The organism is Deinococcus cellulosilyticus NBRC 106333 = KACC 11606, assembly GCF_007990775.1.
Lineage (GTDB): Bacteria > Deinococcota > Deinococci > Deinococcales > Deinococcaceae > Deinococcus_C > Deinococcus_C cellulosilyticus.
This window is the reverse complement of record NZ_BJXB01000020.1, coordinates 56,721-104,825: the sequence shown is the minus strand read 5'-3', so window position 1 is coordinate 104,825 and position 48,105 is coordinate 56,721. Positions and strand designations below refer to the sequence as shown.

49 protein-coding genes (1 of these 49 cut by a window edge) are annotated in these 48,105 nt (G+C 57.5%); 23 read left to right on the top strand and 26 right to left on the bottom strand.

The window, feature by feature from the left end; translation table 11 throughout:
• Positions 1-197 (bottom strand): hypothetical protein (locus DC3_RS19940; RefSeq protein ID WP_146887484.1); only part of this gene is annotated, 197 nt, incomplete at its 3' end.
• Positions 198-499: 302 nt separating this feature from the next.
• Positions 500-1,318, bottom strand: coding sequence for an isochorismatase family protein (locus DC3_RS19935; RefSeq protein WP_146887482.1), 819 nt, complete (start codon positions 1,316-1,318; stop codon positions 500-502).
• A 217-nt stretch (positions 1,319-1,535) separates the two neighbouring features.
• Between DC3_RS19935 and DC3_RS30010 the strand changes: the two genes are divergently transcribed.
• The 3 genes from DC3_RS30010 (at position 1,536) to DC3_RS19925 (ending at position 3,635) form a co-directional block, all read left to right on the top strand.
• A complete protein-coding gene (locus DC3_RS30010; RefSeq protein WP_281292557.1) occupies positions 1,536-1,664 on the top strand; it encodes a hypothetical protein in 129 nt (42 codons plus the stop codon).
• A gap of 370 nt (positions 1,665-2,034) precedes the next feature.
• Complete coding sequence (gene msrP / locus DC3_RS19930) at positions 2,035-2,994, top strand: protein-methionine-sulfoxide reductase catalytic subunit MsrP (protein WP_146887480.1); 960 nt, start codon at positions 2,035-2,037, stop codon at positions 2,992-2,994.
• 65 nt (positions 2,995-3,059) lie between these two features.
• Entirely contained in the window at positions 3,060-3,635 is a 576-nt protein-coding gene (locus DC3_RS19925; protein WP_246130754.1) for a protein-methionine-sulfoxide reductase heme-binding subunit MsrQ, read from the top strand.
• A gap of 147 nt (positions 3,636-3,782) precedes the next feature.
• Here DC3_RS19925 and DC3_RS19920 read toward each other — a convergent pair whose 3' ends face one another.
• On the bottom strand, positions 3,783-4,850 hold the full coding sequence (locus DC3_RS19920; protein WP_146887479.1) for a WD40 repeat domain-containing protein: 1,068 nt from the start codon (positions 4,848-4,850) through the stop codon (positions 3,783-3,785).
• Positions 4,851-5,096: 246 nt separating this feature from the next.
• Between DC3_RS19920 and DC3_RS19915 the strand changes: the two genes are divergently transcribed.
• The gene (locus tag DC3_RS19915; protein ID WP_146887477.1) at positions 5,097-5,588 is read left to right on the top strand and encodes a hypothetical protein; all 492 of its coding nucleotides are present in this window, start codon (positions 5,097-5,099) and stop codon (positions 5,586-5,588) included.
• Between the two features lie 59 nt (positions 5,589-5,647).
• Here DC3_RS19915 and DC3_RS19910 read toward each other — a convergent pair whose 3' ends face one another.
• From DC3_RS19910 to DC3_RS19885, 6 genes are all read right to left on the bottom strand, one after another.
• Positions 5,648-6,079 (bottom strand): hypothetical protein, encoded by a 432-nt coding sequence (locus tag DC3_RS19910; protein ID WP_146887475.1) that lies wholly within the window; start codon positions 6,077-6,079, stop codon positions 5,648-5,650.
• A 152-nt stretch (positions 6,080-6,231) separates the two neighbouring features.
• On the bottom strand, positions 6,232-6,861 hold the full coding sequence (locus tag DC3_RS19905; protein WP_146887473.1) for a metallophosphatase domain-containing protein: 630 nt from the start codon (positions 6,859-6,861) through the stop codon (positions 6,232-6,234).
• A gap of 106 nt (positions 6,862-6,967) precedes the next feature.
• Positions 6,968-7,336, bottom strand: coding sequence for a hypothetical protein (locus tag DC3_RS19900; protein ID WP_146887471.1), 369 nt, complete (start codon positions 7,334-7,336; stop codon positions 6,968-6,970).
• A 107-nt stretch (positions 7,337-7,443) separates the two neighbouring features.
• A complete protein-coding gene (locus DC3_RS19895) occupies positions 7,444-9,291 on the bottom strand; it encodes a hypothetical protein (RefSeq protein ID WP_146887469.1) in 1,848 nt (615 codons plus the stop codon).
• Positions 9,292-9,540: 249 nt separating this feature from the next.
• A complete protein-coding gene (locus DC3_RS19890; RefSeq protein WP_146887467.1) occupies positions 9,541-10,395 on the bottom strand; it encodes an MBL fold metallo-hydrolase in 855 nt (284 codons plus the stop codon).
• Between the two features lie 96 nt (positions 10,396-10,491).
• On the bottom strand, positions 10,492-11,106 hold the full coding sequence (locus DC3_RS19885; RefSeq protein WP_186816147.1) for a GDSL-type esterase/lipase family protein: 615 nt from the start codon (positions 11,104-11,106) through the stop codon (positions 10,492-10,494).
• A gap of 160 nt (positions 11,107-11,266) precedes the next feature.
• Here DC3_RS19885 and DC3_RS19880 point away from each other — a divergent pair, with 160 nt between their 5' ends.
• The gene (locus DC3_RS19880) at positions 11,267-11,446 is read left to right on the top strand and encodes a hypothetical protein (protein WP_146887463.1); all 180 of its coding nucleotides are present in this window, start codon (positions 11,267-11,269) and stop codon (positions 11,444-11,446) included.
• Positions 11,447-11,865: 419 nt separating this feature from the next.
• Here the strand turns inward: DC3_RS19880 and DC3_RS19875 are convergent, their stop codons facing one another.
• Entirely contained in the window at positions 11,866-12,342 is a 477-nt protein-coding gene (locus DC3_RS19875) for a DUF6326 family protein (RefSeq protein WP_146887462.1), read from the bottom strand.
• A 191-nt stretch (positions 12,343-12,533) separates the two neighbouring features.
• Between DC3_RS19875 and DC3_RS19870 the strand changes: the two genes are divergently transcribed.
• Entirely contained in the window at positions 12,534-13,214 is a 681-nt protein-coding gene (locus tag DC3_RS19870; RefSeq protein ID WP_246130753.1) for a response regulator, read from the top strand.
• On the top strand, positions 13,202-14,413 hold the full coding sequence (locus DC3_RS19865; RefSeq protein WP_146887460.1) for an ATP-binding protein: 1,212 nt from the start codon (positions 13,202-13,204) through the stop codon (positions 14,411-14,413). Before DC3_RS19870 ends, DC3_RS19865 begins: the two co-directional genes overlap by 13 nt.
• Before the next feature lie 110 nt (positions 14,414-14,523).
• Here the strand turns inward: DC3_RS19865 and DC3_RS19860 are convergent, their stop codons facing one another.
• The 3 genes from DC3_RS19860 to DC3_RS19850 are packed head-to-tail and all read right to left on the bottom strand — an operon-like array spanning position 14,524 to position 15,762.
• Positions 14,524-15,153: an NAD(P)H-dependent oxidoreductase gene (locus DC3_RS19860; protein ID WP_146887458.1), complete on the bottom strand. Its 630-nt coding sequence runs from the start codon at positions 15,151-15,153 to the stop codon at positions 14,524-14,526.
• On the bottom strand, positions 15,150-15,560 hold the full coding sequence (locus tag DC3_RS19855) for a nuclear transport factor 2 family protein (protein ID WP_146887456.1): 411 nt from the start codon (positions 15,558-15,560) through the stop codon (positions 15,150-15,152). Before DC3_RS19855 ends, DC3_RS19860 begins: the two co-directional genes overlap by 4 nt.
• A complete protein-coding gene (locus DC3_RS19850) occupies positions 15,553-15,762 on the bottom strand; it encodes a tautomerase family protein (RefSeq protein WP_146887455.1) in 210 nt (69 codons plus the stop codon). The genes DC3_RS19855 and DC3_RS19850 overlap by 8 nt, the downstream gene beginning before the upstream one ends.
• 258 nt (positions 15,763-16,020) lie before the next feature.
• On the opposite strand from DC3_RS19850, the gene DC3_RS19845 reads away from it, so the two are divergent.
• Together DC3_RS19845 and DC3_RS29280 are read left to right on the top strand one after the other, a co-directional pair.
• A complete protein-coding gene (locus DC3_RS19845) occupies positions 16,021-16,890 on the top strand; it encodes a LysR family transcriptional regulator (RefSeq protein WP_146887453.1) in 870 nt (289 codons plus the stop codon).
• A gap of 180 nt (positions 16,891-17,070) precedes the next feature.
• Positions 17,071-17,223: a hypothetical protein gene (locus DC3_RS29280; RefSeq protein ID WP_186816146.1), complete on the top strand. Its 153-nt coding sequence runs from the start codon at positions 17,071-17,073 to the stop codon at positions 17,221-17,223.
• Between the two features lie 90 nt (positions 17,224-17,313).
• On the opposite strand, the gene DC3_RS19840 is transcribed toward DC3_RS29280, so the two are convergent.
• Both DC3_RS19840 and DC3_RS19835 read right to left on the bottom strand, forming a co-directional pair.
• A complete protein-coding gene (locus DC3_RS19840; protein ID WP_186816145.1) occupies positions 17,314-17,820 on the bottom strand; it encodes a DinB family protein in 507 nt (168 codons plus the stop codon).
• Positions 17,821-17,939: 119 nt separating this feature from the next.
• A complete protein-coding gene (locus DC3_RS19835; protein ID WP_146887449.1) occupies positions 17,940-18,221 on the bottom strand; it encodes a hypothetical protein in 282 nt (93 codons plus the stop codon).
• 634 nt (positions 18,222-18,855) lie between these two features.
• On the opposite strand from DC3_RS19835, the gene DC3_RS19830 reads away from it, so the two are divergent.
• Positions 18,856-19,635, top strand: coding sequence for a class I SAM-dependent methyltransferase (locus DC3_RS19830; protein WP_146887447.1), 780 nt, complete (start codon positions 18,856-18,858; stop codon positions 19,633-19,635).
• A 21-nt stretch (positions 19,636-19,656) separates the two neighbouring features.
• Here the strand turns inward: DC3_RS19830 and DC3_RS29275 are convergent, their stop codons facing one another.
• The gene (locus DC3_RS29275) at positions 19,657-19,830 is read right to left on the bottom strand and encodes a hypothetical protein (RefSeq protein WP_186816144.1); all 174 of its coding nucleotides are present in this window, start codon (positions 19,828-19,830) and stop codon (positions 19,657-19,659) included.
• A 514-nt stretch (positions 19,831-20,344) separates the two neighbouring features.
• Here DC3_RS29275 and DC3_RS19825 point away from each other — a divergent pair.
• From DC3_RS19825 to DC3_RS19780, 10 genes are all read left to right on the top strand, one after another.
• Positions 20,345-20,713, top strand: a complete 369-nt coding sequence (locus DC3_RS19825) for a hypothetical protein (RefSeq protein ID WP_146887445.1) — start codon at positions 20,345-20,347, stop codon at positions 20,711-20,713.
• Between the two features lie 79 nt (positions 20,714-20,792).
• The gene (locus DC3_RS19820; protein ID WP_146887443.1) at positions 20,793-21,413 is read left to right on the top strand and encodes a type IV toxin-antitoxin system AbiEi family antitoxin domain-containing protein; all 621 of its coding nucleotides are present in this window, start codon (positions 20,793-20,795) and stop codon (positions 21,411-21,413) included.
• Between the two features lie 121 nt (positions 21,414-21,534).
• On the top strand, positions 21,535-21,792 hold the full coding sequence (locus tag DC3_RS19815) for a ribbon-helix-helix domain-containing protein (RefSeq protein ID WP_146887441.1): 258 nt from the start codon (positions 21,535-21,537) through the stop codon (positions 21,790-21,792).
• The gene (locus DC3_RS19810) at positions 21,792-22,133 is read left to right on the top strand and encodes a type II toxin-antitoxin system PemK/MazF family toxin (protein ID WP_146887439.1); all 342 of its coding nucleotides are present in this window, start codon (positions 21,792-21,794) and stop codon (positions 22,131-22,133) included. The genes DC3_RS19815 and DC3_RS19810 overlap by 1 nt, the downstream gene beginning before the upstream one ends.
• 332 nt (positions 22,134-22,465) lie before the next feature.
• A complete protein-coding gene (locus tag DC3_RS19805; protein ID WP_146887437.1) occupies positions 22,466-23,428 on the top strand; it encodes a hypothetical protein in 963 nt (320 codons plus the stop codon).
• Between the two features lie 159 nt (positions 23,429-23,587).
• A complete protein-coding gene (locus DC3_RS19800) occupies positions 23,588-23,782 on the top strand; it encodes a hypothetical protein (protein ID WP_146887435.1) in 195 nt (64 codons plus the stop codon).
• A 193-nt stretch (positions 23,783-23,975) separates the two neighbouring features.
• On the top strand, positions 23,976-24,176 hold the full coding sequence (locus DC3_RS30145) for a type IV toxin-antitoxin system AbiEi family antitoxin domain-containing protein (RefSeq protein WP_146887433.1): 201 nt from the start codon (positions 23,976-23,978) through the stop codon (positions 24,174-24,176).
• A 17-nt stretch (positions 24,177-24,193) separates the two neighbouring features.
• A complete protein-coding gene (locus tag DC3_RS19790; protein WP_146887431.1) occupies positions 24,194-24,553 on the top strand; it encodes a type IV toxin-antitoxin system AbiEi family antitoxin domain-containing protein in 360 nt (119 codons plus the stop codon).
• Positions 24,554-24,692: 139 nt separating this feature from the next.
• Complete coding sequence (locus DC3_RS19785) at positions 24,693-24,983, top strand: hypothetical protein (RefSeq protein ID WP_146887429.1); 291 nt, start codon at positions 24,693-24,695, stop codon at positions 24,981-24,983.
• Between the two features lie 387 nt (positions 24,984-25,370).
• Positions 25,371-30,155, top strand: coding sequence for a DUF4132 domain-containing protein (locus DC3_RS19780; protein ID WP_146887427.1), 4,785 nt, complete (start codon positions 25,371-25,373; stop codon positions 30,153-30,155).
• A gap of 480 nt (positions 30,156-30,635) precedes the next feature.
• Here the strand turns inward: DC3_RS19780 and DC3_RS19775 are convergent, their stop codons facing one another.
• The 3 genes from DC3_RS19775 to DC3_RS19765 form a co-directional block, all read right to left on the bottom strand.
• Entirely contained in the window at positions 30,636-32,825 is a 2,190-nt protein-coding gene (locus tag DC3_RS19775; RefSeq protein WP_186816143.1) for an RCC1 domain-containing protein, read from the bottom strand.
• A gap of 565 nt (positions 32,826-33,390) precedes the next feature.
• On the bottom strand, positions 33,391-33,924 hold the full coding sequence (locus tag DC3_RS19770; RefSeq protein ID WP_146887423.1) for a phosphatase domain-containing protein: 534 nt from the start codon (positions 33,922-33,924) through the stop codon (positions 33,391-33,393).
• 126 nt (positions 33,925-34,050) lie between these two features.
• Positions 34,051-34,659 carry a DUF3841 domain-containing protein gene (locus DC3_RS19765; protein WP_146887421.1) on the bottom strand — a complete coding sequence of 203 codons (609 nt, stop codon included), beginning with the start codon at positions 34,657-34,659 and terminating at the stop codon, positions 34,051-34,053.
• Between the two features lie 915 nt (positions 34,660-35,574).
• Between DC3_RS19765 and recQ the strand changes: the two genes are divergently transcribed.
• Entirely contained in the window at positions 35,575-38,142 is a 2,568-nt protein-coding gene (gene recQ / locus DC3_RS19760; RefSeq protein WP_146887419.1) for a DNA helicase RecQ, read from the top strand.
• A 49-nt stretch (positions 38,143-38,191) separates the two neighbouring features.
• Here the strand turns inward: recQ and DC3_RS19755 are convergent, their stop codons facing one another.
• Positions 38,192-38,494: a GIY-YIG nuclease family protein gene (locus DC3_RS19755; protein ID WP_146887417.1), complete on the bottom strand. Its 303-nt coding sequence runs from the start codon at positions 38,492-38,494 to the stop codon at positions 38,192-38,194.
• Positions 38,495-38,987: 493 nt separating this feature from the next.
• Between DC3_RS19755 and DC3_RS19750 the strand changes: the two genes are divergently transcribed.
• Positions 38,988-39,323 carry a hypothetical protein gene (locus DC3_RS19750; RefSeq protein WP_146887415.1) on the top strand — a complete coding sequence of 112 codons (336 nt, stop codon included), beginning with the start codon at positions 38,988-38,990 and terminating at the stop codon, positions 39,321-39,323.
• Between the two features lie 83 nt (positions 39,324-39,406).
• Here DC3_RS19750 and DC3_RS19745 read toward each other — a convergent pair whose 3' ends face one another.
• The 4 genes from DC3_RS19745 to DC3_RS19730 all read right to left on the bottom strand — a co-directional run bounded on the left by DC3_RS19745 (position 39,407) and on the right by DC3_RS19730 (position 42,962).
• Entirely contained in the window at positions 39,407-40,531 is a 1,125-nt protein-coding gene (locus DC3_RS19745; protein ID WP_222594805.1) for an FAD-dependent oxidoreductase, read from the bottom strand.
• 45 nt (positions 40,532-40,576) lie between these two features.
• Positions 40,577-41,623 carry an Atu2307/SP_0267 family LLM class monooxygenase gene (locus tag DC3_RS19740; protein ID WP_146887414.1) on the bottom strand — a complete coding sequence of 349 codons (1,047 nt, stop codon included), beginning with the start codon at positions 41,621-41,623 and terminating at the stop codon, positions 40,577-40,579.
• 136 nt (positions 41,624-41,759) lie between these two features.
• On the bottom strand, positions 41,760-42,209 hold the full coding sequence (locus tag DC3_RS19735) for a MarR family winged helix-turn-helix transcriptional regulator (protein WP_146887412.1): 450 nt from the start codon (positions 42,207-42,209) through the stop codon (positions 41,760-41,762).
• A gap of 264 nt (positions 42,210-42,473) precedes the next feature.
• Positions 42,474-42,962, bottom strand: coding sequence for a GyrI-like domain-containing protein (locus DC3_RS19730; protein ID WP_186816142.1), 489 nt, complete (start codon positions 42,960-42,962; stop codon positions 42,474-42,476).
• A gap of 764 nt (positions 42,963-43,726) precedes the next feature.
• On the opposite strand from DC3_RS19730, the gene DC3_RS19725 reads away from it, so the two are divergent.
• Positions 43,727-44,884, top strand: coding sequence for a Gfo/Idh/MocA family protein (locus DC3_RS19725; protein WP_146887408.1), 1,158 nt, complete (start codon positions 43,727-43,729; stop codon positions 44,882-44,884).
• 136 nt (positions 44,885-45,020) lie between these two features.
• On the opposite strand, the gene DC3_RS19720 is transcribed toward DC3_RS19725, so the two are convergent.
• Complete coding sequence (locus DC3_RS19720) at positions 45,021-46,877, bottom strand: WD40 repeat domain-containing protein (RefSeq protein ID WP_146887406.1); 1,857 nt, start codon at positions 46,875-46,877, stop codon at positions 45,021-45,023.
• A 347-nt stretch (positions 46,878-47,224) separates the two neighbouring features.
• Positions 47,225-48,105 carry the end of a VWA domain-containing protein gene (locus tag DC3_RS19715; RefSeq protein WP_146887404.1) on the bottom strand. 1,615 nt of this gene lie beyond the right edge of the window, so 881 of the gene's 2,496 nt are visible here — the last part of the coding sequence; its start codon lies beyond the right edge, outside the window; it ends in the stop codon at positions 47,225-47,227.

Sequence of the window (48,105 nt, the reverse complement as noted above, 5' to 3'; positions counted from 1 at the left end):
CGCCTGAATTCTGCTTCGCTGGCATGTGCTTCCAGGGTGATGTGGGCCACCCCACGCTCCTGATCCAGGTGCACGTGTTGCACTCCGGGGACGTGCTCCAGGTGAGATTTGATTTCCGGGTGCTGGAGGTCATGAAGGAAGACTTCAAGGACAACAGGGTGGTGGCCGTCAGCATGGTGGTGGTGCGTGTGGTTCATACTGTCTCCCTATCCCCCTAGGGGGGATTATAAACTCAGTTTGATTCTTTGTGGGGCATTTGTCAACATAAATCTTTGCAGAACCCCTAATGTTTTGATCAAAAGAAGCAATTGAATCTGGTTTGCCTTCGATCCCCCCTGGGGGATGTCGAGCAGGGCCGGAAGCTTGACCATCGAATTCACCCCAGAGCGGCATCCCAGGGTGCGTCCTCCAACCCCTCGCCCATCCATGCAGATGCTTTCTCAACAGGCTGGAAAAAGAACAGGCACTGGAAAATCCAGTGCCTGAAGAGCAACAACCCTCAGGGCTTGAACGGGTCGGGAACCACCTTCTGGCCGTAATTGTTCCAGAAGTTGTCCAGAACCAGACCATACTCGGGGAGGTTCTCCCGGAAAGGGGCCAGCATGGCCGTGGCAGAGGGCTTCTTCCAGTCGGCCTGCAACTCAGCCCCCAGCGCGAAAACACTGTGCAGTTCTGCACCCGCACGGGTCATGCGCTGCATGGCCACTTCCGCTTCATAACGGCTCCAGGCGCCCGAGGCGTCCACCACCGGATACACCCGGTAACCGTCTTGCAGCATGGAAAGGGTCGGGAAAGACACGCAGGTTCCCAATGTCACCCCGGAAATCACGATGTGCCTGCGTCCGGTTTTCTGCACCATGTCCTGCAGGGCTTTTCTGAAGGTGGGGTCCTCATAGGCATTGATGATGCCCGTGCGGCGGTAGATCGTCTCGTTCGGAAAGATCTGGCGGAGTTCTGGCAGGGTGTCGCCGTTTTGCCACTGGGCGTTGCTGCTGGTGAGGAGCACCGGAATGTTCAGGGCTTTGGCGATCTTTGCAAGCCCCACCACGTTGTTCCTGTACTCCGCCAGTGAGGTGAAATCGCGGATGCCAGACACCAGGCCCACCTGATGGTCAATGAACAGGAAAATGGTGTTCTCGGGGGTGGGTTTGTCGTACACAAAACGACCTGCCTCACGGGCCGCCTGAGCACCCGTCTCGGGCAGCAGGACCCCATCCTGAACAGGGGAGATCACCTCTGGATTGCCGGGTGCAGTCTGCGCCAGAGCGGCAGGGACAGTCAGGAGAAAAGAAAGCGAGAGGACTTTGAGGTTTTTCATGCGGTGCTCCTTTGTGCTTCTTGCCAGGGCCATCAGCAAGAAGGGGTTGTGTGAAGGACCTGCGGGTTTCTGCCGTGAACGGGTCAGCGTCCTTTTCACGCCCACCAATTTAGGGGGGAAGGGTGACCTTTTGACGACATTTGTGCTGCATTTTCATGACCGTGCTGGGTGGAGGCGGCCTGTCATGCAGAGGTCAGACACCCCTTGTGACCCCCCCATGGATCTCAATGTGGTTGCAGGAGGTGCCACCCGTCAGAACCCTGTTGCGTCAGCTTCACAGGGCATTCCCGATGCGGCCTGGGGGTGGGTGGAAGATAAGGAAGTGCAGGTCAAGAAGTGGAAGTAGAGGGTGGGACCTTGCCGGGTGGTTAACCCTTGGGGTGGAGGCAACTTCTGGTGCGTCTCTGCTTCAAATCGAATGGTCAAAAGCCCAGATTTTCTTGCCCCATCGGTTCCACGGACGTGTCTGCTGTCTGACACAGCCAGGGTGTCTTCACCATTCGGTCTTGTTGCGTTTAGCTGCCTCTTCCAAACTGTAGCGGTGAACCAGATTTCTTTAAAATCACCCTTTCTTTGCAAGCCCCGCAACTTAAAATGACCAGAAGGAGACCTGCACCCCCACAGACCCTTCCTGCCTGTGCAGTGCCAGAAATGAACTTTACGGGTGCCCTGCTTCGTACCAGTGTCAGGGGAGACTTGCCCCTTACGGAGGACCCATGAACCCTGATGACCCCAATAAAAATCCATCCAGCCTGTTGAAGACCCGTCGTGAAATCCTCAGGCAGGGGGTGCTCACCACCGTTGGCGCTCTGGGTCTGGCCACCGGTCTGGAACTCCTGACCCGCCGCCCGGGCGTTGTGGCTGCTGCGGCCCCCACCTGTGCACTTCCCAGGAAGATCTATCAGGGGCCCTACGACACCAGAGAACCGGTGAGTGCCATCGAGGACATCACCGGGTACAACAACTACTACGAATTTGGCACCGGCAAGTCGGACCCGGCCCGCAATGCAGGCAGACTCAAGACCCGCCCGTGGTCGGTGGTGATTGACGGCATGGTCAAAAAACCCCAGACCGTGGACATCGACACCCTGCAAGGCTGGTTTCCCCTCGAAGACCGCCTGTACCGCATGCGTTGCGTGGAAGGCTGGAGCCTGGTGATCCCCTGGATGGGTTTCCCTCTGGCGGCCCTGCTGAGGCGAATTGAGCCCACCTCCAAAGCCCGCTACGTGAAATTCACTGCACTGGCCGACCCCAAACAGATGCCCGGGGTCAAGGCGGGCATCCTGGACTGGCCTTACGTGGAGGGCCTCAGGCTGGATGAAGCCATGCACCCCCTCACCCTGCTGGCGGTGGGTCTGGACGGCAAGATCCTGCCCAACCAGAACGGTGCGCCCCTCAGGCTGGTGGTGCCGTGGAAGTACGGGTTCAAGAACATCAAGGCCATCACCCGCATCACCCTGACCGACAAACAACCCGCCACCACCTGGAGCCTGATCGCTCCCCACGAATACGGTTTTTATGCCAACGTGAACCCCGAAGTGGACCACCCCCGCTGGAGCCAGGCCACCGAGCGCCGCATCGGGGAACTCTCCCGCAGACCAACTTTGCCCTTCAACGGTTACGCCGAGGAGGTGGCCCACCTGTACAAGGGCATGGACCTCAGGAGGTACTTCTGAATTCACCCATCCAGCAGCAAACCCAGGGCAAAACGAGCAGCAAAACCATTGCCGCGAACGCCTGGGTGGCCCCTTCTGCCACCATCGGGGCCCTCCTGCCCTTGCCAGTGATGGTGTATGACGCCTTCACAGGTCAACTGGGTGCCAACCCCCTGCAGCGCGCCGAGCAGCAAACCGGACTGCTGTCCCTGACGCTCATCCTGCTGTCCCTGGCCTGCACCCCACTGAGACTCCTGGCGTCACGTCTGGGCACCCGCCTGCTGTGGCCTGCGCGGGTGCGCAAAACACTGGGCCTCACCGGAGCGCTGTACGCCCTGATTCACCTGGGGATTTACCTGCTTGACCGGGGTCCAGGTCTGCTGGATTTCCTGCAAGATGCCCTCAAGCGCCCGTACATCACCGTGGGCCTGACCGCTTTCTTGCTCCTGATCCCCCTGGTGCTGACCAGCCGGAAAGACAGCGTGCGCAAGATGGGTTTCGTGCGCTGGCAGAGGCTGCACCGCCTGACGTACCTGGTGGGCGCTCTGGGGGTCTTGCATTACTGGTGGTCGGTGAAAGAAGACCACACGCCTCCTTTGATTGCTGCAGGGATTCTGCTGGTGCTTTTTGCACTGCGGTTTGTGAAGAAGCGCAGCCGTTAAAGGGAGCAGGAGGACCAGCGTGCAGTTTTCAGGAACCAGAGAGGAACAGGGATTGGGACCTGCTCAGGTCTCCGGGTGACCTGAAGGCCCCGATTCAGCAAGGTCAGGCTGTGCCAAACCACCCACGGTGTCCCCGGGTTGCCTGCTTCAGGGGCTTCTGATCTGCGAGAAATCCCAGATTTTGACCTCACCCAGTCCTGCCGCCGAGTACAGCCGATCCTGATGCAATTCCAGGTCAATGATCTCTCCCTGGTGGGCCTGAAAGTGCTGCAGTGTTTTTTTCTTCAGCACATTCCACACCACAATGGAACCCCTCTGGGTGCCTGCCACCAGTGTCTTCCCCCCATCTGCAAACATGAGGCGGCTGATTCTCCCTTCACCAGTCAAAGCGAACTGCGCCAGGCGTTTTTGGGTTCGGGTGTCCCACACCGAAACAAAGCTCATGGGGGCCACTTTCATCAGGGTCCCCTGAGGCATCTTCACATCTGCAGTGGCCAGTTTTTTGCCATCCGGACTGACCTGGTAAAGAATGGCCGGGTCTGTCAGGTTCAGGAAGGGTGAACTTTTGCCTGTGGTCACGGAAACAAGGCGCAAATGCCCTTTCAGGTCAGCGGTCAGCACCTGCTGGCTGTTTGCAGTGAGGGTCCAGGGCACCTGGTCTTCCTGCAGCGTGCGAAGTTTCTTGAAGGTGTGCAGGTCCCAGATCTCTGCCTCACCGAGGGCACCCATCGTGCAGAGAAACCTTGAGTCCGGGCTGAACCAGAAGTGCACCAGTTCACCACTGGTCTGCAGGCTTTGCAAGGTCTTTCCAGTTCTGGGGGCCAGAAACAGCACTTTCCCTCCTTTTGCTGCCAGGGCCAGCCTGCGGCTGTCTGGAGAAAAAGCAAACCAGTAGAATTCCAGATCCGAACCTTTAAGCGTGGGCAATTCTTGACGGAAAAGGGGTTTGCCTGCATCAAGATCCACCGACAGGAACTGGTTTCCGAACCCCACAGCCATGGTTCCGCCATCTGCGCTGATGTCCACATGGTAAGTGGCCCGGTTGTCCTGAGAAGGTCGAAACTGAGAGGAGAAGTGCAGGGTTTTGATGGGCACAGGCACTTTCACTGGAAGGGTTTTGTGCTGGGCCTGTCCCACAAACATCAAACCCACCACCACCGGAGCAAGCATCCAGGGGGATTTCAAAATCGTCAATGGCATTCGGGCAAAAGGCATGGTGTCATTCTTTCACCCATAGGGCTGCAAAGAAATCTGTTTCAGTAACATGCCAGTCCAGTTGAAAGGCCTGGTGACTGTGAAGACAGGGCCAGCTCTTCCAGGGACAGCAGAATGGCTGTGCAGCCAGGTCCACCTCAAGCTCAGGTGTTAGGGTTGCCACATTCACTTCAAAGCTGCAGGTTCTGGTTTCTCACATTGGACAGAACCAGCAGGCCTCAGCCGCCCTTTTGTTAACATGGACCTGTGAAAACCCTGCTTGCTGTCTGCTGCCTCATGATCCTGATGGGGTGTTCTCCCGCCACCTCCCAGACCCCCTCCAGTGCGGCATTCATGTTGAAAGATGGGGAGATGCAAAACAACTTTGTGATCTCACCTCCTGGCACCCAGGTGGAAATCAACTTCAAAAATCACGGCTTCACCCCGAATGTATTCGTGATGGTTTACCAGGGACCACATGCCAGGGTGATCCTTGGGCCTGCAGAAATCTGGGTGGATGGCAAAAGGTTTCTGGCTTCCCTGGATGGTGACTACAGCCTCTTTGTCTTCAAAGACGGGATGTCAGGCCCCAAAGGTTCGGTGGGCGTGTATGCGTACACCAATGAAGCCCGCCAGGCCATGATGCAAGCCCAGCAGGTCAGGATGAGGTTCCCCACCTTCAGTGGCGACCTCGACATTGTGTTCTCTGCGGAGAACCTTGCCCGCCTGCACACCTTTCTCAAGGCTTCTGTGTTTTGAACTGGCGCTGCACTGATCCTCCTGTGGCTTGAGGGATTTGACCTCTGTCTGCATGTTCTTCAGGGTTGCCCACCGGGATCAAAGGCAGGAAGCCCAGAAAAATCAGGCCTGACCTCGGCAAACATCACCCTGAGCACCCGCTCAATGTCCTGGAGGTCCACGTGCGGGTTGTCGATGAACACCTTGCACCCTTTTGCCCGCACCAGCCGGGTCATGGTCTCCCGGTATACCAGGGTGAGGAGTCCATCTTTGAATTCATAAGCCTGGACCACATCCAGCAGTTCCACGCCACTGTGGTGCAGATAGATCAGCCGGGACGGCATGGCAGGCAGCCGTCTGAGTTCAATCATGAAGACGGTTTTGCCAGGATCATTGCACCAGTTGGCAAAAATCTCCCCATCGGGCTTGATGCCAGCAATCGCAGCATGAACAGTGAACGATTCATAAAAGGTGTGCTCGGGCTCCAGACCCAGCCATTGCTTGAAGTTCATGGGTTGATTGTAAGGGTCAGAAGGATCAGAAATTTGAGGGAAAGGGGAGGGGTTGCTGCAGATCGTGTCATGTTGCCCATCGACCACCAGGGCCTGCCCGGACTTTGCTGCCTCATCTCACCATGCACTTTGCATCCCAGATGCCATGCAGCCTATTGCAGCTCAACCACCACAGGCCGGTTTACAGGCCGGTATTCCTGGTCCAGGAATGAGGCGTTGACGGAAATCCGCCCATCTTCAGTCACCTGACCGTAGCCTTCGTGAATGTGCCCGAAGACATGCAGTTTCAGGCGGAGACAGTGGTCCAGTGTCGTCAGTAACTTTGGACAACCGACGTGTTTGCCCTCTGGCAACACCTGATCCAGAACCCCAAAGGGTGGACCATGGGTGATCAGCACATCGGTGTCTGCCGGGATGAGGTCCCAGTAGCTGCCAATGGTGGCCGGACCCCGGTTGAAGGCCCAGTCAAAAAACGTCGGGGTGATGGGTGAACCCCAGAATTTCACCCCGTCAAGCGTGACCCCTTCATCCTCCAGGTAGACCACGCCATCCGGCACCATGGCCCGGGCTTTTTGGGGGCGTTTCTCAAAGATGAAATCATGGTTGCCTGCAATGAAGATTTTGTGCGGGTGGGGTTGTGCAGCAAACCAGGTCAGAAAGGCCTGGGTTTCGGCCACATGGCCCCGCATCGAAAAATCACCGGCGTGGATCAGCACGTCCCCAGAGGGCAGTTTCAACAGGTCATGCTGGTTGTGGGTGTCCGAGATGCAAACAATCTTCATGCTGGGCCTCCGGGTGGAAGCAGCCATCCCTCCTGAAGGATCGGACTGGGAAGAGGACAGGAAAGGCCAAAAGCCATCAGGTCCCCCGATGTCCCGGGAACCACCCTCACTTCTTCTCAGGGGGCTCTTCAGGCTGGGGAAGGGTGTTCTTCAGGGCCTTTTGGCGTCTCGGCACCATGTCCAGAAACTGGGGTGCTCCGTGGTAAGGGGGAGAAAGGTAACGGTCCAGGGCGCTGATCAGGGTCTGGTAGCTCTGGGCGGTTTCCGTGTCTCCCAGCATCTCACAGGCCTGCAGGGCATAACCCAGGGCGCGTGGACTGGTGGGTTGAAACCTCAGCCACTCCTGGGCCTGCTGCAAGGCCATTTCGGCTTCTCCCTGGCCCAGCAAACGCGGAATCAGGAGTTCCAGCAGGGTTTCATCCCGGGGCTGTTTTTGCAGCTGGGTGAGCAGGGACTCGGTGACAGAATCGGTCATGGGCAGGGTTTCCTTTCCACGATGCTAACATTCACCCTGCCTCACCTGGGTGAGTGTGGATGAGCCAGGCGCGGGGGAAGTTTCGGGACCACAGCGGTTGAACCTGCTTAATACCCCAGGTCCCGCACCATCTCATGGTGGTCCAGCCAGTCCAGAATCTGATGGGAGTCCCGCACGATTCTTTCGAGGTCCGTCTGGTCTGCCGGGTTCTCTTCCAGCAACTTCTGCACGATTTGCAGCCGGAAATGCAGGTGCTCTCTCAGGTGCTCTTTCATGCCTTCGGGTCCATGGTCGTAACTCTGCGAAATCACCCACATCTCCTGAATGCCGATGTTCACCAGGAACAGGGCGTCCCGGAGTTCCCCGAGTTCAAAGTGAAAGCGGGCCACCCGGATGTTCTTCCAGCCCCGGAGTCCACCCCCCAGGTGCTGTTGGTCCCGGTGGTCTCTGCTGTGCTGTTCTTCCCAGGCGCACCCGATGGCCTCTCTCAGATCAAAGTGCCTGAGGTCCCTGCTGGGCTGGTGACTGGCCCGCTTTTCGTACAGTCGACCCAGCTGGGACAGGTGGAAGTTTCTGAATGGCCCTTCCAATTCTGCTTTCAGCTGTTCAATGGCTTCGGTCAGCAGCACCAGGGGGAGGTTTTTCTCTCCGGACCAGGATTCCAGCAGGGGAACCCCATCCTCCTCCAGCCGGGAGAGCAGGCGGTCCTGGGCATTGTGGGTGCGGGCAAAGTCGATCAGCTGCTGTCCCTGCTGCACCTGTTTGTGGGAACCCAGGTGGATCAGCCCTTTCAGCACTGCTGATCCAAGCTGCAGGGTCCTCTGGATGTGCCGCTGCCTTCTGGCCTTGACCGGACGGTTTCCCTGAAGCAGAGCAGCATCAATCCAGCCCTCCACCCTCCGGGCATGTTCCAGCAGGTGCTGTTCTTCCAGCAGGGGAGCAGCCTGCAGAAACAGTTGCTCCATGCCTGCCGTCAAGTCGTCTTTGATGGGTTCAATATCGTCCTCATCGTCAGGGTTTTCGACCCTGGCAGGTTCAGGATGGGGTTGTCGGGACGCCCACTCCATCAGGTCAAAATAAAACGGCAACACCTCCTTTTCTCTGCCACTGGCCTTTGCCTGCTCCAGAAGGCTGACCACCAGAGCAAAGGCTTTTGCAGGGTTTCGGGCTGGTCCCTCCAGGAGGGCCGTGTAAATGGTTCGAGCCACTTCAGTGGCATCATCCAGCGTCAGCAAAGCGTAATCGTGTGCACCTGCCAGAATGGAACGCCACCATTTCCGAACAGCAGCATTGCCCGTGTCCTGCCACTGCCCGTAAGCCTGAAAAGCCTCCAGCCACAGTTCAGCCTGCTGCCGGGGATCATCCTCCCAGGTCCACTGGCGCTGTGCCAGGTAAGCCCGGGTGAGGGGAGGAAGGTCCTGCCCGAGTTGCCTGCGGCCAAGATCAAGGAGTTCAGGCATCCACAGCTCATCAGGAAAACGGGGTCTGCGACCCATGGACTTGTCCTGCACGTACAGGTAGTCTTCTGCAGGCAAACACACCCCTTCTTTCACATGCACGGCCAGGGCGCCTCTGAGGTCCATGCGCCACCGCATCCGGAACAGCAGCAAAAACGCCGATTCATGCAGCCACACCACCGGACGACGAAAAGGCAATTCTACCCTGGGCCAGTGCCGCTTCATCCAACTCAGGTGGGCGTCCAGTTGCACACAGAACAGTTCCAGGGGCCTTTCATGGCTGAAGGAGAAATGCAGGTGGGGCACCCGTTCGGGAACCGTGACCTGCAAGGCAAAAGACTCCACCGTGCACGGCTCTGGCATCTGGAGCCCAGAACCTTCAGCCCTGCACACCCTTTCGATGTCCGAAGGGTGGTGGTAGAAACAAAAAACCAGCCGGTTTTCGCTCATGGCGTCCTGGATGGGGGTGGTGATGGCCCGCAGGTGTTCATCGGTCATGGGTGCCTCCTGAGAAAAACCAGTATGAGGCAAACGCCAAAAAACGAATGTGGGACGCCATCCATCAGAATTTTTCGGGCCGTGCTATGCTGGAATCAATTCAGACTCTGGCCCGGGGGTTTCTTCCCAGAGAGGGACACAAGAAATGCCCATGCTGTGACATCGGGCTGAGGTGGAAACCACCTGCACCCTTTTCGGGTGCACTCGGGTTTGGTTCTGAGGTCTGGTTGCCCTGGGTGAGGCAAGAGGTCACACCTGGAGGGTCAGGCCATCCCAGGGGATCAGGTAACCGTGCTGGTGGGCATCCCTTTCCAGTTCCTCATGCTCAGGGTTTCCTTCGTGTGACAGGTGGGTGGCGTAGATCCTGGCGTCTTCCTCAAGCAGGTCCGCGCCCCGGAGCCAGGCCACCGTGTCCCGGAACCTGTCTGCATTGAGGTGACCCCCTCCATCGCAACCCGGACCGTAGGTGTGGTCCAGCACCACCACCGCGAACCGAAGGCCGCTTGCGGAAAGCTGACCCAGTGTGGGTTCCAGCAGGGTGTCGGTGTCCGTTGCGTACAGCAGGGCGCGACCCCTGGACTGCACCGCGTAGATGAGCGATTCTGCCCCATGGTCGTGGTTGGCCTGAAAAGCGGTGATGTGGTATCCCCCGAGGGTTCTTGACCCGCCCGCCTGGATGGGTTGCACCTGGAGGCTGAGCAGGTGCTGGGTTTCTGCCTGCAGCAGGTCCCCTTCAAAACCGGTGGCTTGCATCATGGTGGTCATGCGCTGGAGCGTCCCGGGGGAGGCCACCAGAGTCAGGGGGGCCAGGCAGATGCCGCCGTAGTCCGGGATGCGGGTGATCAGATGGTTCGGATCGAAGTGATCGTGGTGCGGGTGGGTTTGCAGAAGAAAGCGGACCTGACTGGGGTCAAAACCAGAGGTCAGCATGGCCTGGATGCTGTCGGGTCCCAGATCAATCAGCAGGTCCCGGTTGACCATCACGCTGGACCGTCGCCGGATGTTCTTGCCCCCCCTGGCTCGGGCGTGCTGACAGGTGGGACAGCCACAGAAAGGCAGGGGGTAGGCGGAGTCTGCTGCTGTGCCCAGGAAAGTGAGTTCCATGAAGCCAGTGTAGAACGAAGTTGGTGCGGGAACACCACCTCAATGGGGAGCAACCGCTGGCCTCCAGAGAGGTTGGAGGTCAGTGGATTTCCCGCTTCAGGCCAGATCTGCTGCCACCTGGGTGAAAAACCCCAGGTCGATGCCCTCTGCCATCTTCAAAAACCCCCTGTTGTTGGGGTGCAGGTGGTCCCCGATGTCATACACCTCCAGCACTTTCTGTGGGTCCGAGGGGTCCTGGACCATCCGGTCAAAATCCAGAACGTGGTCTGGCACCCCTGAGGTGCGAATCCAGTGGTTGATCTGCTGGCGTTTGTTTTCGGCCTCCTCGCTGTAAGCCACCCAGCCCTTGAAAGGCAAAATCGTCCCCAGGGCCACCTGGATGCCGTGCTGGTGAAATCTGGCGATGCCTTCAGTGAAAGCACCGATGATCTGCTGTGCGGTCACCGTTTCTGACACTGGAGCAAACGCACCGGGGTGCATGAGGTCGTTGATGCCTTCCAGCCAGATCACATGGCTGACCCCCCGCTGTTCCAGCACATCCCAGTCCATGCGCACCTTGGCCCGCCGACCAAACCACTCGGGGTTGTCGTGCAGAATGCGGTTGCCACTGATGCCTGCATTCAGGATCGAAAGGGAGGCCCGCAGAGATGAATGTTTCTGCCAGCACATCCGTCCAGCGTCCATAACTGCCAGGGTCGGTGCAACTGCCATCGGTGATGGAGTCTCCGAAAGCCACCACTGCAGCACCTGCACTCCACACCTCAACTCCAGAGAGCAGGTGCCAGTTTCCAACGGTGCGACCCGTGGGGAACACCTCTGCTGCCGTGTGATCTCCCGCAACGGACACGTACTGTTCCCGGTGGGCGTCCCCATGGGTGTCGATTTTTCCCACCGGTCCAGGCAGGTGAATGCTCACAGCCAGTTCGGTGAGGGCAGCCACAGGGAAATCCAGCGGGTCACTCTTCAGGATGCTTCCAGCAGGCACTTCTGCCTGAAACCCACCCTGGAACGTCACCTGCTGGCTGCTGCCGGGAACCAGATCCGCACCTGAAAGGGACAGGGCAACCTGCACCCTGCCGATATTCAGGGGAGTGTTTCCAAAACGGTTGCTGAAAATGAGCCTGAGTTTTTCACCGCCCAGGGTGACCCGCACCACCAGGCGCAGGGTCTGGTCCTCAAGTCCAGTGTCTGACCATCCAAACGCATGGGCGGTCATCCAGGTGCCCACCCAGTCAGACATTCTGGCCCTCCTGCTGGACCTGGTTTCCCAGACCCTTCATGCCGAAGGTGTGGCCTGTTTTGTCACAATTCAAGGTTATCATCTGCTGTTCAACCTCCACGATCTGTGTCCTTGCTGATTGACCCTGTGCTGCTGACCCTGGAGGGTCTCTGATGGTCCATCTTCAACGATCAACAGGGGAGACTCAAGAGCAAGGCGTCACGGTGGATCTGCCTGTGCGTGAGGTCAGTTTACTGTCGAAGTCGGTCGGATGTGGCGATGGCAGCGTCGAAGTGGGTGCGGGGCCAGGTCCAGGCGGAGCGCAGGATGAAGGCCAGAAGCAGCAATTCAAGCCCGATGGAAAGGCCGTAGAAGGGGGCCCAGTCCCAGAACTCGCCTGCTGCGTTGAAGATCGAATAGGGGATGAGGAGCGTTGCCACAATGAGGTTCGTGAAGCGGTTCACCCGTACGGGCAGGGTCATGGAGAGCCAGACCATCATGGCCGGGATCGACACGGACCCGAGGAAAAGGGTCAGCAAGGTCGAACCGATGTCGAACTCCCAGATGCGGCCCGCCAGGATGCCGTTGATGACGCCAGGTTTGTAGAAGTTCAGGATGTCGACGTAGATGTAAATGAGCATGAAGCTGGTCCAGGCTGCTGCGATCCTGACCTGAACAGGAAGTTGTGCGTCCTGAAAAGGGCTGTTGATGGGGCCATGTCGTGTCATGTTCTGCTCCTTCTTTCGGTTGCCGGGCCAGTCCGCGCACCAGCGGTGGCTGGCTGGCCTGCTGATTCCAAGTTTGCTGCTTGACCTTCAAGATGCCTTCGAGAAAACCACAAGATTTGCACCGTTTTGGCTTCAAGATTTCTTGACGGTTTCTTGAAGCCATCTTGTGAAGAGCAAATATACTGAAAACTGTGAATGCCAACCCTCTGGTTTTGATCGTCGAGGACGAGCCTGACATTGCCGACTTGCTTGAGGCGTACTTGCGGCGCGAACACTTTCGGACCGAGCGGGCAGCGGACGGCCCGGGTGCAGTGCGTTTGCATCATGCGGCCCGCCCCGATCTGGTGCTGCTCGACGTCAATCTGCCCGGAATCGATGGTTTTGAGGTGCTCAGAAAAATCCGGGAAACCGCCCAGACCCCCATCATCCTGGTGACGGCCAGGGCCGAGGACCTGGACAAACTGCTCGGACTCAAACTGGGTGCAGACGATTACGTGGTCAAACCGTTCTCGCCGCTCGAGGTGGTGGCCCGGGTCAAGGCGGTGCTGCGCCGGGCGGGAATGCAAACCAGCACCCGTCCCTTGCGCTTTGGCGAGCTCGAACTGGACCCGGTGGCGGTGCGGGTCCGGGTTTCAGGGGTGCGGCTGGACACCACCCTGACCGAATACCGGATTCTGGAGCACCTGCTGCGTCACCCCAACCGCACGTTTTCCCGGGCCGAACTGCTGGAAGTCGCCCTGCCCGATTCCGACGCGCTCGAGCGGGTGATGGACACCCACCTGGGAAACCTGCGCAAGAAACTCGAACAGGCGGGCATGCCCCAGGTCATTGAGACGGTGCGCGGGGTGGGGTTTCGTTTATGGCTCGACTGAAGGGGCCTGGAGCCGGAGCTCGAGGACCAGCGTCTTCAAAGCAAAGGGTCTGGCCCTCGATTCAGGCCGAGTTGACCCTGACCCTGTGGGGTGTGGTCCTTTTCACCGCCTTCATGGTTTTTCTGGTGCTTGCCATCATCACCGAGGCATATTTCAAGAGCATGTACCAGCACAGCACCGAAATCCTGTCTCAGCGGTTTGGGATTCCCGCTGAGCAGTTAGAGAAAGTTGTTCAGGAAGCTGGAACCCGGGCCGAGGCCGTGCTGGAATGGAGACTCACCCGGGGTGATGAAGGCGAGTTCTTTCTGATCCTGCTTGCTGTGACCGTGTTGTTGCCTTTTCTGCTGGCCTGGTGGTCGTCACGCCGCTTTGCGCGCCCCCTCACCCAGCTGTCCAGGGCTGCACACCTGCTGACCAGAGGCGATTTCTCGGCCCGGGTTCCCATGGACAAAAGCCTTGAGCGCCGCGGAGATGAAACCGCACTGCTGCTCAAAGACTTCAACCAGATGGCGGCGTCTCTTGAGCGACTTGAGCAGGAACGGCGCTACAGCCTTGCCGCCATCGCCCACGAACTTCGCACCCCGGTGACGGTGCTGCGAGGACGGCTTGAGGGGGTCAGGGACGGGGTTCTGGCGGCGGGTCCTGTGGAGTTCGAGAAACTGCTGGGCCACGCAGACCTGCTGGGCAAACTCATTGAAGACTTGCAGGTGCTCTCTCTGGCCGAGGCCGGAGCGTTGCGGCTCGAGCAGCAACATTTGGTAATGCAGGACTTGCTGAAGCGGGTTGCGGGAGATTTCACGGCAAAAGCCGAAGAGAAGCACATCGGGTTGCAGCTGGACCTGCCTCTTGAGCCTGTTCGGGTGAACGGAGACCCAGAGCGTCTGTATCAGGTGCTGGGCAACGTCCTGGGCAATGCATTGCGGCACACCCCACCCCATGGACACATCCACATCCAGCTTGTGGAAGACAGACAAAAACTGATCCTCGAAATGGCGGATTCTGGTCCCGGATTCACCCCCGAAGCCCTGGAGAGGGCCTTTGAACGCTTTTACCGCAGCCCTGACCGGGGAAGGCAAAGTGGAGGCAGTGGGCTGGGAATGGCCCTCTCAAAGTCACTCATTGAGGCCCACGGAGGACAGATTGAACTGTTCAACAGTTCGTCTGGTGCGTGTGTGCGAATCACGCTCCAGACCCAGTGATGGTGAACTCGGTGTATGAACCGTTCAGGTCAGCCTTGCATCCCTGATTTCGTCTGCGAAAGCCTGTCTTTTCTGCCCTCCCGATCAGCATCAAGTCCTGTGCTGAACTTTCAGAAGCAGCCTGAAGCTGTGAGCCCTTTTGATCTGGACACGACAGACGGATAAAACAGTTCTGTCACTTTCTGCTCAACTTCCAGCAGCATCTTCTCACGCTCCTCTGCTGTGCTGCCGGGTAGGTTGCTCATGTAGTGGTGGCCCCTGACTGCAATGCCAGAAAACTGAAAGATGCCTTCATCCACCGTGCGGTTCATGGCTTCAAACATGCCTTTTTCGCAGGCTTCACGGGTGGCTCCGGTGGTGCTGAAAATCAGCCCCTGTTTGCCCTGCAGCAGACGGTGTTTGATGCCATCCTCATAGCGGTAGGCAAACCCTGGCGTGAACACCCGGTCAAAATAACCTTTCAGGATGGCCGGCATGCCCGTCCACCACACCGGATAAATCAGGATGATGCCATCTGCCCACTGCACCCAGTCCTGTTCCTCCCTGACATCTGCTCTGGTTTCTCCTGCCGTGAGCGCTTCAAAATCGGTGGGGCTGGCAATGGGCTGGAAGTTCAACTGGTAAAGGGGACGCACCACCACCTCTGCCTGATGGGATTTCAAAGTCCCTTTCACCACCTCCAGCACAGCGTGGTTGAAACTGGTTTCAAAGGGATGGGCATAGAGAATGAGGGTTTTCATGGGGTCATCCTTTCTGAATCCGGGAGGGGCTCCCAGTGGAACACTTTGGAGACGATGGTCCAGCGTCCTTCAGTTTTCACCAGGGCCAGCAGGTCTGTGAAATGGCGTCCAGGGAGGGAGCACTTCACCACGGCCAGGGCGGTGTCCTCAGTGAGCAGTTCAATCTGTTCAATGTGGTCGGTGCGAATGAATCCGCTGCCTTCCAGCGAGGTGCGCTGGGACACCCGCTGCAGGTACGCTTGCAGGCTGAGCTGCAAGAAGTCTCCCTGAGATGGGGTGATGTAGTGGGCCTGGGGATGGAAGACCCGTGAAAGTTTCTGGGGGTCAGAGGTGTAAAGACCGTCAAAATACACCTGAATGAGCTGTTCGATCATCTGGAGGTCCTTGCTTTGCAGAACGTCAGTCATGGTTTTTTCGCTGGCGCAGGTCGGTCACAAGTTCGCCCCCGATGCCCCAGTTGTCGGTGTCAATTTCATCAATGGTGACGAAGGTGGTGGCAGGGTCCTTGCCCAGGATGTCCTGCAGGGCCTGGGTCACTGCTGCAATCAGGAGCAGTTTTTGCTCCCGGGTGTTGTTCTCCCGGGTGATCTCTATTTTCACGTAAGGCATGGGGTCCTTTCTGACCTGGCCAGCAGCATGCCGAATGGCACAGGTGCACGACAGGGGGCGGCAGTGACGCTGCTTCCTGACAGGATGGAATGGGGGTTTGAGGGGCGGGCAGGTCAGGGTCAGACATGCGAATCTGAACACAGATGGGCCTGCAGAAAGAAACCCGCTGGGCAGTCGTTTCTTTCCCCAACAGGATAAATCAGGGGCTTTCATGAATCAAATAGATAAATCGAATTGAAACATGTACAATTCCGATATATGCTGTTTTCACAGGTGCAGGCCTTTTTGATGGTGCTGGACACAGGAAGTTTCACCGAGGCGGCTTTCCGGTTGAATGTGGCCCAGTCCTCGGTCAGCCACAGCCTCTCCAGGCTGGAAAAACACCTTGGGGTGCGACTCTTGCAGCGGGACCGCTCCGGGGTGCGCCTCACCCCCCAGGGAGAGGCCCTGCTGCCATACTTTCGCAGCATTGCCCACGGGGTCACGCAACTCGAACTTGCGGCCCGCCAGCAGCAAGGTGAGGTTTCAGGCAAGGTCAAAATTGGCAGTTTCCCCAGCACCTCCTGCCGCATCCTGCCCAGGGCAATCAGCCTACTCAAACAGCAGCACCCTCAGGTGGAGGTGCTCATTTTTGAAGGCACCGCCAGTGAGGTGGAACGCTGGCTGGAAAATCACACGGTGGATCTGGCCTTCGTTGAACTCCCCACCCGTTCTCACTTTCAACTCACTGCGGTCTTTCAGGACCAGCTGAGGTTGATTGTTCCCCACGGTCACCCGCTGGATGTCGAGGGCGAAATCCAGCTGTCCCAGATAGCCCCTTTCCCCTACGTGCTCTCCAAATTCGGCTGTGAGCCCCTGATCCGTCAGGCTTTCAGCCAGCAAGGACTCACCCTGGATGTGGTGTACGAGGTGCGAGACATCACCACGTTGATGGCCCTGGTGGAAGAAAACATCGGGGTGAGTCTGGTGCCTGAACTGCTGGTCCCCCACTCCACTGCTGCGCTCGCCAGCCTGCCCGTGCGACCGGTGATCCAGCGTGAAGTTGCGCTGGCCCGGCATCCGGAGGTGGTGCAAACCCCCCAGAGCAGGGCGCTGGCAGAGCAGATTTTTCGGGTGAAACCGGGCTGACGCGAGGTTCGCCCTTCACCCCTTTGATGAGGTGCCTCTGAATGCTGTCCATCACCCGGGGCGGCAACGCCGAACTGCTGGGTTTCCTGCCGCCACACCTCCTTGCCCAGCAGGTCATGGAGGTGCTGTGAACCCTTGTGGTGCTGAAAGCCAACGGTCAGCTCATGGCTGAAAGGAAATTTGCTCCTGTGTCCGATCTTTCTGGTGGTCAAAGACTTGCAGGAGTTGCTGGACACGGCAAATGCAGTGCAGCTGCCGACCAGGGCAAAAGTGCTGGAGTGTTCACTGCAGCACAGTGCCGGGGATGGGGTGAACACCTGGCTGCTGTGGTAAGGCTGTTCGAGCAACCTGTGCCCTCCTGAAGAGAACCCCCTTTTTGTTCACTGCTCAGGACAGAGGAACCTTTGGTGCTCTGCAACTCGATCAGCTGTAGCGTTCCTGCAAGACCTGCAGGTGCGCCCGTTCGTGACCGAGCATGATGTAGGCGAGGGCCCGCACCGTAAAGGGATTGCCAGAAGCGATGCCCCGACCTTCCCACGCGGAGTGGGGCAGGTGGCGAAAAAACAATTCGTGTCCCCTTCTTACCGCCTGAAATTCTGCCAGCAGGCTTTCGAGCGAGCAGACCTCAAAGTCGCAGGCCACCATCCAGTCGTCTTGCTCGAAAGACGGGAGTTCGGCACAGTCCCCGCGTGCAAAAAACAGGGCCCGTTGTCCGAACACCCGTTCGGTGTCGGTCATGTGACCCACGACCTGCTTGACCGTCCACTTGCCCGGTGCGTAGGAATGATCGGCCCGCTCTGCAAACTGCAGGATCTGCCGGGCGGTCACTTCGGCTTGCTGCTGCATGGCGGCGAGCACATCCTCTTCTGGCACCAGATCAACGTAACGGGCGTAGTAAGAACGGTAGTCGGTCATCTGGGGTCTGGTCATGGGTGCACCTCTGTGGAAAGTTTGAATCGTTCTGGTCATTTTAGAGCATTTGGCAGAGAAATAAGAGGTTGCCAGCAGATGTTTGGGATTCTGGAATGAGAGGCTTCAAAAGAAGCCTCTCATTCCACTGATAAATGCAGTAAGGGTGACCCTCTGTGCAGGCAACCACGGGCGTTTCTGTTGAACCCTGATGCTGGAACCCTCAGAGCGCCGGAAAGAACTGTTTGTTCTGGGAGGACAGGGCACCTGATGGCATCACTGGCCACCTCCTGCTCCTGTTCATCGAGGGTGTCGGCTTCCAGCAGTGTGGCCAGCAAAACCAGGGCCTGCTCGTGTGTCTCGGCTTTTCGGATGGCATTGGTGGCATTCATTTCCGCCAAAAGGTGAGCGGCATGGTTCATGTTGACCCCTTGTGCTGAATGTTTTGAGAAGGCAGGGTGGTTGAGGCTGTTGCAATTTTTGAGTCTGGAGGCGAAAGAATGCCAGGAGCCATTCGGCTTTCTGTTCAGATCGGTCTTTCCTGTGCTGATGTGCCCTTCTGTTCTCATGTTACAATTCTCAATTGTTAAAACAGTGATAAAACTGCCTTTTGTCCCTTTGTTTTCAGGTGTATTCTGTCTGAGGCAACGAGCAGAAGCACAGGGCATCCGTCAGGATGCAGGGTAAACGCAGGCAGGGTCACCTGTCCCAGATGCCCGTCGGACAGGACCGTCCAGAACAGTTTGACCGACCAGCAGGTGCAAAGTCGCAGGTGCAACTCCCGTTCCAGTGGATTCGTGCTTCACCCCTGACCTTGAAGTTCGAGACGCTGAGGGCCGCCTCTGGCTGGATGCTCAGACATGTTTCTGTTCGCCAAAAGGTTATACACTTGTAACTGCTTTGGGGCCGCCTCATCTGCACAAAAGCTGGCTGTAAAACGGAAACCGCAAGTCGGATCGTTCAGCAGACCCCTGCACCACCCATGGAATTGCAACCCACCTTTGAGATTGGAATTTCGAAACTCTGGCACATGGGTCTCACGGAGGACAGAGGGTTATGAACGGAAACATCCTGGAAGAATACAATGCCGCCATGCAACAGGGTCTGATGGACAAGCTTTACTTTCTGGACTACTGCAACGAAGTCCACAACATTGTTGATTTTGGAGCAGCCGATGGAAGTTTGATTGAACTCCTGTACAACCGATTCGGCAACACCAAAAGGTACTTTGCAGTGGACAACAGCCTAGAAATGCTGGACATTTTGCACAACCGGTTCCAGGGCAACCCCTGTGTCCGTGTGGTGGGCGACATGCAAGACCTTCCTTCCATCTTTGGGACGGACAAAACCGCGGTGATCTTATCGAGCGTGTTGCACGAGATCTACAGTTACGGAACAGATCTGCGGCAATTCGAAAAGATCATCTTTGGGGGTGGTTTTTCTGAGTGCCCGGAATACATTTTCATTCGTGACATGAGCCTGTCGCGCACAGCAAACCGCCCGATTGACATCAACGACCTGTTGCGCCTCAGAACCAAAGCAAACCCCTCAACCCTTCAGGAATACACCGACTTCTGGGGGGAGATCCATTCAGACAGGGACATGCTTCATTACCTTTTGAAGTACCGCTATGAAGACAACTTTGACCGTGAGAACAGAGAAAACTACTTCTCTCTTCCCTATGAGCGTCTTCTGGAAGTGGTGGGCAACAAGTATTATTTCGTGCATCACGAACATTATGTGTTGCCTTACCTGCGAAATGTCATCTACAGGGACTTCGGCATCACGGTCAGAGACAACACGCATGTGAAGCTCATTCTCCGCAGAAAACAGTAAAATCCGCTGGGCTGAAGGACTTTAGAGGGAAGGTCTTTTGGCTTCGTGCCATTCATGCTCAAGGTTGCGCATGCTCAGGACGTGGTCAAAATGGATGCTGCCTTCGGGGAACAGGGATGGGTCATCAAAGAAACTGGAGGAGAGGTGGGCCAGGCCCAGTGGACGCACCTCCCAACGGGAGGTTCTCAATTCCATGGGGTTCATTTTTTGCCTCTGTTGGGCAGGAGCATACCCCACCTGGTCCTGTTCAAAGAACCTCGATGAGGTGCAGAGGTCCCCAAAAAGGGAGTTTTCAGGAAGCTGCTCTTTCACCTGACCTTGCAGAGACCGGAGTTGTTCTTTTTCAGAGGAGCTCAGAGGCTGGGAGAGAAACACACTTGCAGCAAGTCCACCCATAGGGTCTCAGTTTATGGGGCTTTTTGTGTGCAGCATAGAGCATCATGGCGGATCCATCCTTGGGTCCGAGTGAACCTTGGACCTGTGAAAACCCAGAACAGTCAGATGGGTTCTCTGGTGGCAAGTGTCTGGCTTTGGTTTTTCCAAACATCCGTCAGAACAGCATGCCTGTTTCATTCTTTATGCTGGGAGAGTGGAAAAGCTGTACACCCACGTGGGTCCCAGAAACCTGCTGACCCTCGAACTGCCTTGAGACCTGGTGCAGGTGGTCTCAGCAGAGAGCTTTCACCACTGGGCGCAAAACAAAAAAGCCATGTCTGAGGGGTACACCGTCACCTATGTGGTTCTGACCAGTGGGGAGCTGCGCATGGCCGAGCGGCAGACCGAGCATGTGGCCTGTGCTGAGGGCGGGCCTGTGCTTGCAGCAGGTGAAATGTCTTTTGAAATTCACAAAAGGGAAATGCACATCACCGGCCTCAGCAACCTGAGCACGGGTTTCTGCCCGGAAGTCGGCTGTCTGGAACAGGTTCTGGTGTTGCTGTCCAGCCTACAGGTGGATCTCTCAGTCTGTAACATTTACCTTTTTGAGTTCAGGCGTTGCCAGAGCACCAATGTCATGAAATATCGGGATCCTTTTTGTGTGGTCTGTGATGCTCCCCTGCCAGAGAAATGGAACTTTTAACGCCCTGGGCCATCCAGATGTTGTGACTTTATTACGGCTGTTTTCTGAAACTGCCGTATTGTAATAACAAGGGGGCCGGATGGATCTCTTGCAATTGTTCAAGACCACTGGGGGGTATCTGACTGCCCAGGAAGCCAGAGCAGCAGGGTTTCACAATCAGCAGTTGCGCAGGCTCTTGCATCAGCAAACCATTGAGCAACCCCAGCCAGGTGTGTACCGCCTGGTGAATCATTTTCCCACCAACTTTGAGGACATTCTGGAAGTCCAGTTGCGGGTGGAGGACGCCAGACTGTGCCTGATCTCTGCTCTGGATTTGCATGGGCTCACCACCACCCGCCTGAGCCGCTTGCGGTTTGCCGTGCCACACAAAAAGAAATTTCCCACCTTCTCGTACCCTCCAGTGGAAGTGTTCTACTTTCAGAACAGCCACCACAGTTACGGTCAACTCGACGTTCCTATCGAGGGCACACCCAGGATGGTTCGCACCTACACCCCTGAAAAGACCCTGCTTGACCTGCTGAAATACCACACCCGTTTTGGACGTGACCTTTATCTGGAGGGACTGAAGAACTACCTGAAAAGGAATTGGCCCCACCACCTGATTGAAGTGGCCCGTGAAATGCCCATCCGGGGAAAGAACACTCTGCTTTCCACCCTGCTCCACGACCTGGAAGTGATTCTGCATGATATAGAGACCTGAGAAGGGCCCTGGATCGTTTGAACAGCAAGGTCGCACAAGCTGTTCAAACATTGATTTTGTGAAGAAGTCAGACTGTCCCTCATGATTTGGTGCTACCATAAGTCATACTGGAGGTATGACCATGCAACAAAAACAAAATGCCATCAAATTCAGTGTCAGCCTGCCCCGTCCCATGATGGATTACCTGGAGCAGTACCAGCACACCCATGAGCTGCCCAGCCGCAGTGAAGTGCTGTTTGAAGCCCTGAAAGCCCTCAGAGAAAAGGAACTGGCGGAAGGTTATCGCCTGGAGGCCGAGGAACACAGCAAGAATCCTACGCTGATGTTGGAAGGCACCCTGGCTGATGGTCTGGAAACCTTGGACGGGACAGACTGGTGATGTTGATTCGCAGAGGAGACATCCTGCTCGTCCACTTTGCCCCTGCCCGTGAGCATGAAGCCAATTACACCCATCCGGCGGTGGTGGTCACCAACAATGTGGCCAACGCCAACGCCCATGTGATCACGGTGGTGCCCATCACCAGCAACATCACCCAGATTTATCCCCATGACCTGTTCTTGCCTGTAAACCGCAGTGGACTGAATAAGGACAGCAAAGCCCAGGTGTCCCTCATCCGTGCGGTGGATTATTCCAGGGTGGTGCGCAGGTTGAGTCACCTGCCGGATGACCTGATGCTGGAACTCTCGGAGCGTTTGAAAGAGCACCTCGCCCTGGGATGACAAAACACCGGGATCCTTTGAAAGATCCCAGTGCAAGACAAAAAAGTCGGCCCTTTTGGCCGACTGATAACTAAAGTATATCCGAGTATGCATTATACGTCAAGTTTATCCGGTCCATGTGGATGAGAGCCTGCAATTTTATATGCCCTTCTGGTGTTCGGTGTAGGAGATGATAGGACAAAAGGGCCAGATGGAATTTGTTGGTTTCATCCGGAGCTTTGCTTCTGGTACATCCTTTTTCCTTCAAATCTTGATGCAGGTGGTCAGCCAATTGGCCATGTCTGATTTCCATCAGGTGTGTCATCTTCAGAAGGTGCATCAAAGGAGTCCTTTTGACATTTGATCTTTTTGAGCAAGCCCTTCGCTGGGGGCTGGGTCGGGCCCTGATTTACCTCTGTGACCATCCTTCCCCAGAAGCACGGGAAAGTGTCCTGCGGGCACTGTTGAAGTCCAACAGGGTGGATTCCCAGGAAGAGACGGGAGTGGTTTACCTGCTGGAAGCCGCCCGGCTTTGTGGTCTGCAAGATGACCTGACCCCTGTCCTGATGACGGCCCTACACGATGAACTTGCAGCAGATGATGACTTCCTCACCATCGAGCAACTGTTTGACCTCCTGGGTGAACTGGGAAAAAACGGAGACAGGGCTGCCCGCCAGGCCCTGGTCGATCTGGTTCCGGTTTTGATCCAGCACCATTGGCATCACCTGCCAGACCTGACTGCAGCCATCGCTGCAGCGCTGGGAGAACAGGGGCTGAAGCTTCTGCTCTCCCAGGTGGGTGCTGCACTGCTGAGGAGTCAAGCTGCCTCAGACAATGATCTATTGTTTTTTGTGGCCAGCAGGTCCCTGGGCGAAGACACTGAAACCTTATTGGAAAGCAGGGCCCTCGAGGACCCGGGCATCCGACTGTTCTTGCAAGGGTCGAGGGCTGCCCAGACCCAATGGGACAGCAGAGACAGCAACCCTGTACCCCTGGATGTTTCTTACGAGGGCATCTGGGCAAAGCTGAACGAAGGCCAGTTTCATGGGATTTCCTACCGGGGTGAAGATGCCAGCGAGGAAACCCTGCTTCAGCTGGCCCGGGACCTGCAGCAGGAAACCGACCTCTCCAGAATTGCCCTGCTGTTGTGTGTTTTTCACCTGCGCCCTTTTCCTCTCGGCCCTGACTTTCTGATCAGCCTGCTGCACCACCGCTCCCGTCAGGTGAAGCAGCATGCGCTGAGGGCCCTGACCCAGTTTGAAGGGGAAGCCATTCATGAACTGGCTCTGGAAGGTTTGCTCAGACCCAAATACTGACTTGAGGGGGTCATGCTGCTGATGAAGACCTTCAGGCCTGGTGATGAAGAGGTATTGAGGACAGCCCTGCAAGAGGCCATTTTGCAGGGAGAAGAACACAGCCTGCATGATTTTGTGCGCAAACTTCAGTGGCTGGTGGAGGCATGGCCAGAACGCGGCATGCTGGAGTTGCTGACAGAAGCATTCCACCATCAGCCTTGCTCTTTTTGCAGAGAAATGCTATTCACAATCCATGCAGAGCACAGTGATCTGTCTTCTGAGCTGATCCTTGAAGCGAGCCTGGACCGCAACATGGAGCTGCGCGGAGCTGCAGAGGTTCACCTGGGGCCTGCAACATCATTGGATGGAATTTGAAGAAGATGCCCCAGAGGCAAAATTCAGGATGAAGCCGACACATTCCATCTGGCCCTTTTGATCATCTCATCCAGGTCAGCGTCAGGACCTGAGAGGTTCAGACCTGGTTTTCCTGGTCTGGCCAATTCAGGACAGACCAGAAAACGAAGCAGGTGTTTTTTCAAAAACACCTGCAAATCTGTACCATTGATTGATGAACCTTCAGCAGTATGCCGAGGAAAATGACACACCAGTGGTCACTCGACAAACCCTGACCAAGCTCGGCTACCACCACCGCCACATTCAGAAGGCAATGCAGGCAGGAGAGCTGAAACGCCTGCGGCCTGGCTACTACCGGATCCTCAAGACGGTTTTTTGCCCAATGAGGAGTTGCAGGAAGTATGTACCCAGGTGAAACACGGGGTGGTGGGTATGGAATCTGCCCTGGCCTACCATGGACTCAGCACGGTCAGATCCCATCAGGTGTGGATGGCCATCCCCAACCACAGCCGGGCGCCGCGCATCACCTGTCCTCCTGTGCGTTACTGCTATTTCGCAGACTCGACCCACCAGTATGGGATCATCAGGCCTGAAGGCTTTCCAGTGTACAGCAAGGAAAAAACCCTGGCTGACATCCTGCGCCACCGAAACAAGATCGGCATGCAGACCATCAAGGAGGCTTTCAGGGATTACTTGCGCCTGAAAGACCGCAATCTGGATGAACTGCTGAGGGCCAGCGAGGTGTGTCACGTCAAGGAGCGCATGTTTGATTTGCTGCAGATGCTCACCTGAGAAGACGACAGGACAATTGTGCAGCAGCCTGTTGCACAATTGCAGGTGATCATGGCAGATGGGAGATGCGTATGAGATTGAATGTTCCGGAGATTGTCCAGCTTTGGGAGGCCCTTGACCAGGTGGCCCACGATGTCATGTGCCCATTACCACTGAAGGCCAGTATGAAGACGCCATGCAGCTGTTTGCCTGGGTTTGGGAGCTGGTCCAGGAACAGCAGGATCATCCGCTGGGGAGTCTGTTCTTATTGCTCAGAGACCACATTCAGGCGTATGAAGATCAGGCTTATCCCATTCCAGAGGTCTCCCCAGATCAACTCCATCAGCAGAGCTGGCCGCAGGAAGTGTTGGACTTCAAGGGAAATCCGGAGCTGGAGCCCTTTGAACTGCACCGTGATGATCTGAAACCGCAGGAGGATCCCCAGTTGTGATTTACCTTCTCAACACCGATACTTTGAGCTGCTGGGCCAGATGAGAAGAAACCGTGCACGCCAGGTTGAAAGGCCAGTCTCCAGAGGATCTGGCAATTTCGACTGTGACCGTGATGGAAGGGGAGTATGGCCTGGTACAGCGGTGGATTTATCCAGGAGTGTCAGGATATGACACATGGGCACCCCGTTGTGTTTACGTTATTAACATAATGCGCTACACTGGGATGGAAAGGGTCACAACAAGGTGAAGGTGTTTTTTACCGGACTGAACTGGTCTTCAAGCAAAAGGAACACTCCGTTTTTGTCTTTCAACATTCTGAGAATCCTTTCCAACGACAGGCCCTCTTTCACCATTTTTTGCAAGTTTTGTTCAGGAGGATCACCCTTATGTCTGCTGAGAACAACTCCGAATTGCAAGGGTTTCAAATTGACTGGGAAACACATTTCAACTTCAGGGTCAGCCAGGCCCCTGCACACCTTGCAGAGCTGGCCAGACGGCTTGAGAAAATGGCAGGCACCAAAGGCTCTGAGCCTGGACATGACCCAGCCCTGGTGGAAGCCAGAATTCAGGACTTCGAGCAGGTCCCAGGCCTGATTGAGGCCCTGACCCAGGCCGACCGTACGGCACTCTTTGCCCTGATGTTTCCTCACTTCCCAGAACGGATTGAACAGACCCGACCCAGCCTGGGGGAGTTGATCGCGATGTGGCAGATGACCCGCCCATATGACCAGGATCTGTTGTGGTTTGCCACCTGGAGTGACCGCCTGTCGTACTGGACGCATGGACTGGGCCCCTTGCTGGCCACAGCCATCAATCAGGGGGACCAGGAGGTGTTTGCCCTGCTCAAAAATGCAACCCAGGACGAGTTGCAGTGGAGCATGAGGGGCCGACATGCCGTTTATGCCCTGCTGACCAGCCAGAGCACAGAAGCCCTGGACCATCTGGAAAAACTGCTGCTTCTGGCCCATAAACAAGCAGGCCTCAGGGAAGTGATCATGCAAACCTTCCGGTTTGCCCGCCCAGAGGCGTTCTGGCGCATGGTGACCCTGATTCTGGATCAAGACCTTCTGCGGTTTCCAGAGGTGATGGAAATGCTGCACCATCAGCTGAATGGGTTGTCAACCGGGGCGGACCGCAAGGTGCTGGAAAGCCAGCTGAACATGTTGATGGTTTGCAAACAAGACCAGGACCAGGCCCTGAAATGGATCAGGGAAGGTTCGGGACAGGAGGTGTTCATGGCCCTGTGGTTCTTTGCAAAGGAAGACCCGCCCAGGTGCCTGGAGCTGGGTGCTCCCCTTTTGCACGATGAAAATACAGAGCGCAGGTACGCTGCAGCCCTGTTGTTGCAAAAGACCCATCACACTGAACTGCTGAAATCCACCCACATCCTGCTCAGGGACCCTGACTTGCGGATTTGCAGCCTGGGACTGCTGGGCCTTCAGAGGTCCCACAACCAGCAACTGAACCCTCAGCACTTCACGGATTTTGACCGTCTTTACGATCTGGTGCTCGAACTGCTTGACCGCCTTCCCCCTGAGCCCCAACATCATCCACTGGTGTGGCCCTGGGCAGGCAAGATCATGGGAAGGGACAGTGCCCACCTGTTGATTTCAGTGCTGGGCCAGCGACCCCTGACCGATTTGATCCCCCACATGCCCAGAATGTCTCCCAGAGAGCACATTGCTTTGATGTGTTCCCTGATGGAGCGGTTTCCGAATGACCCTCTGGTGCGCAGGATGCACCTTGAGAGCATGGCCCATCCAGACAAATATGTCTACAACAAAGCTTTTGACCTGACCACCACCTTCGAATATGAATCGGAAGATGCCAGAGTCAACAGGGACTGGACCAGAGGCAAGCTCAAAATCCTGGAACTCACCGAAGAGCAGGCCCAGTTTGTGGAAGGGTTGCTGGTGCGCAAAACCGCTGAACTGCGCAAAAAGACCCTGAAGTTTCTGGCAGCGCAGCCCCTGCAGAGTGTCCTGGCCTCGGTGAACCGGCTCACCCGACAGGGCAAAACCGAACTGCGTCAGGCTGGACTGGAACTGCTGGAAACCCTGAGCAAGGACCATCCTGCAGCCCCCGAAGTGAAAGAGGGCATCCAGCAATTGCTGGGTCATTTTGTGCCCAGAAATCCAAACGAAGCCCAGCGTTTTGCAAGGTTTCAGGCTCCAGAAGCCCAGCCCAGCCTGAAAGACGGACTGGGGTTGTTTGACCCGGACCTTTTTTCTCCGTACACCCCTCCAGTCTGGCAAGAGCGGCCCTATGCATCCAGTGACCTGCACAACTGGTTGCTGAAACTGGATGGCTTGTTGCTGGACCATCAGGACACTCTGGTGTCTTTGACCAGCTGGAGGTGGGAGGGGGAATTGCAATTCCCCCTGAGCCACTTCTTCAAGTTCCATTCCTGCTCCGATCTGAATCACCAGAAGGTTTTTCCCCTGGCTGAGGTGTGGCAGGACTGGTGGGAAGGCAGGCCCCATCCCCAGGACCATGACATGACCCATCTGGAGTGGATGTTTGACCGCCTGAGGGGTGCGGACGCACCAAAATACGCTCCTCATCCCCTGCTCCGTGGCCTTCCGCTGCTGACCCATCTTGGGTCCCGTGTGGAACTGATCGGGTGTATTTTCAGGTTTCTCAAGAGGGAGGGGGTTCACCCTGCTGGAATTGACTTTTTGCTGGACGCATTTGAGAGCCACCTCAGTGTGGTGGACCTGTGGGCTCCAGTGCCTTCACCCACTTCAGATGAACCCCAGCATCCCCTGTTTCACAACCGCTGGCACCACATCGATTATCAGCAGAGGTTGAACTGGCAGGACTTCAAACTCGCTGATTTCAATGCACAGCAGCTGGGACGGCTGTGGAACCTGCTGTTGTGGATGAACAGGGGGGTTCCCAGAGACGTGCAGGTATGCATGAGGGCATGGCAACTGGGTCTGGCGAGTGAAAACGATGTGATGCGTGTTCACATCAGCGAGAACGCTTTTGCTGGTGTGTCCAGGAAACCGGATCCTGCCTCACCTTTTTATGCCTTGCGGCCCCTGTTCATGCGGCTTCAGGACCGGATTCTGGAGGTGGAGACCACCCGGAATGACCCTCCCACCGTGGCCACCCCGCTGGCACAGCGCCTGTCTTCCGTGCTGGGGGCAAGACACACCCTGAAACTGCTCTCGCTGCTGGGAGATGCTTCCATGACCCTCAAACGGGTGAAAAAGGAGCTTGAGAACAGCAAAAAGAACGTGTTTTCCCACCTGCTCAGGGTGTCTTTTCCCGATCCCACCGACACCCCAGAGGAATTCTCCCGCCTGGTGAAAGTGCACCAGCTTTCGGAAGAGCGACTGCTGGAACTTGTGGTTTATGCTCCCCAATGGGCAAAAATGGTAGAAGGGCACCTGGGCTGGACAGGGCTGTCCAGTGCGGTCCACTGGCTGCATGGCCACACCAGAGACGAGGGCACCCTGGCCGACCACCGGGTTCGGGAAAGCTGGGAAGCCGAAATCAGTGAACACACTTCACTCACTGCAGAAGAACTTGTGAATGGTGGGGTGGATGTGCAGTGGTTCAGGAAGACCCTTGGCCAGCTGGGAGAACAGAGGTTTGCAAAACTCTGCAAGGCTTCCCGTTACCTCTCAGGCACAGGAGCACACAAACGGGCTGAACTTTTTGCCCGGACCCTGCTGGGGGGGACACCTGAAGGGGACCTCAGAGAAGCAGTGGTTCAAAAAAGGCACCAGGACTCGGTGCGAGCACTGGGTCTGTTGCCCCATCTGGACCAGCAAAGCATGCTCTCCATTTACCGTCTCATGCAGACTTTTCTGAAGGAAAGTCGCCAATGGGGAGCCCAGCGACAGGCCAGTGAACAGCTGGCTGTCCAGATGGGCCTGGGAAACCTGGCCAGAGCGGCGGGTTTCCCAGATCCTGAGCGCATGATGTGGCAGATGGAAACCCTGGAAGCCACCCACCTGAATGGTTTGCAGGTGCAACAGGAGGGGGTTACCCTGACCCTGCAGGTGGACCTTGCCGGCAACGCCAGCATCCACACTGAGAGGGCAGGCAAAACCCTGAAGTCCATTCCAGCAGGCCTGCGCAAACATCCTGAGGTGGTTTTGCTGCTGGAAGCCAGAGACAGGTTGCGGGAACAGAAAATCCGCATGCGAGAAGCTCTGGAAAAGGCCATGCTCAGGGGAGACCATTTTGAGCAGGCCGAACTCTTTTCCCTCTCTGCCCATCCGGTGCTGGGACCCATGTTGCAAAGCCTGGTGTGGTTGCAGGGTGAACGGGATCTGGTGCTGGTGGATGGACAGGGCCTGATGGGCCTGCAGGGTTCAGTCCCTCTTACAGGGGAAGCCTGCCGCATTGCCCATCCCCATGACCTCTACAGCTCGGGCCAGTGGAGGTCATGGCAAAAACACTGTTTTGATCAGCAGATCCAGCAGCCTTTCAAACAGGTGTTCAGGGAACTGTACCTGGTGACCCCGCCAGAACAGAGCTTGCTGGAAAGCAGCCGTTACGCAGGTCAGCAGGTGAAAGTGCCCCAGACCCTGGCCCTCCTGAAAACCCTCCAGTGGATCAAGGTGCCTGATCATGGATTTCAAAGACAGGCTTACCGGAAAACCTTCCATGGACATGACCTCAGCGTCTGGGTGGAATTTCAAGAAAGCCATGGGACTCTCTTGCAGGGAGAGAGCCTGACGGTGGCGTCGGTGAAATTCATGGTGCCTGCAGAGTGGGATCCTGAGCCCTTGCCCCTTGCAGCAGTGCCTCCCAGGCTGTTCAGCGAGGCCATGCGTGACCTCGATCTGGTGGTCAGTGTGGCCCATGTGGGAGGGGTCGATCCTGAAGCCACCCTTTCCACCCTCGAAATGCGGGCGGACCTTTTGCGTGAAACCATCCGCCTGCTCAGGATCGACAATGTGCAACTGAAAGGTTCCCGGGCCTGGATTGCTGGACATTATGGCAATTACACCGTTCATCTGGGTTCTGGAACGGTGCTGCGTCAACCTGGAGGAGCGGTTTGCATTGTGCCAGTTTCCACCCAATCCGCCGGGCGGATTTTCCTGCCCTTTGCAGACCCTGATCCCAGGGCGGCAGAAGTGATTTCCAAAGTGCTGATGCTGGCAAAAGACCACCAGATTCAGGACCCCAGCATCCTGCAACAGTTGATCTAATGTTTTCCCTCCAGAAGCGGAGCAAACTTCAAGCGTTGGTGAGGTGCAAGGAGGGTACAGCCAGCAGTCAAAAACCTTTGGAGAAAGCATCACAGCAACTGAACCCTCTCAGGCAGCCCTGCAAAAAATTCCTGTAAGGCTGTGAAGTCAGCTTAAAGAGCCCCTCCTGCACAGGAAGGAGCAAATTCCTCAATTGCTTTTGCGCCTGGGTTGTGTGATGCTGCTTTGATGCACATTTCCTGGGAAAAGCACCGGCTGGCTCTTGGTATGGCCCCTCAATGGGGGTGATGAATCAGAGCATCGGTGAGCTGGTAGAAGCGTTTTTCTGGCCGGGCTTCTCCCAGGTAAACCCCGGGAAAGTCTTGTGTGGGATGTAGAAACATACCCTCCAGTTTAATTCTGGAGGGTACTTTGAGTGGAACAACAACTTGTGGTCAACGATAAGCATGATTGAGGGGCACGGATGCAATCTCAACTTGTTCAAGGATCAGTGAGCACCCTGCTTGGAGCGTAAACATCGGATTCTGTGCCATTCCCAACCTGTCCATTGTAATTTGCTCCCCAGCAGTAAGCTTTTCTGGATGTGCTCACTGCACAGGCCATCTGAAGACCGACCGACAGAGCATCAAATTTCAATGGGCTGAGGATTTTTGTGGGAGCCTCTGATTTCACCGCATCCCCTATGCCCAGTTGACCCCATTCGTTGCTTCCCCAGCAGTAAACTTCTTCGTTGCTGGTGAGGGCACATCGAAAAAAGTCTCCGGGTTGAATATCCGTCACTGGAAGCCCCACGGCCACCTCAATGGGATTGGCGTCAGAGTAAACCGGCTGGTTTGCCAGAGCATTGTGACCCCAGCAGTAGGCTTTCGCTGAGGTGGAGATGCCACATATTTCACCCCGACCCAGGGTGATGCGCTGAAAAGTGAGTGCTGGAGCGGTTCGTATAGGGGTGATGCTTCCATAACCACCGTACTGACCCCAGCAGTGGACTTCCTGTTGCACCGTCAGTCCACATGCATACCATCCTGTGGTTTCAACCTGGGTAAAGGTGAGGCTGGAAGGAATTTGCACTGGGGTATAGGCCCTGACCTGCTGATTGGAACCAAGCAAGTATGCAGCATAGCCTCCCCAGCAGTAAGCGTGGCCGTCCTTGCCAGCCGCACAGGTGGCTTCCTGCCCCACAGAAATTTGTTTGAAGGTCAGGGCCTCGGACACCTGCACAGGGACGTTGCTGCCTTCATTGCTGCCGTTTCCCAGCTGTCCGTTGCCGCCATTTCCCCAGCAATAAGCGTGGCCATCTGCAGTGAGGCCACAGGCATGGGAATTCCCGGTGGCCACAGAAACCAATTTGACTGGACTGGTGATGGGCTGGGCAATCGGGGATTTTTTGAGCCCTGCCAGATTCTCCTGTGGAATGAAACCCCAGCAAGAGACGTCACCTGTTGACGTCACCCCACAGGTGGTGCTGAAATTCGCACTGACTTTTTGAAAGTCCAGGGTGAGAGGCACCGCCGTTACCGTCAGTTGAGCTTCAAGGGTGCGGCCATCAGAGGTGCTGGCTTTCAGACTTGTGGTGCCTGCTTTCCAGGCCGTCACCACCCCTTGAAGGTCGATGCTGGCCACTTCCGGAGCAGTTGAAGTCCACAACGCTGCTTCAGAAGCTTTGATTTGCACACTGCTTCCGACTTCAAGGGAAGCGGGAGGTGCTTTGTCCCACATCAGACGGGAGTACACATGGATCACGGTGGAGGTTCGCACCCCACTGCTGGCGTTGCTGGTGGCCACAACAGTGAAATCACCCGGATCGCTGGACTGAAAACTCACCGTGTTGCCTGAACCAGTGATGCTGCCACCGGACGAAAGCCAGGACACAGAGCCGTCCACCGCATTTTCCACCACAGCCTCCACCGTCACAGGTTCGTTGACCAGGGTGCTGGATTTCTGGAATTTGAGGGAAAGCACAGGATTCAACACCTTGATGTCCATGGAAGCTTGCCGCTGGGGGTTTTCGACACTGATCGCACTGAGGGTAAAATCTCCAGCCTGGGTGGTCTTCAGGGTGGCGGTGTTTCCATTGGTCACCAGGGTGCCCACCTCTGTGCCTGAGAGTTTCCAGGTCACTGCAGGATTTTTGGCGTTGGTCACAGTGGCAGTAAAGGTTTTTTCCTCTCCAAACTTGAGGGTGGTCACCACGGGAGACAGCGCAATTCCAATTTGATCAGTGACTATGATTGTGGCCTGCGCCCGACGCTGATTGTTGGTGCGACTGGTCGCAGTGATGATAAAAGTTCCCGGGGTGGAGGATTTGAACGTCGCTGTGTTCTGTTCAAAGGTCAGTGTGCCTCCAGAGGCCGTCCACACCACTGGAGGCTCATCAGGGTTGTTGAGAAGGGCAGTCAGGTGCAGTGTCTCATTGGTTTTGATGTCTTTGCTGGATGGCTGGATGGTGATTTGCAGTGGAGCAATGATCTTGATGCTGGCAGTCACTTTTTTGGTGTTGTCAGCATCACTGGTGGCCGTCAGGGTGTAATTGCCAGGTGTGTTGCCAGCCGTGTAGGTGGTGTTCAGGCCATTGCTGACCAGGGTGCCTCCTGTGGTGGTCCACTGAATTTTGGTGTTGCTGGTGTTTTTGAGGGTGGCTGTAAACACCTGCTGTTGGCCTGTTTCCATTTGGACAGCAGTGGGTGTCAGGATGATTTCCACAGGTGGAGGAGGTGGGTTGCTCCCACAAGCAAAGAGCAAGGGAACGAGCAGCAAAATACGGGTGGACTGGGGAAATTTAAACATTTCTGGACCTCACCTTGAGAACCAGAGCAGTGTAGCACCTCTGTAATTGTTGGAAGTGTGAAAATCGAATGTGAAATACCTGAACCAGGGAGGAAGGGGCCTTTCTGCCAGCAGCGTGACCCTTCCTCCCTGGTCCTTCTTCTCCCGCCTATCCTTCTCCGGTAAGGGCTTTTATCGCAGGCGAGTTGAGCCCAGTTCAATTTCAAACCTCAAACTTTTCATTGAGATTCATCAGGACAACCTTGCCTCCCAGGGACTTGCTGGTCATTCATTGACCGGTCCAGGTTCGTCGCCCTATCCATTGCTCTTTCCCCTCTGGATTCCCTGCACAACAGTCATAAAAGGATGTTGGGGTGATCAGGGAAGAGGAGACCTGGATGGGCTTTCTTGAAACTGCGGCTCTGTAAGCGGAGTCTCTGCACACCGTAAGATTCACAGGGAATCCTGGTCAGGGGGCCGTTTTCCAGTTCAGCACGAAGTCTTCCTGTTCAGCCCTCTCAATTGTTCCTGGTCTGGCCTCCCGCACAGCTGTGACACTCTGGGCAGGTTCAAAGCCATGGAGTTCCTGCAGCAAGATGGCCGCCAGCAACCCGGTGCGGCCGAGCCCACCCAGACAGTGAATGGTGAAGGTGGCACCCTGCTGGTAAAGCTCTGTCAGATGTTGCACAAACGCCTTGAAAGCAGGGACATCTTCAGGAATGCTGCCATCCACAATCGGGTAATGCAGGTGTTGCAGTCCGCTCTGGCGGGTTGCTTCTGATAAATCTGGAATGTGCCACTGCCGGAGCTCGAAGTCCTCCATCAGGGTAACCAGGTGGGTGGTTCCATACACGTCACGCAAACGGGTCAGGTCCTGCCCCAGGTCACGGTTGTGCACTGTGCCCGTCCATGCCCCTTTGCCTTTCTTGCCAGGTGCAAAAGTCATGTGAATGCGGGTGCCTGGAACATGGGGTGCGAGAATGGACGGAATGGTCTGTGTCATGGGAACCTCCCCTGGCTGTAGTGTATTCTCATAGATGGTTTTAAAAGTATGTGCTTGATGAGAAAATGTGTGTGATCTGCTTTCAGAGGCGAATGTTCAACTGGCATTTCTAGTGTCAAGGCTGTCCTAGTACGCCCGTGTGGTGAGGTGCTTCTCCCAGGTTTCCCTGGCGTATTGCAGATGTTCCACCTTCACCACATCACGTTGACGGATTTCCCACAGGGTGCCCTGCAGCCACATGGTTTTGGGGTTCTCAGATTCATACACATGCCTGAGGCACCAGGAAAGGTCCGTGATGCGCCACCAGGTGTCACGGATGAGGCTGGTGCGCCTGGCATCAAACTGGGGCAGATCAGCAATCAGGGTTTCGTAATGGTTGTCTTCCTCTGATTCAAAAACGCAAAGGGCGCGGCTGTTCAGGCAACTGTGCCAGGCATGGAAATCGGACACCAGAATCCGCTCTTCTGGAACCTCCAGTGTGAGCAGCACATGCCCTTTGTAGCGGCTGGTGGGTTTCCGGCCACCGTACCGCTTGCCGGACCTCCCACGAACCCACACCCATATGGGGTAACTGTCTGGGGAGGGGGGTGGCCCCAGCCGCTCATGCATCATGTCCCTGAGGACATCATAGGCATGAACAAAATCCTGGTCCACGTACTTTCTTTCTCCTCTGAGCACCCCATGCTTTTGCAGCACCTCAAACGCCTCAATGGTCTGGTGGGACCAGACTTTCATGTGCACCTGCCGGGTTTGTACATGCAAAAAGTGTATAAAGACGTGCTGTATGGGGCATCCTTCAAATGGCAGATTTGTCCTGAGTCAAATGGATCATGTCTCCCCTGGATTTTCAACCTCAGTTTGCAGTGGAAAGGTCATCTGCAACCACCCACAAATCATCAGGCCCCGGGCTGTACCATGAAGAAGAATCCGGTTCGCTTGCTTGTGGGACACCAGGTAATGGAGGTTTTCAAAGACCACCGGGCAAATGAAGCCCGTGTCTGGCCTCACAGAAGGGATGAACAATGAATAAAACCATGTGCTGCTGGTGGCCCTGTTGTTGATGGGAACCGCACTGGCCGACAGTCAAGAATGTTATGACGCCTACATTGGTGGTCACCACAGATCCAGTGAAGCTTGCTGCGTCCACCACAGAGGATTTGATTTCTCACTTGCGAGTGGACGAAAACGACAGGCATGAGACCTATGGCCAGAGTCCACCGGCGACCTGTTGGGAGGTGACCTTGCTTTACGTCAGACGGGTGATCACCTTCCAGGCGGATCGGGAGTCAAACCCGCCCCCCAGGTGGGTACAGGACCAGGTGTGGTCCAGTAGGGCAATCCAGCGGCACCTTACGGGCCTGGGCGGCTGGTGCGAGGTGTTATGACTTGTCGGGGCTGGCTGGAACCTGATGGGTAATCCAGCGTTATGGGAGGGCATTTTCGGATGCAAAACTTCCGCAGGATCTGCAAACTTTGCTGGAGTACTGCCGGACGGGGCGTTCCCTCTTCCTGTTTGTCGCCTGAGGAGGATGTGCCCTGTGGAACAGGGTTTGATTCAAAAGGGCGGACCACCCTCAGGTGCTGGGTGCCCGAACAGGCCAGCACCCATCGTTCATTCTGTATGAGGCAGAATGAAGTAAACTGAATGGGATGCAAGGTGATGTCCTCCTCCAAGCCCGCTCGATGCTGCAACGCGTCTGGGGATACGACCAATTCCGGGGAATTCAGGAAGAGATCGTCCACACCGTCGCCCAGGGCCAGCATGCCCTCGTCCTCATGCCCACCGGTGGCGGGAAGAGCCTGTGTTACCAGCTTCCGAGCCTGCTGCGGCCCGGTGTTGGTATCGTCGTGTCCCCCCTGATCGCCCTGATGAAGGACCAGGTCGACACCCTGCGTCAACTCGGGTTGCGGGCGGCTTACCTGAATTCCACCCTGTCCCCCTCGGCTTCCCGGGCCGTCGAACAGGCCCTCCAGACGGGGCAACTCGACCTGCTCTACATCGCCCCGGAACGCCTCCTCCTCCCACGCACGCTGGAATTGCTGCACAGAGCCGAGATCAGTCTCTTCGCCGTGGATGAAGCGCACTGCGTTTCGCAATGGGGGCATGACTTCCGCCCGGAGTACCAGCAGCTCCATGTCCTGGAAACCGAGTTCCCGCAGGTGCCTCGCCTCGCCTTGACCGCCACAGCCGATGAGCGGACCCGTGCGGACATCCGCCAGGTCCTGGGCCTGCAAGGTGCCCCGGAGTTCCTTTCGAGCTTCGACCGTCCGAACATCACCTACCGGGTGGCGACCAAAGAACGCCCCAGGCAACAGCTGCTGGACTTCATCCAGACTGAACACCCCGGTGACGCTGGTGTCGTCTACTGCCTCTCCAGGCGTTCCGTCGAGGAAACCGCACTGTGGCTTCAGGAACAGGGCCTGCCGGTGGTGGCGTATCACGCCGGACTGTCGCAGGAGGAACGGAGCCTGGCGCAGGAGCGGTTTCTGAACGAGGAAGGCATCATCGTGGTGGCCACTGTGGCCTTCGGCATGGGGATTGACAAACCGAATGTGCGGTTCGTGGCGCACCTGGACTTGCCGAAAAGCCTGGAAGGCTACTACCAGGAGACCGGCCGGGCCGGGCGCGATGGCCTGCCCAGCACAGCGTGGATGGTGTATGGGCTTCAGGACGTCGTGAACGTGCGCCGGATGCTCCAGGAGAGTGACGCTCCAGAAGAGGTCAAGCGCGTGGAAGCGAGCAAGCTCACGGCGCTTTTGACGTATTGCGAGACGGCTCAGTGCCGTCGTCAGATCCTCCTGGGGTACTTTGGCGAAACGTACCGGGGGCCGTGCGGGAATTGCGATGTGTGCCTGAACCCGCCGTCGGTCCGGGACATGACCCGGGAAGCGCAGATGGCCCTCTCGGCAGCGGTCCGTACCGGGAACCGCTATGGGGCCGCGTACCTGATCGACATTCTGCTTGGGAAGGAAAACGACAAGAACGGTCGGCACCGGACGCTGCCGACCTATGGGATCGGGAAGGAGCATGACGCGAAGGTGTGGGGCAGTGTGCTCCGGCAGCTCGTGAGCCTGGGGTACCTGACGGCCGGGCCGTTTCAGGGGTTGACGACCACACCCCAGGCGAGACTGATCCTGACGGGTGCACAGACGTTGTTGCTGCGGGAGGACACCTTGCAGCCGGCGAAGCGGAGTCGGGAGAAAAAGCAGGCGACAGGGGCGGTGGTGGCCGCGGAGGACAGAGCCTTGTTCCAGGCGTTGCGGAGCTGGCGGGCGGAGAGGGCATCAGGGTTGAAGGTGCCGCCGTATGTGATTTTCAGTGACGCGACTTTGAAGGCGATTGCTGAATTGCGGCCGGACAGCTTGCAGGGTCTGGGGCAAGTCAGTGGGATTGGGGAGCGGCGACTCGCGGACTACGGCAGGGAAGTCTTGCGGATCGTGGGAAGTGGGGCCCATGAGGGACCGTCCCGACCCCGGGGGACGGTGCAGGCACACGAACTGGGTCTCGGGTCGGTGCGAGGGGCGATGGGATCAGCCCAGCCCGTGCTGCCCCTTCAGCGTGCGGAACCACCTCGCTTGCAGGCCGGGAGTGAACCGAATGTGCCACCGACCGCGAGGCACCCTGAGTCGCTGGAAAGATCGGTCGAATGGTCGGCCTTTGCTGTGGAGATGCCAGCTCCAGCGAGGATGGACAAGATTCAGGCGGATGATGGGGTCGGGTCAGGGGGTGCGTCTTCGGCTCCACCTGAGGGAGCAGTTGCCGTGGCGCTGACGGAGGTGCGCCGGGCACTGGCCCGGGAAACGGGACATGCAGCGTACCTGGTGTTCCCGAATGCCACATTGACCGCCCTGGCAGAGCGGGCGCCCCGAACGATGTCCGATTTGGTGGGCATCCCAGGGCTGGGTCCCAGGCGCATCGAACAGTATGGCGAACAGATTCTGGAGGCCATCCAGACCGCACTCGGCACTTCCACACCCATCGAGAAGCCTGCCTCCGGTGAACGCAGGCCTTCAGCGACCGTTGAAGGTCAGGACCTGCCGGCCCTTCTCGAACGACTTGCCAGAGACCTCCGAAGTGGCCGCGTTCAGGTTGCCCCTGTCCTCCCGGAGCGTGTTTTGCATGAATTATCCGTTGCAGATGCCGAATTCCCTGGGTGGCACGTTCAGGATCAGGAAGGTGTCCTGACGCTCGTTCTTCGAGTGAGGCAGCAGGAATAGAGAGGGCAGTCTGCTGGAACCATGGTGTGTCTGGCCAGGCTGTAGCTTTTCACCTGAATTTCAGTGTCTGCTGGAGCACCTCAAGGAAGAACTGATCCCGGTCCACCTGCAGAGGAAAGGTGGATGTGAGGCGCTTCAGGGTTTCACCAGGCAGTCGCACAGACAGGGTTTGGAGTTGTGGGTCACTGCCTATCTCATCCAGGTAGTAGCCACAATTCGGATCATTTGACTGGTGGTGCCTCACCCAGTGCAGTTCTCTTTCAGCGAGGACCTGTGGATCTGTGCTGTCCACCAGCTCCAGAATCTCAAATTCAAAGGCTTTCAGCCCATGTACGTCACAATCGGCTTGCAACAGTTGGTTGTGACGGCTTTCCCGCAAATCACACAGGTGGGCCGGAAGGCTCCCAACCAGGGTTCAGACTGACTTTTGGTGAGGTTTTTGAAACAGAACCTGTGGCCTTGGACTGGATTGATTCCAGCTTGGCACAGGGCGTCTCATCCTGCTGGATGCCGTGCCACATTGCTTTTTTCTGTGTGGGTGCATGCTGGTTGGACCTCAGGAAGACCCATGACCCCAGAACACCTGACCGTGGTCTCTCAGCAACTGCAACATGCCCTGGCCCAGTCCGAACTCCTTTTCTGTTTTTACACCCACCCACAGGACATCCAGGAGGTGACCACCTTCCACCTGTCTCCTCTTGAGGCACCTGAACCGTGCACAGTGGATACCTTTGCCCGGCAAGTCACCTCTCCAGGCATCCGTCCCCATCTGCATTTTGAGTTCACCCATGAGTTGCCTCTGGAACTCCTGTGCTTGCAGGTGAAGTACCACCTGCAATGGCTTCATGCTTCAACCTGCCCAGGAGTACTTGCAACTGTTCTTCAAACCGGACGGTGTGCAGCGGTGGGGTGGCCTGAGAGGAGGGAGAAACCTGTGGGTGGCCCGCATGCAACTGGAGTTGGGGGAACTCAGGGAAGCCCTGACCCTGGTGAATCTGGGGTTGCAACTGATGTGGATTTTCTCCAGGGACATCGACCAGCAGCCAGAGAAGAACCGGCAGCGCATTCAGGAGCACCTGCTGTTTCGGCAGGAAGTGGTGCGAAGGTTGCTGGCCAGTGACCCGGACGACCTGGAGGATTTGAAGGTGATTTTGGAGGACACCCGTCAGACCCTGAAGTGACTGGAGACCGCACCCCTGAAAAAGGATGAAGACTGATGTTCATCCCACTGCCAATGGCTTACTGCATTTCCCGCCACCAGGGATCAGGTGATTCCCAGAAAAGCACACAGTTCCTGCACTGCGGCCCTTCCTGCCCGGTTGGCGCCGATGGTGGACGCGGATGGTCCATGGCCCACCAGGTGAATGCGTGGGTCTCTGGCGACCTGGGTGGCGAGCCGTCCGGTCAGGGTGATCCCTCCGGTGTCTTCCCTGAGGTTCACGGGAGAGAGGTGGCTGAGGCTGCTGCGAAACCCGGTGCACCACAAAATCACATCCACGTGCAGGCTCCTTCCATCCTCCCAGACCACCCCCTTTTCGGTGATGTGCTGGAACATCGGCAGGCGCGACAGCACCCCGCGCTGCTGCATGGCCTCGACCTGCGGGGTCCACATCAGTCCGGTGACCGACACCACCGACTCCGGTTCCAGCCCTGCCCTCACCCGGGCTTCCACCAGGCTCACTGCTGCCCGACCTGCCTCGTCATCAAACGGTCCTTTGCGAAACTCCGGTTCCCGTCGGGTCACCCAGGTGGTCTCTGTGACCTGTGAGATTTCATCGAGGAGTTGCAGGGCAGAAATCCCCCCTCCGACAATGAGCACATGCTGCCCCAGGAAGTCATGGGGGTTCTGGTAGTCCTGGGTGTGGAGTTGCCTGCCCAGAAACCGCTCCCTGCCGGGCACGTCTGGAATGAAGGGGGTGTTCCAGGTTCCGGTGGCGTTGATGATGCCCCGGGTGGAAACAGGCCCCTGGTCGGTCTGGACCTGCAGGCGGTGGTCTGCCCGGTCCGTCACCTGCAGCACCCTGACCGGGCGGTAGACCGGTAACCCAAAGCGCTTTTCATACTCCGCGAAGTACTCTGGGACGGCAAGGCGGGCCTGCACGCTGGAGAGGGCTTCTCCTGTGGTCTCTGTGAACCTCATCCCTGGCAGGTCATGCACCCGGTTCACCGTGGAGAGGGTCAGGGTGGGCCAGCGGTGCTGCCACGCACCACCCGGAAAGGGGTTGGCGTCGAGGACCACGAAACCCTTGCCAGGGGGGACCCCCTGTTTTTTCAGGTGGTAGGCGGCAGAAAGTCCTGCCTGCCCGGCACCGATCACCACGATGTCCGTCCGCAGGGCCACGCCAGCGGCCCCTGCGGGCATGGGGTGTTGTGAAGTGGGTTCATTCATGTGGGGCCTCCTGCAAGGTCCTCTCCCAGCACCTGGCTGTTTTTTTCATTTGTTTAGCTGGGCGAGGCGTTCTTGCACCCGGGGACGCACCTGCTGGCCCAGCATTTCGATGGCCTGCAGCATCCGGTCGTGGTTCAGCATCACGTTGGTCATCTGAAACGTCAGTCGGGACACCCCTCCGAGCACCTGGTGCACGTGCACAGCCTTTTCCACCACTTCCTCCACGCTGCCCGTCAGGTACGCGCCGGAGGGGCCACATTCGTGGTCAAAGCGGGCCCTGGAGGCGGGGGGCCAGCCCCGTTCCCGTCCGATGACGTTCATCAGGCGTTCGTAACCCGGGTACACCAGGTCCCGGGCAACCTGTCCAGTTTCTGCCACGAAACCAAAGGCGTGCACGCCCACCTTCAACTGTTCTCTGGGGTGGCCTGCCCTTTCACCGGCCTGTCGGTACAGGTCGATGAGGGGACGGAACCGCCGGAAATCCCCGCCGATGATCGCCACCATCAAAGGGAGACCCAGGGTGCCGGCCCGCACAAAGGAAGCCGGGGTGCCGCCCACCCCCACCCAGATGGGAAGCTGCGTTTGATGGGGGCGGGGGTACACCCCGTGACCCGTGAGGGGGGCACGGAACTGTCCCTGCCAGTGCAGGTGGGTGTTGTCCCGCAGTTTCAAAAGCAAGTCGAGTTTCTCCCTGAACAGCGGGTCGTACTGGTTCAGGTCCAGGCCGAACAGGGGGTAGGCTTCGATGGATGACCCACGGCCCGCCACGATCTCTGCCCGGCCCCGGGAGAGCAGGTCGAGGGTGGCAAATTGCTGGAACACCCTCACCGGGTCGTCTGCGGAAAGCACGGTGACGGCGCTGGTCAGCCGGATTCGATTTGTGCGAGAGGCTGCTGCGGCCAGAATCAGGGTGGGTGCACTGTCCAGGTACTCTTTGCGGTGGTGTTCTCCGATGCCGAAAGAGTCAACGCCGGCCCGGTCTGCTGTCTCAATTTCTTCAATCAGGTGGTTCAGGCGGTCTGCCCCGGAGAGGGTGGTGCCGGTGTCGGGGTCGGTCACCACGGCAGCGAAGCTGTCAATTCCAATTTCCATTTTGCTCCTTTTGGTGCTGTCCTGATCTGTCAGGACGGTGCGGATGAGGGGGGTGCTTCAGGGGCAGGTGGGGTCGAGAAGGAGGCCAGGGTGTTGTTAAAAGACGTTTTAGAGCTAAAACGTTCAGGTCATAAAATCAGTGCCTGGAGCGCAGCAAGACCCTCAGGAGCTGTGAAAGCTGCTGCTGTTCTTCGAAGGTCAGGGCCTGAAATTGTTCTTCCAGCCAGTCCTCGTGGTGTGGGATGAGGCGGTCAAACAGCTGCTGACCCGCAGGGGTGAGTGAGAGTCGTTTTTCTTTGCCCACGGTGGTGCGGTCGATGAGCTCACGCCGGGTCAGGCTGGTGAGCAACTGGCTGATGTTCCCATCGGTGACCAGCAGCTTGTGGCTGAGTTCCCGCTGGGTGATGTCTGGCTGTCCACCCACCGAGGCGATCACATCGAACTGAGCGGGACTGAGGTCATGGGTGCGCAGGGCCTGGGTCCAGGCCCGGGTGACCTGCTGGGTGAAACGGGCCATGCGCAGCCAGGAGAGCACCGCAGGGCGCCCTGTGCTGGCCCGTGGAGGGAGGGGAGGCCGGTCGTGCATGTTTTCACTTTAGGACTAAAACGTTGAAGTGTCAAGAAAAGCAACGTTCACCATTCAGGACAAACACGAGTGTTCAAAAATCTGCACCCAGGCAGGCAATGCTCTGCTGCCAGATCTCAGGACCACTCCGTCCTCTTTGCCCGAGAGGGCCACAATTTCAGCAACACCCTGGCCCAATGCTGACCTGCCAGCCTGCAAGCGGCACCCAGTCCAGGCATGGACCAGACGGTCCGTGGCCAGGAAAATCAGGGCATGATGTGAAGATCAGGGCTGCTTCAGCGGCTGGACCAGCGTGGTGTGCCCGCGGTCAGAGGCCACATCGGACCTGTCTGCGGTGTCCAGAGCGAGAGCCATCCAGTTGTACACTTCCCAGGCTGGCCCATCTCTGTGCAAGCCCCTCTCCTGCATGGCCTGCTGCAGGCGCTGGTAGGCCCTCCCCAGTTGACGGTGGGGTCCGTCGTGTTCGGTGACCAGCGCCAGACCTCCGGGCAGGTGGCCCGCCTGAAGGTTTCCAGACCCGGCGGCAGGGTGCACAAGGGGCACACCCACTTCAACGTCGGTGCGCTCATCACCGAAAGTGTGGTACCGCACGAAGGGTGGACCTGCGGGAACAAGTTGATGCTGTTTCAGGTGCTCCCACAACCTCTGCAGGCGTTCACCGTGACTTCTGGCAATGTCCTGAATGGAGATCTCCCCCCGGATGCTGAGGGTGGGTTTCGTCTGAAGTTCGACCAGCACAGGGGTTTCGGACATCTCAGTTCCTCTCAGGAGAGGGAATGGGGAAGCATTCAGGCGGGTCACAACCTGATGGACATGCGGACCCCGGGGCCAATGCCTGGCAAACATTTTACATGACTGTAAAACCACCCATCTCATCTGGGCTTTGTAATGGTGTTTCCACAGAGGCCCCTGTTTCACGGTGGAGCATGTCCACTGTGATCCAAACATTTCCCCATGACCTGGAAAGACCGGCCATGAAAGTCTTGCAACGGGCTTCCACGGTGCGCCGGAATGGTGGTCTGGTCGAGGTGACCAGGGGACACCCGAAAGGGCAATCCTGGGGTGAAACAGATCAGCAGTTGGATCAGTGGGCCCAGACTCAAAAGCAACAGGTTCTGGACGCAACGCTCTCTGACCCTTGTGTGAAAGCCGTCCCCGGAGGCATCAGTGGCCCTTTGATTTCGGAGAAGAGGGCTGGCTGCGTACCCTCTCGCAGCTCAGGATCAGCCCCTGTTCCTTCTGAAGGATTTCAGACTTTGCGGTGACAGCCTCCTGGAGGAAACGCTTAAAGGTCGTTCTTGCCGTGCAAGGCACCACCAATTTGCCCTTCAGAGTCACCCTCACTGCGCTTGCCAGTCAACACGCACAGTCCCTTCGACGCCAGGCAAAAAGCTGCAAACCCTGGGTTTCCGGCAGGTGGTCTGCCGACAAGGCAATGGAGGAGGAGGTGCCCCGAACCAAAGTCCAGCTGTCTTCATCCAGCACATCAAAAGTGCAACACCTGTAGACTGTTTCCCATGAACCCGAAAATGCGCGTGGCGATCATTGGAACGGCTGCCCGGTCGGATTACCTTTATGGACCCATCGTCAAGGCCCTCCCGGAACTGGAACTGGTGGCGGTGTGGGGCCGCAGTGAAGGATCGGCCCGTGCTCTTGGCGAAAGCCTGCAGGTCCCCCACTTCACAGACTTGCAACAACTCATCGACCACACCGCCCCTCAGATCGGCATCGTCTCGGTGGCTTATGGGGCAAACGGAGAGGTCGGTCTGATGGTAGTGGAGCATGGGCTCAGTGTCTTGCTGGAAACCCCCATCGCGCACGACCTGGAGGAAGCCGACCGGATCATTGAGGCCGCACAGCGAAAAGGGGTGAAGGTGGAGGTGGCCGAGCAGTTCCACCGCCGTCCCCTCGAGCAGATCAAACTGAAACTGATTGAACTGGGGATTTTTGGCCGGGTGCACACCTCTTTCAACGATTTCGCCGGGCACGGCTACCACGGGGTGAGCGTGATGCGCAGCTACCTCGGGTTTGATGCCCGCCCCCTCACGGTGACCGGCATGGTGCGGAAGTTTGGGCTGGACGCCCACTGGTCCCTGCTGTCCGGGAGCCGGGGCCTCAGGACCGAAACCCAGGAGCACGGCATGGTCGAGTTTGAGGGGGGAAGAATCGGCATTTACCACTGGACGGATGTGGGGTACGACTCGGCGCTGAGGTGGTGGCGCAGCAGCCGCTTCCTGGCGGAAAAAGGCATGGGCATCACCACCGGCATCGGGGGAGACGTCGATGAACGCCTCAGTGTGCTCACCCACGACCGGGAGGCCCCCCACTTCATCACCCTGGAGCGCCGTCTGGAGCGCAACGACGGGGGAGCCCTCAGGCAAATTGTGGCCCACACGCCACTCCCTGAGCACCCCACGGTGGTGTGGGAAAACCCCTTCAAAAGCGTCAAAAAGGGCCATGGGGTGCAGTGGCATGACGATGAGATCGGGGTGGCCTCCTGCCTGATGTCCCTGGTGAATGCCGTTTCAAGCGGCACCGAGCCCAGTTACGGCCCATTGCAGGCGAAGCTGGACCAGGAGATCACCCAGGCGATCCGCCTGTCGTCCAGAGAAGGGGGCATTCCCATTTCCCTGCCAGTCGATCCCCAGTGGGTGCGGCGCATGGAACAGGGGTGAGTGCCTGACAACTTCAAACGGCTGCGAGGCTGATCGGCCCAGTTCTGGATTGAACACACAGCACATCCAGGTGAAGCTGCGCCCGATTGGCCCTCCGGTTGACAGACCATGAACCCGTGGTCTTCCTCCAGACACTTCAGCCGGGCCCCTGCACGACCGAGAACACTTCGATCACCCCCTGGGGGTCCGTGGTGAGCAGCAATGCGCCGTCAGCATTGAATTGCATGCTTCCAGTGTTATCGTGTTCCCCGCGCACTTTCAGCTCCTGAAGCAACTGTCCGGTGGTGCGGGAGTACACCTTCGGGTTGTGCCCGTGAGCGAGCACCAGCAGGCCCTTGCTGGCGGCGAAGCTGAATGGAACAAAGCCCTCAGCCGGGTAGCGAACCAGCACCTTGCCGCTCGTTGAATCGACCGTCACCGCACCATCTGGATGCAGGAGAAGCAACTCTTGCTCACCCAGGTAACCCACACTGTGGGTTTCCGTGGCTTCAGGGGGGAGGTGCAGGGGCGTGGGTTTCTGGAGTGAAGGGTCAAGCATCCAGAAAGCATCGCCGTCCCAGAGGGTGGCCTGATTTCCCTGAGGACTCAAAGAGAGGATGCCTGAAGTGCAGTTCAGCTTTTTGCCGCTGCGGGTCCACACGCATTCGGCCATGAGGTCACGCTGCAGGTTCCCGTACACCAGGTTCCCGTCCGGGCTGAGGCGCACGGCACGGGCTTCCGGGAGACCGAGGGGGGTCCATTTGCCTGTCTCCCAGGACCAGAGTGCGGGTCCCTGGTCGTGAAAGCTCACCACCAATTGTCCTGTCTGTGGGTGGGCCTGGATGTGTACTGTAGGGTGATCTCCCTCCGGGAGGGACACCGAACGGAGGGGCTGGAAAGTGCTGGTGTCCAGCACCTTCAGGGGGCCTCCACCCAGAGGTGCGACGATGACCTGCGCTCCCCCCTGGATGAAGGTGGCCAGGTCCCCGTGCTTGCTGACCCCTTCGATGGGATGGAGTTCTCCCGTCTGCCCGTCGAGCACCCTGGGGCCCTGTTCGTTCAGGTCGACGAGTACGGATGCGTCTGCACTGCGGGGGACCTCTCCTGACTGGGGTTTGAAAGGGGTGTGGGAAACGACCTTGAGGGGATCGAGGGACCAGACGGTCTGGGCCTGGAGGGTGGAGGTGATCAGGTGACCGTCTTGTTCGGTGAATTCCAGCGGGAATGTCCGGAGTGACCCGTGATCTGCGGCACGCAATGTTTCTTTTACCTGCCCGGTTTGCACGTCGAGCACCTGCCAGATGGATGGATCGGCCACCAGCAGTTGGCGGTCCCCCGGCAGGAACTGCACATGGATTTTGCGCCAGCGCTCCGGATTCTGGTGAGGAGCGATCCACAGGGTGCGGCCTTCCGAAGTGTACAGCCACACTCCGGTCTCCCGGTCGGTGAGGGCCATCAACTTGCCGTCCCTGGAAAAAGCCACCGCCTCTGCCAGAATGGCCTGCACCTTCTCGGGAACGGCAGGCATGCGAAGCTCGGTTTTCCCGGTGGTGCGGTTGAAACGAAAAACCTCCAGTTTGGTGACCAGCACCACCTGCTGTTCGGTGACCTGCACGCTCAGGATGCTCTCGTCTTCCAGCGCAACATCAAAGTGCATTTCACGGGTGGAGTCGGTGTCCAGATTCCATTCAAAAAACCCTTCCAGCCCCACCGCCACTGCCGTGCGCCCTCCGTGTGCAAGGGTCAGTTTCTGATGGGTGGCCGGAGGGACCAGTTGACGTTTCAGCAGGTGGCCCTGCCGATCGTGCAGCTGCAGACTTGCCCGGGTGAGCACCAGCAACGTACGGGTCTCTGAATTCCACCGGGCATCTTGCACGGTGCCAGTGCCCAGCAGAGATTTGAAGGCCAGAGGGGTGGATTGTGCGTCTGCTGTGGAGGTGAGGGTCAGCCACAGCAGGGAGACCAGCATCAGCGGAATGAGTGACCACACCAATTTCCTGGAGAACAGCTTCATGGGTTCATCCTTTCACAGCTCATGCACAATTGGGTGCTGCTGGATTCGACTCCAGGCCTGAAGGTGTCTGAGGGCGAAGGAGCATCAATGCGGCTTCCCACTGGACCACTTGCTTTGAGGAACGCATACAAAAATGGGGCCAGAGCACTCCCAACCATTCCAGACAGAGGAGAGCACGTTGCTGGTGGCAGGGCATCCTTCGGAGCGGTTCCAGCCCGATTCGGATTCCAAGAGTTCTCCAGTGTGCCACATCCACAGGCTGTTGCGGAGGTCCCCTCCGGGTCTCCAGAAAACGTGCTTAAACAGCAAAAAACAGGAAGGAACCCCCCTCCTGTCCTGAGCGACACTCACTGCACCTTGATGGGCAGCGCTGCCAGCACCTTGCCGCCCTGGGTGAGGTAACGCACTTCAAACTCCCCGGTTTCTTCAGGGAGGCCGATGTCCAGTTGAATCACCTGACCCAGCGTGATTTCGGAAATCCATTCGCTGGCATCTGAATCTTTGCGGGCAATCACCACCCGGTCTGTGCTTGCGCCAGGACCCGTCCAGGTCACCTTTACCGTGCTGCCTGCTCTGGCCGTGGCTGGGCCTTTCAGGGTGGCTTTCGCTTCGGTGAGGGTGATTTTCTGCCGGTACACCACCATCCCGTCATTCTGGCTGTTCATGTAGCGCACTTCGTATTCTCCTGCGTCCTCGGGGGTTTGCACCAGGACCGGATTTCCCCCATCCACCGGGACATGCGCCAGGTAAGTCCCATCCGGGGCACCGTCAGGCACCACAGTCAGGTAATCGCCGGAAAGGAAGGGGCCTTTTGGGGTCACCCTCAGCAGGCTTCCTGCCATCACCGATGCCGGGTACGTGAGGGTGATCTGCCTGGGCACCGCAGTGATCAAGGTGCGGGCCATCACCTGGTTGTTCAGTCCGGAACTCTGGTAACGCAATTCGTACTCCCCGGGATGGACCGGCACCGTCATCTGCACCGGGCCAGTGGTGTCTGCAGAGACCGTCTGCAGGTAATGCCCATCGGGGGTGTCTCTGGGCACGATGGTCAGGTAATCTCCGGGTGCAATGGCCCCCTTCCACTGGATGTTGATCTGGGTGCCAGCAGGGGCACTTTTCGGGGCACTGACACTGTACTCCACCCCTTCCACGGTGAGGGGAAGGACAGCGAAGGTCTGGCCAGCGATGCCATTGTTGTATCGGATCTGGTATTCGCCTGGGGTTTGCG

Coding starts and splice junctions, on each gene's coding strand:
- DC3_RS29275 (WP_186816144.1), bottom strand. CDS start 19,830: ATGGAATTGAGAACCTCCCGTTGGGAGGTGCGTCCACTGGGCCTGGCC.
- DC3_RS19910 (WP_146887475.1), bottom strand. CDS start 6,079: ATGAACTTCAAGCAATGGCTGGGTCTGGAGCCCGAGCACACCTTTTAT.
- DC3_RS19750 (WP_146887415.1), top strand. CDS start 38,988: ATGCTTCAACCTGCCCAGGAGTACTTGCAACTGTTCTTCAAACCGGAC.
- DC3_RS19845 (WP_146887453.1), top strand. CDS start 16,021: ATGCTGTTTTCACAGGTGCAGGCCTTTTTGATGGTGCTGGACACAGGA.
- DC3_RS19835 (WP_146887449.1), bottom strand. CDS start 18,221: ATGAACCATGCCGCTCACCTTTTGGCGGAAATGAATGCCACCAATGCC.
- DC3_RS19815 (WP_146887441.1), top strand. CDS start 21,535: ATGCAACAAAAACAAAATGCCATCAAATTCAGTGTCAGCCTGCCCCGT.
- DC3_RS19920 (WP_146887479.1), bottom strand. CDS start 4,850: ATGCCTTTTGCCCGAATGCCATTGACGATTTTGAAATCCCCCTGGATG.
- DC3_RS19890 (WP_146887467.1), bottom strand. CDS start 10,395: ATGGAACTCACTTTCCTGGGCACAGCAGCAGACTCCGCCTACCCCCTG.
- DC3_RS30145 (WP_146887433.1), top strand. CDS start 23,976: ATGAACCTTCAGCAGTATGCCGAGGAAAATGACACACCAGTGGTCACT.
- DC3_RS19840 (WP_186816145.1), bottom strand. CDS start 17,820: ATGACCAGACCCCAGATGACCGACTACCGTTCTTACTACGCCCGTTAC.
- DC3_RS19735 (WP_146887412.1), bottom strand. CDS start 42,209: ATGCACGACCGGCCTCCCCTCCCTCCACGGGCCAGCACAGGGCGCCCT.
- DC3_RS19780 (WP_146887427.1), top strand. CDS start 25,371: ATGTCTGCTGAGAACAACTCCGAATTGCAAGGGTTTCAAATTGACTGG.
- recQ (WP_146887419.1), top strand. CDS start 35,575: ATGCAAGGTGATGTCCTCCTCCAAGCCCGCTCGATGCTGCAACGCGTC.
- DC3_RS19820 (WP_146887443.1), top strand. CDS start 20,793: ATGGATCTCTTGCAATTGTTCAAGACCACTGGGGGGTATCTGACTGCC.
- DC3_RS19825 (WP_146887445.1), top strand. CDS start 20,345: ATGTCTGAGGGGTACACCGTCACCTATGTGGTTCTGACCAGTGGGGAG.
- DC3_RS19865 (WP_146887460.1), top strand. CDS start 13,202: ATGGCTCGACTGAAGGGGCCTGGAGCCGGAGCTCGAGGACCAGCGTCT.
- DC3_RS19885 (WP_186816147.1), bottom strand. CDS start 11,106: ATGGCAGTTGCACCGACCCTGGCAGTTATGGACGCTGGACGGATGTGC.
- DC3_RS19905 (WP_146887473.1), bottom strand. CDS start 6,861: ATGAAGATTGTTTGCATCTCGGACACCCACAACCAGCATGACCTGTTG.
- DC3_RS19810 (WP_146887439.1), top strand. CDS start 21,792: ATGTTGATTCGCAGAGGAGACATCCTGCTCGTCCACTTTGCCCCTGCC.
- DC3_RS19730 (WP_186816142.1), bottom strand. CDS start 42,962: ATGTCCGAAACCCCTGTGCTGGTCGAACTTCAGACGAAACCCACCCTC.
- DC3_RS19725 (WP_146887408.1), top strand. CDS start 43,727: ATGAACCCGAAAATGCGCGTGGCGATCATTGGAACGGCTGCCCGGTCG.
- DC3_RS19900 (WP_146887471.1), bottom strand. CDS start 7,336: ATGACCGATTCTGTCACCGAGTCCCTGCTCACCCAGCTGCAAAAACAG.
- DC3_RS19800 (WP_146887435.1), top strand. CDS start 23,588: ATGCTGGAGTTGCTGACAGAAGCATTCCACCATCAGCCTTGCTCTTTT.
- DC3_RS19720 (WP_146887406.1), bottom strand. CDS start 46,877: ATGAAGCTGTTCTCCAGGAAATTGGTGTGGTCACTCATTCCGCTGATG.
- DC3_RS19935 (WP_146887482.1), bottom strand. CDS start 1,318: ATGAAAAACCTCAAAGTCCTCTCGCTTTCTTTTCTCCTGACTGTCCCT.
- DC3_RS19895 (WP_146887469.1), bottom strand. CDS start 9,291: ATGACCGATGAACACCTGCGGGCCATCACCACCCCCATCCAGGACGCC.
- DC3_RS19775 (WP_186816143.1), bottom strand. CDS start 32,825: ATGGAAACAGGCCAACAGCAGGTGTTTACAGCCACCCTCAAAAACACC.
- DC3_RS19740 (WP_146887414.1), bottom strand. CDS start 41,623: ATGGAAATTGGAATTGACAGCTTCGCTGCCGTGGTGACCGACCCCGAC.
- DC3_RS30010 (WP_281292557.1), top strand. CDS start 1,536: ATGGATCTCAATGTGGTTGCAGGAGGTGCCACCCGTCAGAACCCTGTT.
- DC3_RS19850 (WP_146887455.1), bottom strand. CDS start 15,762: ATGCCTTACGTGAAAATAGAGATCACCCGGGAGAACAACACCCGGGAG.
- DC3_RS19745 (WP_222594805.1), bottom strand. CDS start 40,531: ATGAATGAACCCACTTCACAACACCCCATGCCCGCAGGGGCCGCTGGC.
- DC3_RS19860 (WP_146887458.1), bottom strand. CDS start 15,153: ATGAAAACCCTCATTCTCTATGCCCATCCCTTTGAAACCAGTTTCAAC.
- DC3_RS19875 (WP_146887462.1), bottom strand. CDS start 12,342: ATGACACGACATGGCCCCATCAACAGCCCTTTTCAGGACGCACAACTT.
- DC3_RS19855 (WP_146887456.1), bottom strand. CDS start 15,560: ATGACTGACGTTCTGCAAAGCAAGGACCTCCAGATGATCGAACAGCTC.
- DC3_RS19880 (WP_146887463.1), top strand. CDS start 11,267: ATGGGTGTCGATTTTTCCCACCGGTCCAGGCAGGTGAATGCTCACAGC.
- DC3_RS19830 (WP_146887447.1), top strand. CDS start 18,856: ATGAACGGAAACATCCTGGAAGAATACAATGCCGCCATGCAACAGGGT.
- msrP (WP_146887480.1), top strand. CDS start 2,035: ATGAACCCTGATGACCCCAATAAAAATCCATCCAGCCTGTTGAAGACC.
- DC3_RS19770 (WP_146887423.1), bottom strand. CDS start 33,924: ATGACACAGACCATTCCGTCCATTCTCGCACCCCATGTTCCAGGCACC.
- DC3_RS19790 (WP_146887431.1), top strand. CDS start 24,194: ATGGAATCTGCCCTGGCCTACCATGGACTCAGCACGGTCAGATCCCAT.
- DC3_RS19765 (WP_146887421.1), bottom strand. CDS start 34,659: ATGAAAGTCTGGTCCCACCAGACCATTGAGGCGTTTGAGGTGCTGCAA.